Annotated in this window: 49 protein-coding genes (1 of these 49 running past the window's edge); 23 read left to right on the top strand and 26 right to left on the bottom strand. The window is 58.7% G+C overall.

All coding sequences use genetic code 11. The annotated features are described in order from the left end of the window. The 17 genes from LBK75_04270 to LBK75_04190 all read left to right on the top strand — a co-directional run. On the top strand, positions 1-259 hold the 3' portion of the coding sequence (locus LBK75_04270; GenBank protein MDR1157506.1) for a YrzE family protein. 191 nt of this gene lie to the left of the window's left edge; 259 of the gene's 450 nt are visible here — the last part of the coding sequence; its start codon lies beyond the left edge, outside the window; it ends in the stop codon at positions 257-259. A gap of 137 nt (positions 260-396) precedes the next feature. Further along, positions 397-546 carry a six-cysteine ranthipeptide SCIFF gene (gene scfA, locus LBK75_04265; protein ID MDR1157505.1) on the top strand — a complete coding sequence of 50 codons (150 nt, stop codon included), beginning with the start codon at positions 397-399 and terminating at the stop codon, positions 544-546. A gap of 8 nt (positions 547-554) precedes the next feature. After that, positions 555-1,874 (top strand): thioether cross-link-forming SCIFF peptide maturase, encoded by a 1,320-nt coding sequence (gene scfB / locus LBK75_04260; protein MDR1157504.1) that lies wholly within the window; start codon positions 555-557, stop codon positions 1,872-1,874. A gap of 385 nt (positions 1,875-2,259) precedes the next feature. Continuing rightward, positions 2,260-3,060, top strand: coding sequence for a pyrroline-5-carboxylate reductase (gene proC / locus LBK75_04255; GenBank protein ID MDR1157503.1), 801 nt, complete (start codon positions 2,260-2,262; stop codon positions 3,058-3,060). Between the two features lie 71 nt (positions 3,061-3,131). Beyond that, on the top strand, positions 3,132-3,764 hold the full coding sequence (locus LBK75_04250; GenBank protein MDR1157502.1) for a stage II sporulation protein M: 633 nt from the start codon (positions 3,132-3,134) through the stop codon (positions 3,762-3,764). Between the two features lie 103 nt (positions 3,765-3,867). Further along, positions 3,868-4,752, top strand: a complete 885-nt coding sequence (locus LBK75_04245) for a tyrosine recombinase XerD (GenBank protein ID MDR1157501.1) — start codon at positions 3,868-3,870, stop codon at positions 4,750-4,752. A 97-nt stretch (positions 4,753-4,849) separates the two neighbouring features. After that, the gene (gene trmB / locus LBK75_04240) at positions 4,850-5,518 is read left to right on the top strand and encodes a tRNA (guanosine(46)-N7)-methyltransferase TrmB (protein ID MDR1157500.1); all 669 of its coding nucleotides are present in this window, start codon (positions 4,850-4,852) and stop codon (positions 5,516-5,518) included. A gap of 234 nt (positions 5,519-5,752) precedes the next feature. Continuing rightward, on the top strand, positions 5,753-6,013 hold the full coding sequence (locus tag LBK75_04235) for a sporulation transcriptional regulator SpoIIID (GenBank protein MDR1157499.1): 261 nt from the start codon (positions 5,753-5,755) through the stop codon (positions 6,011-6,013). A 414-nt stretch (positions 6,014-6,427) separates the two neighbouring features. Beyond that, positions 6,428-7,510 (top strand): hypothetical protein, encoded by a 1,083-nt coding sequence (locus LBK75_04230; GenBank protein ID MDR1157498.1) that lies wholly within the window; start codon positions 6,428-6,430, stop codon positions 7,508-7,510. A 152-nt stretch (positions 7,511-7,662) separates the two neighbouring features. Further along, a complete protein-coding gene (locus tag LBK75_04225; GenBank protein MDR1157497.1) occupies positions 7,663-9,504 on the top strand; it encodes a SipW-dependent-type signal peptide-containing protein in 1,842 nt (613 codons plus the stop codon). Positions 9,505-9,627: 123 nt separating this feature from the next. Next, a complete protein-coding gene (locus LBK75_04220) occupies positions 9,628-10,323 on the top strand; it encodes a hypothetical protein (protein ID MDR1157496.1) in 696 nt (231 codons plus the stop codon). Positions 10,324-10,494: 171 nt separating this feature from the next. Further along, the gene (locus LBK75_04215; protein MDR1157495.1) at positions 10,495-11,265 is read left to right on the top strand and encodes a signal peptidase I; all 771 of its coding nucleotides are present in this window, start codon (positions 10,495-10,497) and stop codon (positions 11,263-11,265) included. A 249-nt stretch (positions 11,266-11,514) separates the two neighbouring features. Next, positions 11,515-12,399: a hypothetical protein gene (locus tag LBK75_04210; GenBank protein ID MDR1157494.1), complete on the top strand. Its 885-nt coding sequence runs from the start codon at positions 11,515-11,517 to the stop codon at positions 12,397-12,399. Between the two features lie 313 nt (positions 12,400-12,712). Beyond that, a complete protein-coding gene (locus tag LBK75_04205) occupies positions 12,713-18,361 on the top strand; it encodes a leucine-rich repeat protein (protein ID MDR1157493.1) in 5,649 nt (1,882 codons plus the stop codon). Positions 18,362-18,487: 126 nt separating this feature from the next. Then, positions 18,488-19,879, top strand: coding sequence for a putative DNA binding domain-containing protein (locus LBK75_04200; GenBank protein ID MDR1157492.1), 1,392 nt, complete (start codon positions 18,488-18,490; stop codon positions 19,877-19,879). 229 nt (positions 19,880-20,108) lie between these two features. After that, complete coding sequence (locus LBK75_04195) at positions 20,109-20,441, top strand: PadR family transcriptional regulator (protein MDR1157491.1); 333 nt, start codon at positions 20,109-20,111, stop codon at positions 20,439-20,441. A 3-nt stretch (positions 20,442-20,444) separates the two neighbouring features. Next, complete coding sequence (locus tag LBK75_04190; protein MDR1157490.1) at positions 20,445-21,320, top strand: permease prefix domain 1-containing protein; 876 nt, start codon at positions 20,445-20,447, stop codon at positions 21,318-21,320. Here the strand turns inward: LBK75_04190 and LBK75_04185 are convergent. Beyond that, positions 21,310-26,217 carry a carbohydrate-binding protein gene (locus LBK75_04185; GenBank protein MDR1157489.1) on the bottom strand — a complete coding sequence of 1,636 codons (4,908 nt, stop codon included), beginning with the start codon at positions 26,215-26,217 and terminating at the stop codon, positions 21,310-21,312. The genes LBK75_04190 and LBK75_04185 overlap by 11 nt on opposite strands. Before the next feature lie 293 nt (positions 26,218-26,510). On the opposite strand from LBK75_04185, the gene LBK75_04180 reads away from it, so the two are divergent. From LBK75_04180 to LBK75_04170, 3 genes are all read left to right on the top strand, one after another. Beyond that, positions 26,511-26,828: a type II toxin-antitoxin system RelB/DinJ family antitoxin gene (locus tag LBK75_04180; protein MDR1157488.1), complete on the top strand. Its 318-nt coding sequence runs from the start codon at positions 26,511-26,513 to the stop codon at positions 26,826-26,828. Continuing rightward, positions 26,825-27,214, top strand: a complete 390-nt coding sequence (locus LBK75_04175) for a putative toxin-antitoxin system toxin component, PIN family (protein MDR1157487.1) — start codon at positions 26,825-26,827, stop codon at positions 27,212-27,214. The genes LBK75_04180 and LBK75_04175 overlap by 4 nt, the downstream gene beginning before the upstream one ends. A 488-nt stretch (positions 27,215-27,702) precedes the next feature. Then, complete coding sequence (locus LBK75_04170; GenBank protein ID MDR1157486.1) at positions 27,703-27,891, top strand: alpha/beta-type small acid-soluble spore protein; 189 nt, start codon at positions 27,703-27,705, stop codon at positions 27,889-27,891. A 93-nt stretch (positions 27,892-27,984) separates the two neighbouring features. On the opposite strand, the gene LBK75_04165 is transcribed toward LBK75_04170, so the two are convergent. The 4 genes from LBK75_04165 to LBK75_04150 form a co-directional block, all read right to left on the bottom strand. Continuing rightward, complete coding sequence (locus LBK75_04165; protein MDR1157485.1) at positions 27,985-29,871, bottom strand: S-layer homology domain-containing protein; 1,887 nt, start codon at positions 29,869-29,871, stop codon at positions 27,985-27,987. A 24-nt stretch (positions 29,872-29,895) separates the two neighbouring features. Beyond that, positions 29,896-31,068, bottom strand: a complete 1,173-nt coding sequence (locus LBK75_04160; protein MDR1157484.1) for an ABC transporter permease — start codon at positions 31,066-31,068, stop codon at positions 29,896-29,898. A gap of 101 nt (positions 31,069-31,169) precedes the next feature. Then, entirely contained in the window at positions 31,170-31,859 is a 690-nt protein-coding gene (locus tag LBK75_04155; protein ID MDR1157483.1) for an ABC transporter ATP-binding protein, read from the bottom strand. A gap of 5 nt (positions 31,860-31,864) precedes the next feature. Continuing rightward, positions 31,865-33,907, bottom strand: a complete 2,043-nt coding sequence (locus LBK75_04150) for an efflux RND transporter periplasmic adaptor subunit (GenBank protein ID MDR1157482.1) — start codon at positions 33,905-33,907, stop codon at positions 31,865-31,867. A gap of 186 nt (positions 33,908-34,093) precedes the next feature. Between LBK75_04150 and LBK75_04145 the strand changes: the two genes are divergently transcribed. Continuing rightward, a complete protein-coding gene (locus tag LBK75_04145) occupies positions 34,094-34,504 on the top strand; it encodes a hypothetical protein (protein MDR1157481.1) in 411 nt (136 codons plus the stop codon). Positions 34,505-34,584: 80 nt separating this feature from the next. Here the strand turns inward: LBK75_04145 and LBK75_04140 are convergent, their stop codons facing one another. Then, positions 34,585-35,262, bottom strand: coding sequence for a 4'-phosphopantetheinyl transferase superfamily protein (locus tag LBK75_04140; GenBank protein ID MDR1157480.1), 678 nt, complete (start codon positions 35,260-35,262; stop codon positions 34,585-34,587). Positions 35,263-35,448: 186 nt separating this feature from the next. Here LBK75_04140 and LBK75_04135 point away from each other — a divergent pair, with 186 nt between their 5' ends. Continuing rightward, positions 35,449-35,847: a bacteriohemerythrin gene (locus LBK75_04135; GenBank protein MDR1157479.1), complete on the top strand. Its 399-nt coding sequence runs from the start codon at positions 35,449-35,451 to the stop codon at positions 35,845-35,847. Here the strand turns inward: LBK75_04135 and LBK75_04130 are convergent. From LBK75_04130 to LBK75_04075, 12 genes are all read right to left on the bottom strand, one after another. Then, positions 35,804-36,370, bottom strand: coding sequence for a Fe-S-containing hydro-lyase (locus LBK75_04130; protein ID MDR1157478.1), 567 nt, complete (start codon positions 36,368-36,370; stop codon positions 35,804-35,806). The genes LBK75_04135 and LBK75_04130 overlap by 44 nt on opposite strands. A gap of 141 nt (positions 36,371-36,511) precedes the next feature. Next, positions 36,512-37,354: a fumarate hydratase gene (locus tag LBK75_04125; protein ID MDR1157477.1), complete on the bottom strand. Its 843-nt coding sequence runs from the start codon at positions 37,352-37,354 to the stop codon at positions 36,512-36,514. A gap of 51 nt (positions 37,355-37,405) precedes the next feature. Then, the gene (locus tag LBK75_04120) at positions 37,406-39,070 is read right to left on the bottom strand and encodes an ABC transporter ATP-binding protein/permease (protein MDR1157476.1); all 1,665 of its coding nucleotides are present in this window, start codon (positions 39,068-39,070) and stop codon (positions 37,406-37,408) included. A gap of 114 nt (positions 39,071-39,184) precedes the next feature. Continuing rightward, on the bottom strand, positions 39,185-40,102 hold the full coding sequence (gene ribF / locus LBK75_04115; protein ID MDR1157475.1) for a riboflavin biosynthesis protein RibF: 918 nt from the start codon (positions 40,100-40,102) through the stop codon (positions 39,185-39,187). Then, complete coding sequence (truB, locus tag LBK75_04110; protein ID MDR1157474.1) at positions 40,095-40,991, bottom strand: tRNA pseudouridine(55) synthase TruB; 897 nt, start codon at positions 40,989-40,991, stop codon at positions 40,095-40,097. Before truB ends, ribF begins: the two co-directional genes overlap by 8 nt. After that, the gene (locus LBK75_04105; GenBank protein MDR1157473.1) at positions 40,969-41,976 is read right to left on the bottom strand and encodes a DHH family phosphoesterase; all 1,008 of its coding nucleotides are present in this window, start codon (positions 41,974-41,976) and stop codon (positions 40,969-40,971) included. The genes truB and LBK75_04105 overlap by 23 nt, the downstream gene beginning before the upstream one ends. A gap of 61 nt (positions 41,977-42,037) precedes the next feature. Then, positions 42,038-42,385: a 30S ribosome-binding factor RbfA gene (gene rbfA, locus LBK75_04100; protein ID MDR1157472.1), complete on the bottom strand. Its 348-nt coding sequence runs from the start codon at positions 42,383-42,385 to the stop codon at positions 42,038-42,040. A 60-nt stretch (positions 42,386-42,445) separates the two neighbouring features. Beyond that, positions 42,446-44,794 carry a translation initiation factor IF-2 gene (infB, locus tag LBK75_04095; protein MDR1157471.1) on the bottom strand — a complete coding sequence of 783 codons (2,349 nt, stop codon included), beginning with the start codon at positions 44,792-44,794 and terminating at the stop codon, positions 42,446-42,448. A gap of 60 nt (positions 44,795-44,854) precedes the next feature. Then, positions 44,855-45,184 carry a 50S ribosomal protein L7ae gene (locus LBK75_04090; protein MDR1157470.1) on the bottom strand — a complete coding sequence of 110 codons (330 nt, stop codon included), beginning with the start codon at positions 45,182-45,184 and terminating at the stop codon, positions 44,855-44,857. After that, positions 45,174-45,455 carry a YlxR family protein gene (locus tag LBK75_04085; protein MDR1157469.1) on the bottom strand — a complete coding sequence of 94 codons (282 nt, stop codon included), beginning with the start codon at positions 45,453-45,455 and terminating at the stop codon, positions 45,174-45,176. The genes LBK75_04090 and LBK75_04085 overlap by 11 nt, the downstream gene beginning before the upstream one ends. Before the next feature lie 48 nt (positions 45,456-45,503). Beyond that, on the bottom strand, positions 45,504-46,586 hold the full coding sequence (gene nusA / locus LBK75_04080; protein ID MDR1157468.1) for a transcription termination factor NusA: 1,083 nt from the start codon (positions 46,584-46,586) through the stop codon (positions 45,504-45,506). A 55-nt stretch (positions 46,587-46,641) separates the two neighbouring features. Beyond that, the gene (locus LBK75_04075; protein MDR1157467.1) at positions 46,642-47,103 is read right to left on the bottom strand and encodes a ribosome maturation factor RimP; all 462 of its coding nucleotides are present in this window, start codon (positions 47,101-47,103) and stop codon (positions 46,642-46,644) included. A gap of 682 nt (positions 47,104-47,785) precedes the next feature. Here LBK75_04075 and LBK75_04070 point away from each other — a divergent pair. After that, complete coding sequence (locus tag LBK75_04070; GenBank protein ID MDR1157466.1) at positions 47,786-48,277, top strand: chemotaxis protein CheW; 492 nt, start codon at positions 47,786-47,788, stop codon at positions 48,275-48,277. Positions 48,278-48,684: 407 nt separating this feature from the next. Here LBK75_04070 and LBK75_04065 read toward each other — a convergent pair whose 3' ends face one another. The 8 genes from LBK75_04065 to LBK75_04030 form a co-directional block, all read right to left on the bottom strand. Continuing rightward, entirely contained in the window at positions 48,685-49,860 is a 1,176-nt protein-coding gene (locus tag LBK75_04065; protein MDR1157465.1) for an LL-diaminopimelate aminotransferase, read from the bottom strand. A gap of 61 nt (positions 49,861-49,921) precedes the next feature. Continuing rightward, positions 49,922-50,491, bottom strand: coding sequence for an ANTAR domain-containing protein (locus LBK75_04060; GenBank protein ID MDR1157464.1), 570 nt, complete (start codon positions 50,489-50,491; stop codon positions 49,922-49,924). A gap of 148 nt (positions 50,492-50,639) precedes the next feature. Continuing rightward, positions 50,640-51,893: a glutamine synthetase family protein gene (locus LBK75_04055; GenBank protein ID MDR1157463.1), complete on the bottom strand. Its 1,254-nt coding sequence runs from the start codon at positions 51,891-51,893 to the stop codon at positions 50,640-50,642. A gap of 123 nt (positions 51,894-52,016) precedes the next feature. Next, entirely contained in the window at positions 52,017-52,736 is a 720-nt protein-coding gene (locus LBK75_04050) for a glutamate synthase (protein ID MDR1157462.1), read from the bottom strand. Continuing rightward, positions 52,733-53,974 (bottom strand): FAD-dependent oxidoreductase, encoded by a 1,242-nt coding sequence (locus tag LBK75_04045; GenBank protein ID MDR1157461.1) that lies wholly within the window; start codon positions 53,972-53,974, stop codon positions 52,733-52,735. Before LBK75_04045 ends, LBK75_04050 begins: the two co-directional genes overlap by 4 nt. Before the next feature lie 15 nt (positions 53,975-53,989). Further along, on the bottom strand, positions 53,990-54,442 hold the full coding sequence (locus LBK75_04040; GenBank protein MDR1157460.1) for a 4Fe-4S binding protein: 453 nt from the start codon (positions 54,440-54,442) through the stop codon (positions 53,990-53,992). A gap of 105 nt (positions 54,443-54,547) precedes the next feature. Beyond that, a complete protein-coding gene (locus LBK75_04035; protein MDR1157459.1) occupies positions 54,548-56,047 on the bottom strand; it encodes an alpha-hydroxy-acid oxidizing protein in 1,500 nt (499 codons plus the stop codon). Then, the gene (locus LBK75_04030; protein MDR1157458.1) at positions 56,047-57,138 is read right to left on the bottom strand and encodes a hypothetical protein; all 1,092 of its coding nucleotides are present in this window, start codon (positions 57,136-57,138) and stop codon (positions 56,047-56,049) included. The genes LBK75_04035 and LBK75_04030 overlap by 1 nt, the downstream gene beginning before the upstream one ends. Between the last annotated feature and the right edge of the window lie 533 nt (positions 57,139-57,671).

Genomic DNA, 57,671 nt, shown 5'->3' with positions numbered 1-57,671 from the left:
CGGTGTGTGGCCGGTGGGCGCCGGAGGTCTGGGCGCCTTGGTGTTCGGGTGTTCCGGGGTTCGCCTGACTGGCGGCCGCCCGCCGGTCGCCGGGTTGTTGCTCGGCGCGCTGTTTTTTATCGCGCTCTACCTGTTCGGCGCGGTGTTGTTGTGGCGTCTGCACCCCGGTTCAGGGGCGGGCGCGCTGTTGTTGGCTACATTGGCCGGCGGCAGCGGCGGCGGTCTGTTGGCCGCACCCAAACAGCGGCGCCGCCGCTGACAGACGGACAGAGCCGACCTCCAGACCCTAACGTGGGTTGCATCTGCAACCCACAACCCAAATTCTTGTTTTTTGTTGCCGCTTCGCGGCAACAAGGTACTGATCAGTAAAAGTGTTTTACACAGGGGGAAATCGTCATGAAACACATCCGGACTATCAGCGGAGCCACACTGAAGCAGAGCGCCTCCGGCGGCGGCTGCGGCGAGTGCCAAACCTCGTGCCAGTCGGCTTGCAAGACGTCTTGCACCGTAGCCAACCAACGTTGCGAGCAAAAAAAGAAGGACTGACTTTTGGAATGATCCATACTTTCTCCGGGTGGGGGCATCACGTGGTGCTCGATGTGGAGAGCGGGGCGGTCCATTTGGCGGATGAGCTCTCGTGGGCCTTGCTGCCGCATATCCGGTTGCCTATGCCTCCGGCGTGCCCATCGGAGGCAGCGCAGGCCGCTTGTGCCGCGCCGGCGGAGACGGACGCGGCTTGGCGTGAATGGTACGAGCTGTACAGCCAGGGGCTGTTGTTTGCGCCGGCCTCTGAGCTGACGCCGCCCACGGGGCTTTTGAAGGCGCTGTGTCTGCACGTGTCCCACGACTGCGACCTGCGCTGCGGTTACTGCTTCGCGCAGACCGGAGACTACGGCGGCGCGCGCGTTACGATGGACTTCGACACGGCGCGGGCCGCCATCGATATGCTCGTGCGGCATTCGGGCGCGCGCCGGAATCTGGAGATCGATTTTTTCGGCGGAGAACCGCTGCTGGCCCTCGATACGGTGCGCCGCACAGTGGATTATGCCCGTGCGCACGAGTCCGAGTGGGGCAAGCGCTTTCGCTTTACATTGACGACAAACGGGTTGGCGCTCGACGACAAGTCCATCGACTTTTTAAACCGGGAGATGGACAATGTGGTGTTGTCCCTCGACGGACGTCCCGGCGTCCACGACGCGCTACGCAAAACGGCGGCGGGGGAGGGCAGCTACGAGAAAGTCCTGCCGGGGATCCAGGCGCTGACAGCGCGGCGGACCCGGGATTATTATGTACGCGGCACCTTCACGGCGCGCAACCCGGACTTCGCCGCCGACGCGCTGTATCTGGCCTCGCTGGGGTTCAAGCACCTCTCGATGGAGCCGGTTGTGCTGCCGGAAGGGCACCCGTTGGCGCTCCGTACGGAGCATCTGCCCGCCGTCTTTGCGGCCTATGACCGGTTGGCTGCCGCACTCAGAGGGAGAGAGGACGTCTCGTTCTTCCACTTCCAAGTCGATCTCACACAGGGGCCGTGTGTGTACAAGCGGCTGCGCGGCTGCGGCGCCGGTTTCGAGTACGCCGCCGTCACGCCGGAGGGAGATCTCTATCCCTGCCACCAGTTCGTCGGCCGTGAGGCCTACCGGATGGGTTCCGTCCGCGAGGGCCGTCTTGACCCGGCCATTGCCGCGCGGTTTGCTGCTCTTACGGTGACGAGCAAACCGTCTTGCCGCGATTGCTGGGCCAAATATTTTTGCAGCGGCGGCTGCGCGGCTTCCGCCCTGAATACCACCGGCGCCCTCGACGGGTGCTATGCCCTCGGCTGTGAGATGCAAAAAAAGCGCCTTGAGTGCGCTATCTTGATGGCCGTCGACCGCTGAGGCAACTAATGTGGGTTGCACCTGCAACCCACAACCCAAATTCTTGTTTTTTGTTGCCGCTTCGCGGCAACAAGGTACTAATGCGGTTGGCAGTTACTTCGAAACCGACATTTAGGCGGTCCCGGATTGTTCCGGGGCCGCCTAAATGTTGGCCTTTGTTGCGAGATTTACATAACACTGTTGACATAATATTTCGTGCATCTCGCCAAAAACACGGCGGAGGGCTTTTTGCTCCTTGCTATTTCGGCGGCCATGCCGTATAGTATTATTGCTGTTGGTTATGTCAAGGGCGCGCAAGGGGTGTGTCAGGTCTGTGCCAAGCGCGTGGCAAAAACATGTCGACGGGTCCGGGGCCGCGGTGCCCCGGGGACGGGAGTGTGGATCGGTGGAGAACAGTAAGCTGGGTTTTATCGGCGCGGGGCACATGGCTTCGGCCATCGTGCGGATCCTTCTTGACAAAAATCTGATGCCCCCGGAGAATATCCTGATGTTCGATCCAGACGAGGCCCGGCTGGCCGTGCACACCGCGCGCGGCGTGCGTGCGGCCGCGTCCAACCGGGCGCTGGTGGAGGAAAGTCTGCTCACCATTCTCGCGGTCAAACCGCAGGTGATGGAAGCAGTGCTCACAGAGGTGGCGCCGGTCTCTGATGGAAAAAATTTCCTATCTATCGCGGCGGGCCTTTCCACGCATTATCTCCGCGCGCGCTTGGATCCGTCGGCCCACGTGGTGCGCGTGATGCCAAACACGCCGCTGTCCCTTGGGTTCGGCGCCACCGTGATCGCCCGGAGCGAGGGACTCCCAAAGGAGCTGCTGCACACGGCGCAGGATCTGTTCTCCGCCGCAGGCTTCGTGACGGTACTCGACGAGGACAAGCTCAATGAGATCATCGGCGTCTCCAGCACCAGCCCCGCGTTCTTTTTCCGCATGGCCGACGTCATGCAGAGGGCCGCGGAGGCACAGGGGATCGACCCGGATACGGCGCTGACGCTGATAGCCCGGACGATGGAGGGTTCGGCTCGAATGCTGTTGACAGGCCGCGCGCCGGAGACGCTGGTCGCCGAGGTGGCGTCGCCCGGCGGCACCACCCAAGCGGCGCTCGCCGTGCTGGATGAGGCTGATTTCGACGGCGCGCTGCACCGGGCGATGCTGCGCTGCACCGAGCGCGCATACGAACTGAGCCAATGAGCCAAACCGCCGGCCTCGCGGCATAGTGGCGCCTCCTCTCTCATATACAGTAGAGAGAGGGGTGTCCACAAATGAAACAAACGCTCCTGAAATGGGCGCGGCCCGAGGCACGCAGCTGGCCCGCACTGATTGTCCTGTCGGCCTTGTTTTTGTGCGGCGCCGTGGCCGGCTGCCTGGTTACCTTTCGGGCGGACGAGTCATCGGCGGAGGCGATGCGCGGTTTTTTGCGTGGCCTGCTGCTCGAAGCGGAGGGACCCGCGGGCGCGCTGTTGGGGCGGGCGCTGTACAATGCGCTCAAGTACCACGTCGCCGTCTTTCTGCTGGGCTTTACGATGCTGGGTGTGGGGCTCATCCCCCTGGTGACGGCGGTGCGGGGGTTTTTTCTTTCTTTTGCCGTGGCGGCCTTTGTGCGGGCCTTCGGCTCGGGCGGGCTGTGGCTGGCCGCGGGTGCTTTCGGCGCACAGGCGCTGCTGACGCTGCCGTGTCTATTCCTTGTCTCCCTGCGGGGCATTGCGGCTTCGGCCGCACTGCTCACCGCCGCCGCGGGTCCGACCCGCCGGCCGCCGGCGCCCGGTCATTTCGGCGCCGCCTGCTTTCTCCCGTTCGCGCTGTGTTCGGTGGTGCTGTGCTTGTCGGCGCTCTTCGAGACGTTTCTCACGCCGCTGCTGCTCCGGTTCATCGTCAGCTGCCTTCCGCCCCTATGAGGGCAAAATGGGTCATATGAGAGGCACCTAAAAGAGAAACAAAAACAATTGACGGCTATACGCCGGCGCCGGCGGTCAATTGGTGAGAGAAGGGCAAATCGGAATGAGAGATCTGATTCAACGATATGAAACTTATCTTCGTGACGAACGCAAAGTGGCGCAAAATACGCTGTCTTCCTACGTACGGGACGTCATGCAGTTTGAGAGATATACGGCAGAAAATCTGCATCTGCCGCTTCCTCAGGTGACGCGGCCCGTGGTGCTTGCCTACATAGAGTGGATGACGGTCCAGGGGCGGTCGGTGTCCACAGTCAAGCGCAGTGCCGCGTCGCTGGGCAGCTTTTACGGTTTTTTGTCTCTGCGCGGGGTGGTCCAGGAGAACCCGGCCAAGAACGTCTCCCCCGCCCAGCCGAACCGCCGGCTCCCGCAGGTGCTGACGGACAAGGAGGTCGAGTTGCTGCTCATGCAGCCGCGCACGAACGACCTGAAGGGCTACCGAGACAAAGCCATGTTGGAACTTCTGTATGCGACGGGTATCCGCGTCAGCGAGCTGGTCGCGCTCAACCTGAGCGACATCAACCTGAGCGCCGGATTCATCAAGTGCGTAAATGGGCAGCGCGAGCGCATCATCCCGCTCTATCCGGCGGCGATCCGGGCGCTCTCCGACTACACGTTGCTGGCCCGCGGCAAGATGATCAACCGGCTCTCGGAGCAGGCGCTCTTTGTCAATGTCAGCGGGGAGCGCATGTCCCGCCAGGGGTTTTGGAAGATCATCAAGCAGTACCAGGAGAAGGCCCACATCACAAAGCAGATCACGCCGCACACGCTGCGGCATTCCTTTGCCACGCACCTGCTGGAAAACGGCGCCGACCTGCACTCGATCCAGGAGATGCTGGGGCACGCCGACATCTCCTCCACGCAGGTGTACGCCTACTTGATCAAACACCGCCTCAAGGACGTCTACAACCGCGCCCACCCAAGAGCGTGACGGACAGTTGATAATGGGCAACGGGTAATTGACAATCAGTGGATAATTGCGAAGCTGCGGGTCGAGGACGGGCGGCGGGGGGATATTCCTTTTGAGAATGCGGAAGAAGAAAAATCTGAAGCTGCGCTGGGCGGCGGTGTCGGCGGACCGACTGGCGGAGGACCCGGCCCAGTACCGGGGGTGCTGGCTGTCGCTCTATCCGCCGGCGCAGGCGTTGTTTGTGGAGCTCGGCTGCGGCAAGGGGCGTTTTTTGTGTGCGTGGGCTGCCAGGCGACCGGACCTTCTGTTCGTCGGGCTGGAACGGACGCCGGAGGCGCTGCTGATGGCCATGGAGAAGGCCACAGCGCGCGGGCTTGCCAATGTGCGGTTTATCTGCGGGGACGCCGCCACGGTCTGCGACCTCTTTGCGCCCGGTGAGATCGACAGGCTCTTCGTCAATTTCTGCGATCCGTGGCCCTCCAACAAGCGGGCCAAACGGCGGCTCACCCACCGGAATTTTCTCCGGCTCTACCGCGTTGTCCTGCGGCCGGAGGGTGAGATGCACTTTAAGACGGACAACCGTCCGCTCTTTGACTTTTCTGTTTCGGAGCTTGAGGCTGTGGGCGCGCGGCTGCTGCTGCGCAGTGTCGACTGGCACGCCGACCCCGCCTATCCGGGTGAGGACGTCATGACCGAGTACGAGGAAAAGTTTTCTTCGCAGGGGGTGCCCATTTGCCGGTATGCGGCCCGGTTGGGCACGGCCGCTGAGGACACGCCGCCCGTCTGATCGGAGGCGTTCGACGGACCCACTGTATGTTGTGGTTTTTACAACATACAGTGGGTCTTTTTGTTTGCGCGGCCGCTGAGAAAACCATCTCGGGACAGATTTTTTTACGGGCCTGGACAGAAGTGCACATGGTCGGACGGCCGTGGGCATAGATATATTGTGGGGGCCGGAGACGGTGCGGAGACCGGCCTTTCGCGCCGCGCGGCGGCGACATGGAGGGGGAGGTCTCTGTCTGTGAAAGGGAACATCGAGGAGCGCGCCTGCCGCGTGGCGGCATACATCATAGAAAACAGAGCGACGGTGAGAGCCGCCGCCCAAAAATTCGGCATCTCCAAAAGCAGCGTGCACAAGGATCTGTCCGAGCGCCTGCAGCAGTACAACCGCACACTTTATCTCCATGTGCGGGACGTGATGGAAGCCAACAAGGCGGAGCGCCATCTCCGCGGCGGCCTGGCCACCCGCCGGAAATGGCAGCATGCCAAGGAACGTCTCTGATTGGTTCCGTGTACGGTGCCCGGCGGGGGCGGATGGGATGTGAGTGAATCGTCATTCACACTTGTGCCGAAGCGCTTTAGGTAAAATAATCTTTTTTTGTATATTTTCCCCTATTTCATCTTGACAAGTCCATCCGACAAATGCTATAATGTTTTTGTCGGAATTTGGCGAGGCAGGAAAAAACTGCTCGCGGAGGGGTGATTTGCCACTCAAACTCCTATCTTTTTACTTGGGAATTTGTGCTTTATCTGGCCGTTTTTCCGGGCACGGCGGCAGCCGACGGTTTTTGGCAAGAACTCCGAAAGAAAGAAGACGCACAGAGAGAAGACGCGCAGACAGAGAAAGCAGCGCGCCGCCTGTTTCACGCAGGGCGGACGTTGTAAATAAACATTTCGAGAAGGAGAAAGACAAACCATGACAAGCAAGAAGATGTACAGCAAAACCCAACTGTGGGTGAGCGGCCTGGCACTGCTGCTGTGCCTGACCCTCTTCGCCGGCCTCACCTACGCGTGGTTCACCTCCACGGTGACCAACAGCGGCAACGTCATCAAAGCAGGCACAGTGGAACTCAACGCCAAATGGTATGACGTCACGGACGACGGCGTAGCCGATACGACAGCAGGTCACGACTTTGATGCTCCGATCTTCACAGAGGAGAGTTGGGAACCCGGCCTTGAGAACGCCAAGTACATCGAGATCCAGAATCTGGGCAATCTCAAAACGAAGTTCCGCGTGGGTCTCAATGTCCCTGGTTATGATAAGGGCGAGACAAATCTGACGGAAGTCATCAAGTTCTACGTGGAAGAAGTGACTGCGCTTGATAGCAAGGGGACACAGCCGGTTCCCTATCAGAGCCTGACGGCCCTGGAGAGCGACAGCAACGGCAATTTCTTCACCGCCTACAACCACTTCACGGCGAAGGGCGAGAAGCAGTACTACCGCCTCGCTTATATGTTCTGCGCCACGGCCGGCAACGCCTATCAGGAGCTGGCGCTCAATAACGTGACCCTGACGATCGGCGGCATCCAGGAACTGGCCGACGACGACGCTCTCGTCTTCGTGAGCAACATAGACGAGCTGATGCTTGCGCTGATTCCAGAAAATAAGCCCTTAGTAAGCAGTGATCCCTTATTAAATGGCAAGACGGGCAAAGACGGCTCCACCATCGTGTTCCTGAACGACATTGAGATGACCGAAGACGAATGGGCAGCGTATACGGGGAAATATCCCATTTCTTCCGACTATGTCTCGATCTGGTCGCCGCACAACTTCGATCTGAACGGCTTCGCGCTGGAACTGCCGAATGGTGTGGGCATTGTGTATCAGTACGATGGTGCATGCACCATTGATATCGCCAACGGCACAATCGTGACCGAGACGCTTATGTTCGGCACAGAAAATGCCGTGATCAACCTGACCGGCGTGACTGTGAAGAATACAGGCGGCGCCGACGTTGACTTTACCAAGGACGACAGCACTGTGGTGCATGAAAAATAAAAACCAACCCATCGGCTATCACCGATGAGCCATCACGCACAGTCATCCCCCGGCGGGCGCTCCGCGTGCCCGCCGGGGGCCTGGCGTCCCGCCGCTGACGCCCCTCGCCGGGATCGGGAGGCGGCGACGCCTGCAGGAGAAGAGGACACTACATGAAGAAGAAAGAAAATACCAAAAATTCCCTTTTGCTGAGCGGGCTGGCGCTGCTGCTGAGTCTCTCCCTCTTCGCAGGCATCACGTTCGCGTGGTTCACCGCGACGGTCACTTCCAAGGGCAATGTCATCAAGGCGGGCGACCTCAGCATCCGGGTATTGGGGTACGACGCCGAGGGACAACCCATCGGAGGGACGGACGGTGCCACAAACGACTTCGCCATCTCCGCGCTGCCGCTCATTGAGGAGGCCGAGTTTGAACCGGGCCTCTGGAACACCAAGTACGTCAAGATCCAAAACACCGGTTCTTTGGACCTCCAGTTCAGCCTCGCGGTGTCTTTCACCGTGGAGAATGGTCCGTCGCTACAGGATATCCTGCAGTATCAACTGGAACTGACACCGGCCGAAGTGGAACTGCCGGCTGCGTCGCTGCTGGTGCCCGAAGTGGATGATGAATTATGGAAGTCGTTTGAGGATCTGGAGACGGACTATCTGGAGACGGGCTATCAGGAACTCCCGGTCGGAGACACGCTCATCTACCGCTTCGACTATAAGATGTGCCCATTTACCGGCAACACGTATCAGTCCATGGCGATCAAGGCCGATCTCACGGTGGCCGCCGTCCAGGCCCTGGCCGACGACGATTCGATCGTCTTCATCCGAAGCGAAGAGAATCTGAGAGAGGCGATCGCCGACGGTGCGGCCGGCCAGACGTTCATCTTCCTGAACGACATCACACTGAGCGACAACTTGCTCATCAACAAGCCGTTCAACTTTGACCTGAACAAGCACATGATTTACGCGGGCGCCTATGAGATCAAGGTGGACATCGACGAGAGCTGCGCTATGGAAATCGCAAACGGCGCGGTCCGTGCCAAGTCGTTGGCTCAGCTTGCCTTTGACGCGCCGAACGCCGTCATCAACCTGCCGTCCAACCTGTCATTCTGTCTGTCAGACACGACGGCGGGGAGCTTGGGGATCAGCGGAACCACCGTCGTCCACAACAACGCGCAGATCGCGGTGAATGTGCCCGAGAAGAACATCGTCGGGTCGGCGGAAGAATTGACGGAGCTCATCAACTCAGAGGACACATCTTTGCGCTCTCAGAACGTATATCTTACGGACGATATTACAGTTTCAGAAGCACTTGTCCCAACCCGTGCGGGCGGCATTGCTGGTATCTATGGAAACGGTGTGACCTTGACGTCAACCAGTGAAGACGCTGCCAAAGCCGTGATAGAAGTCACTACAAACGTGACCAAACAATTCGTCATCGCCGGCGTGAACATTGTAAATCCGAAGGGGCCCGGTATTTTGTACGCGCCACACCGTTATGCGGGCAATGAGCCATACAGCCTGATCATCTCTAATGTCAGCATTGTCTCGCCGAATCCGTTGTACTTTGGTGGTACAGACACTCTTTTCAACGCCACCATTCGCGATTCCACCTTCACAGGCTATACGCTCATGCGAGTGTCATCGAGACATGCCACATATAACATCCAAAACTGTGACTTCATTGGGACCAGCGGTACGCCTTATGCGGTGGGCAACGATACGAAGCTCTCATTTGCATGGCTCCTTCTGGACGGTGACTGGCGTAACGGTCTCAACGCCGATGACAACAAACTGCACTTCGAAGGCTGCCGTTTCAAAGCGGCCGACGAGAAGCAGATCGCCGTATCTACGGTGAGACACTCCGAAGAAAATATCGTTCGTTTTGACGGCTGCACGATCGAGAACACGGTGCCTGAGCGATTCTGGTATTCCAACAGCAGCGACAACAATCAGGTATCTGTGAACGGTACGGCGCAGAGTGTCACCATCACATCGCTCGGCTGACCTGCGACACATCCACTTATAACCACGCATCCCCCGGCGGGTGCGTTGTGCGCCCGCCGGGGGATCTGACGTCCCCCGTGCGACCGGCGGGGACCGGCGACTCTGTTAAGAAGAGGACGCAGTATGAGGAAGAAAAAAAAGACCAAAAATCCCCTGGTGGCAAGTGGACTGGCGCTGCTGTTCGTCCTGGCCCTCTTCACGGGGATGACGCTGTCATGGTTCACCTCGGTATTCCCCGGGGACGGAAACACCGCACAGATGGGCCATCTGCGCGTTCAGGTTCTGGGGTACGACGCCGAAGGGCAGCCGCTCGGCGGGATCGATCGGGAGACCAACAACCTTGGCATCTCCGACCTCCCGCTCATCACAGAAGACAGCTTTGAGCCGGGCCGGTGGGGCACCAAGTATATCAAGGTCACAAACCTCGGGTCGCTGGATCTCAAGTTCGCTCTTGGCCTCCGCTTTTCTGTGGCGGGCGAGGTCAATCTGTGGGAGACCCTGCGCTACCGGCTGACTCCGGTGGACAGAGAGGACATCAGCGACCTGCCGGCCAACCTGACGCCGGCGGCGCCGACCATACCGCCCGCGTGGCAGGTCTTTCCGAAGGACCCGGCGATTGGCAGCCAGGTGCTCCGCACCGCCGTGCCCGGAGGCGGGTGGCCGCAGTTTGCTCTCGAACCGAGCGAGATCATCTACCGGCTGGACTATATGATGTGCCCGGGTGCCGGGAACTCGTACCGGGGTGTGATGATCAAGGCCGATCTCGCGGTGACCGCCATACAGGCCATCGCCGACGAAGACCCCGACGCGCTTGCGTGAGTGTATCACCGGTCTCCCTCTCCGCCGGCAGGAGAGGGAGACTCCAAAGGGCACGGCGGTCCGCGCCTTTTGGAGTCTTTTATTACCTTGTTGCCGCGAAGCGGCAACAAAAAACAAGAATTGAGGTTGTGGGTTGCAGGTGCAACCCACGTTAGGCATAAGGAGAATGGCATGAAAAAAGTGTTGTCCACGGTGCGCAGGGTGTTTGTGCTCCTGCTGACGGTGTTTTCCTGCACCATGCTGGTGTTGGCCGCGTTGTCGGCCGTTGGGCTGAATCGAGAGACGGGGGTGTTCGGGTTTCAGTTTTACGCCGTGCTCTCCGACTCGATGACAGGCGTCTTCGACGCCGGCGACATCGTCGTCTCTCAGACGGTGAACCCCGAGACGCTGCGCGCGGGCGATATCATCACGTTCCGGTCCGTCGACCCGCAGTTTTACGGCCTGGTGGTGACGCACAAGATCTCGGCACTCACGGCCACCGACACGGGCGCGCTCGCCTTTGACACCTACGGCATCGCGAGCGAGTCACCCGACGAGATACCGGCGCCCGCCGCCAATGTGCTCGGCGCCTACCGGTTTCGGATCCCCAAGGCCGGGCATCTCGTCGATTACTTCCACACCCCCGCGGGGTACGCCACGCTCGTACTGCTGCCGTTTTTGCTGATGATCCTCCTGATGGGCGCGCACTTCCTCGGCCTGCTGCGCGCCTACCGGGCGGAGCGCCGCGAGGCGTACGACGCACAGGAGCGGGTACTGGAAATCGAGCGGGAGAAGGCCGCCCAGGCACAGGAAGAATTGGCCCGTGTCCGGGCAAAGATGCAGGAGCTCGGTCTCCCTCTCGAAGCGGAAGCAGAGGCAAACTGGCTTCCGCCGTGCGGCGACTCCCATGAGACGCCGCCGAACGCGCCGGCGACAGGCGCGCAGCCTGTGGCCCAAACGTAGAGGAACTGCCCAAAGGTCCTCCTTAGGGTCTGTCGAAAAATAACCTGTACATTTGACTTGCCCTTTTGCGCCCCGGCCGCGTTGCCGGAACCCTTGAATACTACAAGTATTCGCGGAACCCGGTGCCTTGCCGGGACACAAACTTGCTGCGCCAACTGCACACTTTATTTTCCGACAGACCCTTAGCGGCGCAGACGCCGTCGAACGCGCGCACGGCGCGCGGATATTCAGCGAAGAAGGTGGGTACCCATGTACGAAGATCGACAACATCGCGTTTCCGGGTTGCTCGGCGGCTGGCGTGGCCGGCTCGTCCGTGGGTCCGCGCTGCTGGCCGCCGCGCTGTGCCTCTATCACCTCTCGGCACTGGCCGCGCTCTCAACCAGCGTGACGATCAGCAACAACATCATCCGGGCCGGCACATATGACGCCCATCTATTTTGGCAGCCGCTGGAAGGTGGAGAGGAGTGGGCTCCCCTTACATTCGGCAGCGAAGACGGCCAGATCTCCGGTCAGATTTCCGTGACGTTTGTGGAGATTGAAGAATCAGCCGGCTCTGCCGGACAGAGCGCCATGCCAATCCCGCCCCCTGCGCAGGCGCCCATGCAGGACTCGGAGGAGGCACCGGACCCCCAGGACGGTCCGGAGACTGAGCTCGCACCGGAGAGTGATACAGCCCAAGGATCACCGGAAGATTCGCAGGACACCCAAGATACTCCAGCCAGCCGAGATGACGAAGCGGCAAAGGAGAAGGAAACCGCGGAAAACGAAACCGGAGCGGACCCCAACGAAGCCCCTCCCGTGCGGTTTGGCCCGCAGACTCTCGACTATAAGGTCGTCTTCTTCGTCAGGATCAAGAACGGCGAGGGGGCCAATGTGCCGTTTCGGTATTCACTGCGGTTTGGCGAAGGCCTGCCAGGCGGTATAGAAATCGCCAGCGTAGAGGCGCAGGGCGACACGCCTGTGGCGTCCTGTCCGGCGGATGATGCATATTTGATCCAAGACCAGGACATTGCCGCGCGGGCAGAGCACATCTATAAAGTGACGCTCCAAGGCACAGGGGCAGGCACAATAAATCTGCCCCTCGTGTTGGAGCACAGTTTTCAAGAAAAGAGCGGATGGGTCGGAGGCGCCTAAGACCCCCCAAGGCGTCACACCGGAATTTTTTCATTCAAGCATCGAACCATAACAGCAGGCCCCCAGTCCGTCTTTGAGAAGGCGGGCCGGGGGCCTGTTTTTGGGGTGGCTTCAAAGCGGGATTTTTTTGAAGCCGATGTCCTGGACAGGGTGGGGAATTACGGGCAAAAGCCAGCAAAAAACTCGAATAATAGATTTGGATAAGGGGCTGCTAAGGCGATTGTATTTTTTCTTTCAACGGAGGCTTGCACTTCACTGTCAATTGCGATAAAATACTTTTAATAACTTAATTGACTGAAAGAAGATGACGACGGTGAAAAGGTTTGGACTTACAAAAGTTCTCAGTGTTCTTCTGATAGCCACGCTGATGTCGGTGTGGCTGCCGGTAGATGCGGTTGGTGCGAACGGAGAGACGAACGGTTTTTACTGGGAAGAAAATGCCGACGGTACTGTGACCGTCACCGGCGCGGTAAATCCGACAGGGGATATCGTCATCCCTGCTGCATTGAACGGCAGCGTCGTCACCTCAATCGGTAAAGGTGCATTTTCCGGTTGCACCGGACTCTTGAGTGTGACTATACCAGACAGTTTGGTAACCATCGGAGACGGAGCTTTTAGCGATTGCGGCGCGCTGACCGAGATCAACTTGCCGAACGGCCTAAAATCGATCGGGGAATACGCTTTTACCAGCTGTACGGAACTTACTGAAATTGCCTTCCCGGACAGTATAGAAGTAATAGCGTATTGGGCCTTCGGAAACAGCGGACTTAAAAACATTGTCATCCCCGGCAGTATTCGCAACTGGGCTGCATGGGAGGGTATCAGCGCGTTTCTCGGGACATTCAATCTGGAAAGTGCCGTTCTGGAAGAAGGTGTCCCTTACATACCGCCCAGCCTCTTTCAAGGTTGCGGGAAACTTCACGATGTACAAATTCCCTCTTCGGTGACCGGTATCGGACAGTATGCTTTTTGGCAGTGCTGGGATTTGCGAGAACTAACTATTCCGGAAACGGTGACTTGGATATCTCCGTCAGCTTTTGAGTCGAATTACGGTGTAATCCTGTCTGATTTTACCTTGCGTGTTTTCCCGGGATCCTACGCTGAGGAATATGCAATAGGACGGGGGTTGCCCTATATATATGCTTCCCCCACGACGAGGATAATGCTGGCTGTAAATGATGAAAGGGGCACTGCGCTTGCCGATGGGTTCAACATCAACTGGTATGAACGAGGACACCCTGCCGTCATTGCAACTGGGAGTTCTGTTTATCTCAATTTGACAGAAAAAGAGTATGATTATGAGGTGATCCTCGCGGAAGGGCTGGGCTGTGCTTATGTGCAACCGGGTCGCGTTCCGCTGGATTTGAGTGGCGACGACACAGTGGCGGTGACACTCCAAAGAATCCCGACCGTGACACTGACCGGACGGGTGACCGATATAACGGGCGATCCCATCTCCGGTGCGGCAGTGCGCGTGACGCAATACCCCAACGGTCAATTTACCATTATGCAAACCGTCTACAGTGGAAACGACGGTTTTTTTACCGCCAGTATTCTCAATACAGAGACAAGCGTTAGCATTTCGGCAAACGGCTATATCGACAAAATACTGAATCGAGTGATCGCGGATGACGCGCCGAACACTGTGGATTTGGGCGCGGTGGCTTTGCAGCAATTGAAGAACAAAAAAATCACTATTTTCATGACCGAGCATGGCGCGGCTCCTCTCGGAGAGACTGGCCAGGAATATGGAATCTATTCCTTTGACGGATTGGCCTTCTCCCTGTTCAATGTCACGCAAAACAGAGCCAATGAACTGGCTGCGATACAATACCCGTATATCGTACTCGACGGAGAAATGAATCCGGGAGACGAAATTGAAATCTCGGTCATCGACAGCAATGGCCTGATGAGCGCTTTGCCGGTGCGCATTTCACTTGACGATGAATTGAATGGAACCGCTGACATCAGTTTTGTCGACAACGGACACTTCACAGCTATGGCCAGAGACGGCTTGGCGATGGTATTTGGCGCTACAGGTATATATGTAACAAGTGTTTTCTGTTCCAGTATGACACAAAGTGAACCACTGGTCGAAGGTGATTATTCAGTCGTGTTCATGGACAAAACGCCGTTGCTTATGAAGGTTTTGCATATCGAAAAATTGGCGGAGTTGGGATTGGAGCCCGAGGTGGATTATACTTCGGTCACGGTCAGCATTGCAAATGGCGTAATCACCGATTTGGGTGATATTATCATACCGATTCTGGATCGAGAAAAGCTGTTCTATACCAAAACCGCCCAATTCTCGGCTGCCAAACAGGCGGTCAGTATGAGCGCGTTCGCTTCGTATCGTCTGTCCTATGAATTGGATGAAAAGCACATGGTCTCCGGCGAGACATTGACGGTGGAATTCCCGGCTGGATTGGATTTGATTGCCGACAGTGTAACTCTGGACGGGCGTGCCGCACCCTATACATACGTGAATCGGGTACTCACTGTGGTCCCGGGACGACCGAACGCCGTTCTATGGTTTTGCGCGACGCCATCCCTGCCTGGCAAATCGTTTCTTACAGCCTATCTGTCCTTCCGAAACGAGGATGGTCCCGTGATACAGCCGTTGGGGCAGTCGACTGTTACGGTCAATGAATTGGAAATAAATGTTCCACGATCATCCCCGCACACGCAAGTGAATGTCAGTGGCACCGCACACGCAAACGCGAATATAACCATTTACGACAGCGGCGCAGTGGTTGGGCAAGCGGTTTCCAACAGTATCGGGGAATGGCACGCGTCCGTGGAACTGTATAAGCCTTATGCCTTTTCGTATCATAAGATATATGCAATTTCGAAGAATCTGGCAGGCGTAACAGTAAAAACGGAGGGAAAAACGCTGGTACACAATGCCGCAGATCGGTCTCGCCCAAAGGTGACTATGTACAACTATAACCATGTGAATAACGGTTATACGATCATCGATTATGACAACCCTACAGGTAAAAGACCCATATACTTTTATTGGCCTGGTTACGATACGTTTACTTTTGTCGCGCAGTTCGAGGACCCGGACACGGTGAACGGTGATGTTTCGATCTGGGCCACAGGATTTGACAGTGTGAAAAGAAATGTTCCGCTGACATATGACGCTAATAAAAAAGTGTGGATCGGGACGGCAGATTTTGATATTAACAGTTCCCCCCAAAGTGTTGGTGTGACCTATGCAGGTGCCCCTGCGGAGGTTTTGTATGACCGGCAGCAGTTTGATGACATGAAGATCGACATTGAAAACGCTTTGGCTGGCTTGGAAATAGATAGTGATGAGCTTAGAGCGGATCTCGCAGCCGCCGGGATCGACATGAGCATCATAAAGGAAACGCTTGTCGAACAGAATAATGGCCTGTTAGGAGATTATATAACACGGATGGATTACAATGACGGTACCGAAAACGCCGCGTTGTATTATCAGCTGTCGGTTTCGGCGTTCAGTGGAACTGTCAGCAACCTGCCGGGCGAAGGCTACGATTGTGTTTCCGGCACGGACGATAGTGAAATGTATGTGAAAAATCTGGAGACAGACTCAGAAATCCTGACATACATAGTAGACACCGTAAAAAGGACATTGACGGTTTCAGGAGTAACGGTTTATAACCCGGTTATGCCCATAGCTGCTCGCAGAATGTCAGATATACCAATCGGGTCGACTATTAAGACTATAATTGAGAATCTATTGACGGTAGTCCCTAGATTCGGCCCGATTTTTTCGGCAATATCAACCGTTGGTTCAGCTATAGATGTGGTTGAATTTCAAAAACAACGAAATGATGTAAAAACGATGATAGAGAACGATTGCTGTATTTCCGATATTGTGCGTACCGATTGTCTGCAGCAGCTGTTCGGGTTGTGGTGGAAGGGAACTCTTATTGGCGGAGAGAGTATTATAATTGGCGGAGAGAGTACTGTGATCGGAGCGATATGTGTTATAGGGGCAGTCCCGGTAACGGCGTCCGTCATTGTTATTAGTTCGCTTCTTGTTGTGAGCGGTATCGCACTCGGTTTAGCTCAATCCAGCCTTTTGTCCAAACTCAATGCAATCAAAGCCAGAGCAATATGGGATGGATTGGGTCTCAATGGTATATGCTGTACCTCAGCTTGCTGCGGCCCGGACGATCCGGACGACGAGCAGGAAACGGACAGAGGACTGGATCCTTCCGGCTATGTCTACGAAGCCGTTCCCTCCAATCGTCTGGAAGGTGTCACTGCCACGGTGTATTACAAGCCTATGAACGCCGCCCCCTCTGACACAGGCGAGTTGTGGGATGCCGGAGATTACTGGCAGGAGAATCCATTGACCACCAACGCCGAAGGTCAGTACGCCTGGGATGTTCCGTGGGGTTTATGGCAGGTCAGATTTGCGAAGGATGGCTACGAACTGGAAGAGAGTGGTTGGCTTCCCGTTCCGCCGCCGCAGTTGGATGTCAACATCGGCATGGTGTCCCACGCCGCACCTACTGTAGCCAATGCCAAGGGCTACGAGGATTACATAGAAATCGCCTTTGACAAATACATGAACATCGATACCTTGACGGCGGAGGACATCGCGCTCACGGGTTATGGCGGCGATTTTACCGTGAATTTTCCAGACGCGGAGCAAGACCCGCTCAACCCCCATAAGATCTTTGTCCGAATTGTTCGGGTTATCCCGTCTGGCGGTAAATTCACGATGGGCGGCATCATTGGTCTGACTGTAGGCACAACTGCGCAGAGTTATGCTGGCGTCAGGTTGGAGAATACCTATCAGGCCAATGTTACCATTGTGCCGGAACCGAAAGGCATCAATACGTTGGAAGCAATAAGTCTCAATTATGGTCAGACAAGAAGTGTCGACGTCTCGATTTTCCCAACACAGGCGGGTGCCAACAAAAAGATCATCGCTGTATCAACATCGCCATTCATCGCGACAGTGAGCAGGTCGGCAGTCACAGATGAGAACGGTGTCGCTGCTTTCAGTGTGAGCGGCGAACTGTCCGGCGTGGCGGAGATCATCTTCAAGGTGGAAGACACACAATTGACAAAAACTATGACATTGTCTGTTGGCTTGCCCGGAGAGACTGTGGCGGAAAGTTACACTGTGACCTTTGATCCAAACGGTGGCGTACGCACAGGCGGCGGCGCGTTGACGCAAATGGTTCTCGTCGGTGGCGCGGCGGTTGCGCCTATTGTATCTCGCAACGGATACACCTTCAATGGCTGGGATACATCTTTTGACAGTGTGACCGACGACATAGCAGTGACGGCACGATGGGCATATGACGGCGGCGACAGATCGCCCAATCCGTCAACAGGCAAGACCGTCCCGAACCCCAAACCGTCACTGGCAGGAGATTGGGAAAATCCATATGTCGATGTGGTTGATACCGATTGGTTCTATGAGGCTGTGCAGTTTATCTCCAAACGCGGCCTGATGATCGGTACAGCGGCAGAAAAATTCTCCCCCGGCGTCACCATGTCTCGCGCCATGCTGGTGACGGCACTGTATAGGCTTGAAGATGAGCCGGAAGTGAGTGGTGATATATCTTTTGCGGATGTAAAAACGGATGGGTGGTATTCCAGGGCCATCCTGTGGGCCAATCAAAATAAAATTGTCCTTGGATACTCTAATGGAAAATTTGGTTTGGATGATCCCATCACCCGAGAACAAGCTGTGACCATTTTTTACCGCTACGCCGAATTCAAAGGACTGGACATCAGTGTGTCGGCTGATCTGTCAAAGTACACCGATATGAACAATATTTCAGATTGGGCATTGGGTGCCATGAAATGGGCCGTTGCTATAGGGCTTATAGAGGGCCGCGCGGACACAACCACCGTACCGCAGGGAACTTCTACCCGTGCCGAGCTTGCCATGATCTTCAAGGGATATATCGAGGATTTTTTGGGGGAGGGTGGCGAAGAAGACGAATAGAAATTAACTCTACCCACCACGGAAATCCGTCGAGTAGACAATCTCCAAGCCGCGCAAGCCCAGCGTAAGCAGGGCATGCGAAAATCTTATCCCGCAAAATTGGTATGCAGGTGGAGAGAATGTAGAATGAAACGACATGAAACAATAGAGCAACTGCTGAATGCGCCGGAGGGCGAGCATTACCAGTTCAAAGAGTGGAAGACCAAGGACAATTTCAAAGAAGCGACGGAGATTTGCTGTGCACTGGCGAACTGTGGCGGCGGAAAGCTTGTCCTTGGCATATCGGACAAACGTCCACGGCAAGTCGTGGGTTCAACGGCGTTTCTTCAACCGGAGCGCACCCGCGCAGACCTGATAGATAAACTTCGAATTGGGGTGGATTTCGAGCTTTATGAAGATAACAACAAGCGAGTCCTCGCTATTGAAGTTGCGAGCAGACCTTTGGGGCTGCCGATTCAGGTTGACGGCATTGCTTGGTGGTACGTCGGCGACAGTCTTGTTGCTATGCCGGAAGGTGTGCGCCGGAGTATTTACGCCGAAAGCAGCTTCGATTTTTCCGCTGAGATTTGCGACGGGGTAACTATCGACGACCTTGACGAGAACGCAATCAATATATTCCGCCAGACCTGGGCGAAAAACAGCGAGAATAAACGCATTCTAAACCTGTCTGTAGAGCAACTGCTCCGTGATTGTGACGCAATTACCGATGATGGTGTGACGTATGCTGCCCTGATATTGTTCGGGACACGTAAAGCTTTACGAAAACACCTTCGGCGCGCGGAGATCGTATTTGAATACCGTTCATCGGAGGCTGCCGGCCCCGCAGCCCAACGCGAGGAATTCACTGAAGGGTTCTTCAATTATTTTGACCGCATTTGGGAACTTGTTAATCTTCGGAACGATAAACAGCATTACCAAGAGAGGCTGTTTGTGTTCCCGATTAGCACGTTCAACGAGCGGGTTGTTCGGGAAGCTCTGCTAAATGCTGTATCGCACCGAGATTATCAACTTGCAGGCAGCGTATTTGTACGTCAATATCGCGACCGCCTTGTGGTGGAAAGCCCCGGTGGATTACCGAATGGAATAACAGTAGAGAATATTCTCGATAGGCAGTCGCCGCGCAATACCCTGATAGCGTCGATATTTCAGTTATGTGGGCTTGTCGAGCGTTCCGGCCAAGGGATGAATCTGATATATGAGTTAGCTGTCCGTGAAGCAAAGCCGCTCCCGGATTTCAAAGGTACGGATGCGTATTTCGTAAAGCTGACACTTAACGGAAAGATACTTGATGAGCATATGCTTTCCCTAATAAAAAATATTGGCGATGAGCATTTGAACGCTATGACAACAGACGATTATATCCTACTGACGAATCTATTCCAAAGCAAGGAAATGGGACAGACAAATCTTGAACGATACAAACATCTTGCTGAATTGGAAATCGTTAAATATACTGAAAGCGGTATTGAATTTGCAAATGGTATCCGAGTAGATATCCAATCGACACTCAATCGATAGAGGCTATCGCTCTGCTGAATATGCTATCTGATCGCGCAAGATATATCTAAAAACAGGCCCCCAGTCCGTCTTTGAGAAGGCGAGCCGGGGGCCTGTTTTTGGGGTGATCAAAAATTTTTCTTCAAAGTATATTGACAATCATAGTAATATGTGCAACAATATAATCGACGCTTGAAAGTCCGGCGGTAAAAATTCCCTCGCAAAACTTATTGTACGAGGAGTGACTGCGTTGAAAGAGAACGCCGCGTCCGAGCTCTTGCGGGGACACACTGACACGGTGGTGCTCAGCATCCTCGCGAAAGGCGACAACTACGGATATGAAATTCGCCGAACCATCATCGACAAAGCGGGCGGAAGCTTTGAACTCAAGGAGGCGACGCTGTATTCCAGCTACAAACGGCTGGAGAACGGCGGGTATATTACCTCCTACTGGGGAGATGAAACCCAGGGCGGCCGCCGCCGCTACTACCGCGTCACCGACGCCGGGCGGGAGCTCTTCCGGCAAAACAAAAGCGATTGGCTGAAAACCCAGGCGCTTTTGAACAAATTATTGGAGGATTGAGCCATGAAAGAGAAAATTTATGTTGAACGCCTGTTCGCGGCCTATGACGACACCCCGGAACTGCGTGATTTCAAGGAAGAAATCACCGTGAATCTGCGTGAGCGCGTAAAGGAACTCACGGATAAAGGGATGACGGGGGATGAGGCGCTTGAAAAAGCCTTTGCAGAGTTGGGCGATATTACCGCCATTGCCGACGCTGTCGCCAAGCAAAAACGCACCGAGACCATCGGGCAGATGTACATGAAGGCAAAAGTGCCGCTGACGAAACGAACCGCCGCGGGGATAACCGCCGCCACCGGGGCTTTGCTCATCGCCGCGGGCATAGCGTTCATTTCTTTCTTTGGCCATGCAGGGGCGGGGACGTATTACTTCGCCGCCGCGCTGCTTGCCGTTGCCTGCGGGCTTTACACCTATTTTGGGCTGACACAGGAAACCGCCGCCCATTACGCAATGAAGCACGGGCGCGCGCTGGCTTATGGAGCGGTCTGCTTGGCGGGTTTCTTGGGCGCAGGGCTTTCGGTCGTCTCTTTCTTGGTCGACGGATGGGAAATGTCCGCCGCGATTGGCGTGAAAGCGGCGCTTTTGCTCCCCGCCATCTGCGGCGTAATCTTTTTGCTCGCCACCGAAACAAAACGGCAAAAGCCGTGGTTAAAGGCCATGATCCACCATGAGGTTGGAGCACCTATGACGTTTCACTATGAATTGGTTGACCCCGTGAAAGCCGTGCGGTTTGGCGTGATGAGCGGTGGATTGTGGCTGCTTGCCGTTGCGCTATTCGTCACGCTGGGTATTTTTGTGGACTGGGGCGTGTCGTGGCTGCCGCCGCTCTTCGCGCTGCCTATACAGGTTTTTATGGTCGCGTATATCTTTAAGAAGTGATTTCCTCAATCAGCGGCACGTACTCACTGTCCCAGACAAACATCTTAACAAACGCGCCGTCTAAATCGCCGCGAACGTCGAACTCCGCCGCGAACGACACGTCCGCGCCCTTCGCGACAGACACGCCGTTTGTCGATTTGACATCTATAAGCCGCCTGTCTTCGTTATAAAGCGCAAAGATCACGCTCGGCGCCATCTCGTCGTCGTAGTTGTGGATCGTGGACGAAACGCTGAATTTAGCGCCGCCAGCCGTGTCAAGCGCAAGCGGCGTGGCTGTCAAGCCGGAACCTTGCGGCGCCGTTTCTATAAACTGGAAGTCTTTGATCTGCATGGCGCCATTGGGAAATATGAAGCACAGATCGAGATCGCCCCATAGTTTGGGAATCTCAAACTCCCTGGTGACCCATAGGCCCCAGCCGCCCGTCGAAGTGAACTGAAATGTCGCAAGCACCGCGCCGTCAGGACCGCCAAGACGCATCTCCACCGGCATGCTCTCGCCCGCAGTGGAACCTGTGAATCTGAGCGTTTGAGAGCCGTTCATTCCGAACGTAAACCCGCTGTATATCAGACCCGATCCCAGCCAAAAGCCGCCCATGCCCCCCTGTTCCTCGTGGCTGTCGCCGACCTGTCCGTCAAAAGACGCGGCTATCGTCACGCTGTACGGGTCGCGGACGGTATATCCGGGCCGCATGAACAGGAAGTCCCTCAGTACAAATGGGCCGCCTTCCGGAAATTCGAAGCTTATGCTTTGATCGCCCACGATTTTTGGAAGCGCAAACGTCATTCCCACGAACGCATCCTTACTCCCCGTTGCCGGGAATAGGAGAGTGCCGAGCACCGGCCCGCCGTCTCCGACCAAATGAAGTCTTATGGGCACGGGCTGTGTCCCCGCGTTGGCTCCGAATATCCGGATCGCTTCCGCGCCGCTGTCACCGAAGACAAAATAGTGGTATGTCACGCTGTCGCCTGTGCCGAAGCCTTCCACTCCGTCGCCGTCCCATGTTTCTGTAACGCCGCCGCCTATCTTTTCATGATAGCTGCTCGCTACAGTGGAAACGTATGGATCGCGGGACGAAGGCTTAGATGTCGCTTTCTCGAATACAAACGACTTCATCTGAAAGCCTCCGTTGGGCAGTCGGAACGTTATATTTTGAATGTCTTTGAGCAAGGGGATCACGAACGTCCTCTCCGCATACACGTTCCAAGAACTGCCTGTTTGTGCGAGCATAAGCGTAGTGAACAACGGGCCGTTCGGCCCCTCGAGATAGATCTCAATCGGTGTGATTGCGGCTGGGCTACATACCGACATCTTAATCCGCACCGCGCCTTCTTCTCCAAAATCCAGGCGTTCATACGTCACGCTGTCGCCCGGCATGAAGCCTCCCAACCCGTCGCCCTCCGGCCATACGGTGCTGCTTGTAGTGGCGTCATATGCCGTGGCCAGGATAGGCTCCCTGTACGGGTCGCGCGCGGGAGGCAGCATGAACACAAAGGACTCGATTCTTAATGCTCCATTTGGGAACACGAAGCTCACATTGCTGTTCCCCTGAAGCATCGGAATAGCGAACGTCCTTTCCGCAAACACATTATAGTCGCCAGTTTTTTCAAACTGGAGCGTGGCCAGCAATGCGCCGCTCGGGTCGCCGAGGTGCAATTCTATCGGCACCGCGTCGGCCCCTGCCTCTCCGGGGGTGGCCGCCGTTATCTTCAGCTCTTGCGTACCCGCCTTTCCAAACGCGAAAAGACCATAGGTCAGGCTGTTGCCCGCGGCGATGCCGCCCAGCGCCCCGTCTTCTTCCACGACGATGGAGTCGCCTTGCTTGTTGGCGTAGTCAGCGGCCGGCGTGGCGATATAGGGGCTGCGCGTGGGCAAGATGTTCTGCAAGCTGATCGTGACGGTGAATTCATCGTAAACGCCGCTGCCGTCGGCTGCCGTCGCGCGCACTGTCGCCTGCCCGTTATACTCGGCCTGTAGCAGTCCGCTGCTGCTGATCGTCGCGGCGGACGGATCATCGGCGCTCTCTACGGACCAAACTACCCGTCTGAGCGAAGCGTCCGCAGGCGCCACGTCCGCGCTCATTTGCAGCGTTCCGTGGCGGACTTCTATGAAGTTTGACGGGGCAAAAACCGTGATTCCACTGACAGGCGTGAAAGCCTCCTGCCCCGATATGGCCACAACCGCGCTGCCCGACATCCCCGAACCGTCCTCGGCGATCGCGGTTACCTTGACCTGACCGTTTTTAAGCGCTTCCAATACCCCGTTCTTATTTATCACGGCCTTGTCCGTAGGGCTGCCGTCAGGTTCCGTGACGATGTAAGATACAGATTCGCAATCTGCGGTTGAGGGCTGTACGTCCGCCATCATTGCGAGTTTTCCCCGCGGCGACGTTATGGCGCCGATTCCGTCGATCCCTGAAAGCGCGACCCCTGTGATCGCCTGATTGCGCACGGAAGCTACTGTGACAAGGCCCGCGCTGAGTCCGTCGCCTTCGGCGGTTATCGTGATTGGGCCGGGGCGCCCATCCGACTGCACGATCGCGACCACTTGCCCCGAAAAGGCTTTGCGTATCGGGGACTGGTATGAGTCGTAATCGACCGTATTTCCGTTGTCTGTTCCCACAAGGCTGCCCGCCCCGGTTACTTTGAACGTCACTTCCGCTTCGCTGTCGGCGACGAAGTGGCCCGAAGCGTCCACTATGCTCGCTGTCACATATATAAGATCCTTGCCGTCCGCCGTGATGGACGCGCGGTCGGCCGAAAGCGCCACGGAAGCCGGCGGCCCGAACGACGATATTTCGTCCGTCGCTACGACGTTTCCGCCCTCGTCATAGGCTTTAAGCGTAACCACGCCCGGCGAGTAAGGGACATCCCACTCGGCGTGAAGCACGGAACTCGAAGCGTGATTAACGGTTCTTGTTCCGAGTGAGACGCCGTCTTTAAACAGCTCCACGTTGTCCTGCGTCGAGTATGCCCACACTTTTATCGTGTCTCCCAAGCTGTCGGACCAGTAGGGAAGCAGGTGAGCCATCGGTTTGTCGGACCAGACCGACTGATAGAAATAGAACGCGTCCGTCGGAAGACCGGCCGTGTCCACCGTACCGAAATGCGAAACTTTTGTCGCCGATTCGCCTATGTAGTCGATGCCCGTCCAGACGAACTGTCCGAGAATAAACTTGCGGTCGCGATCCACCGCCCACCGGCTCTCCAAATCGCCGCTCGTCCCGGCGATGCTGTAATTTGAGCGCTGGCCGTCAGCCGCAATGTAAACCCCGCGGCTGCGCCGGGCGGAAGACGTCTCGCTGCCAAACAGAATCTTGTCAGGATGATCCGCGTGGTCGGCGTCATACGCCGCCTCGGAATAGTTATAGCCTATCACGTCAAGCTCCGCGAAATTCATGGCGCGCACGGTCTCGTCGCGAACAATGTCCATAGAACAGGTTGCGACGGTCGGGTAGGCGTTGCCGCGCGGATCTTCGCTCTCAACCCACGATACGAGGTTTCTCGTCGTCTGCTGGCCGGACGCGACCGTCTGATCGCCTATCTCGTTGCCGATGCTCCACAGGATCATGGAGGGGTGGTTGCGGTCGCGGCGCACCCAGTTGCGCACGTCAACCTCGGACCATTTAGCCTGCGCGCCCGCGTTCGGGATAAGGCTCAGATCGGCCGTTGACGTCACGTCAAAGAAGCGAGCGTAGTCTTTGCTTTTTTTGGCCCATGTCCATACGTCAAACGCCTCGCTGAAAAGCAGTATGCCAAGCCTGTCGCATATATCCACAAATTGCGGCGCAGGCATATTGTGCGACGTGCGTACTGCGTTCACGCCCATGTCTTTCATAATCTGAAGATTGCGCTCAAGCGCCCGATAGTTCATGGCGGAACCGAGCGCTCCCAAGTCGTGGTGCATACACACGCCCTTCAGCTTCATGTACTGACCGTTCAGGAAAAAGCCCTCGTTCGGATCCAGCCTGATCGTGCGAAAGCCGAAAACGGACAGGTATGTGTCCAGCACGGTTCCGTTCACGTCCTTGACTTCCGTCTTCATTGTGTACAGATATGTATCGTCCAAGTTCCACAGGTGCGGAGACGGGACGTTTAGCACCTGCTGATCTGTGACGATCGCTCCCGCCGCCACTTGGAACGCCGCCGATGTATTCGTCGCGACAGGGCTGCCCGACGCGTCCAGCACCGTCTGCGCCACCTGTACGTTCCTGGCGCTGTCCGACGCGTTGCGAACCTCCGTGTCCACCGTGACCGCGCTTCCGTTTGTCGAAATATACGTGCCGTTAAAGTTAACCTTCACCGGGTCTGTAACAGTCAGATAGACGTCGCGGTAAATGCCCGCCCCGGAATACCACCGTGTGTTCGGATCTTCGTAGTTGATTTTTACCGCGACGACATTGGGTACATTGCCGAAATTCAAGTGCGGGGTTATGTCGAACTCAAAGGTGTTGTACCCATTGGGCCAATTGCCGACCTGCACCCCATTGACGAACACCGTTGAATCCATGTACACGCCGTCAAAACGCATCGCGACGTTCTTTCCCCGCGTGCCGCTCGGAAGATAAAATGTCTTGCGGTACCAGCCTATATCCGTTTTATAGAGGCCGGCGATGCTGTTGTCTTTGATCTGCTGAATCAGCCAATCATGCGGCAGGGTCACTTCGTCCCACGCCGCATCGTCGTAATCCACGGCCGACAGCGCCGCGTCCGTGCCGCTGTTATCGATCTGAAACCGCCAGCCGTCGTTAAACAGCCTGCTGCGCTCGCCGCCAATCTGGGCGTCGCGAACGGCTCGCTCGGTCACGGAAGCCGCAAAACACGGCCCCGCAGCTTGGACAACCATCACAAGCGCCAAGATGGCGGACACTGTTACCCGGAAAATCCTATTGAACTTCATAAAAAACGCCTCCTGTTACATTTCATGTAGATATTTTTTAGATTTTAGGTCATTATATTACAAAAATTCTTTAGAGTCAATAGAATATTTGGGCTTGCTCTCTAAAAATCTCTGCATGATTCCCAATTATTACATCACAAATAATATTCGCGCTTTATGAGCAAAGGGAATAATTGATGCAGAGGTGGGGCGTAGTGGAATTAGACATAGCACAGAATATTCTGTGCTATGTCTTGACACGGTACAGAATATTCTGCTATAATAAGAGCAGAATCGTGAATGGAGTGATTTTGATGACAGAAACAACGAATTTAAGCATTCGAATAGACCGCAGTTTGAAAGACGAAGCCGACATAGTTTTTAATGCCCTTGGTATGAACCTGACCACAGCAGTTACTATATTTGTGCGTCAGGCTGTCAGGCAAAAGAAAATCCCGTTTGAAATTTCTCTGGACGCGGCGGGCGGCAACCGCAGGGTGACGATGGCAGAGGCGATGACGGCTTCCGAACGCATCTGGCAAACGTCTATCCAAAATGAAATGGATAAAATGACGATGGATGACATTGACGCAGAAATTGCGGCAGCCCGCAAGGCAAGGGCGGGAGGATGACGAGCGTTCTTGTCGTGCTTGATACGAATATCATTGTGTCGGCTTTGCTCTCACCACTTGGAAACCCTGCGAAGATATACAAAATGTTTCTGACAGAAACGCTGAAATTGGCATACAGTTCAGGAATCCTTGCGGAATACAATGATGTCTTATTCAGACCGCGTTTGCGAATCCCAGCCAATGAAGTAGTAAAAGTACTTGAAGTTATTCAGGAATATGGGGAACGGATAGAGCCGACCCCAGGCACTCGCGATATGGTTGACGAGGACGACCGAGTATTCTATGACACGGCAAAGAGCGCGGGAGCTTATCTTGTGACTGGGAACAAAAAGCATTATCCAGATGAAGCGTTTATCCTAACACCGACAGAATTTTTGTCTTTGTGACAGAAGTTCCAATTTTTGTCGCATATTTCCGTAACGCCGCTGCCTATCTTTCTATGATAGCTGCTCGCTACAGCGGAAACGTATAGATTGATAAAGTGGCGCTTCAGAGGGACGTTTGTGATTTTTCGCTGTTAGAATATGTCAAAATTTGGAATTTCAGCAAAAGTTTTTCGAAAACAGTCCAAAATAGTCTATTGACTTTGAAGAAATTTTGTAATATAGTAAAATTAGGTTTTGGGGAAGCACCACGTTGTCTGTGCGCTGGAAAGGTATACCTTTTCAGCGCTTTTTACACGACGAATCGGTTCTCCTATATATATGGCCTGGACCGCCGTCCGCGCCGCTTGCGCAAACGCCGGATGGGGGAGTTTTGGTGAGAATTATCACATTTGGAGAAACTTTGGGAGCATAACGGCGCGAGTCGCGGCCAAAATAACAATGCGCGGATACGGCGCAGACCCCATCAAAATCGAGGAGATGCTACTATCATGGCGAGCAAGTCTCTTGTTCCGAACGCGAAGGAAGCGCTGAATCGCTTCAAGATCGAAGCGGCCTCCGATGTAGGCGTGACGCTGAAGCAGGGTTACAATGGCGACCTGACTGCTCAGCAGGCCGGCAGCATCGGCGGGCAGATGGTCAAGAAGATGATCGAAGCCTACGAGAACGGACTGAAATAACAACGGCACAGCAAAAGAGGCCCGAGAGGGCCTCTTTTGCTGTGCCGTTGGACACATGAAAAGTTTCCAAAATTTACCGCGCGGCAGTGCGCACTACCGGAGGATGATGAGCCGGACGCAGCCGGCTTCGGCGAGCGGTTTGTCGTAGTAGGCCTCGACCTGCGTGAGGGGATGGCTCAGGGCCTGGGTGAGGGTACCAAGCACGTATGTGCCGCCCTTGTCCTGCGTGTAGACGTAGACCGACACGTCGTCGGCAATGCGATGGCGCGCGCCGGCGGCGGTGTCGAGATACTGCCGCGAGAGGTTGGAGATGACTCCGTCCACGGCAGGAAGCTTTTGGATGTCGTCCAGCGTCCCGTCGGCGGCAAAGGAGAACCAGCAGGGGCCGTAGCTCACCGGGAAGACCGCTTTTACGGTGGCGGTGGCGCGCCGGCCGGCGATGTCGTATTGGTACGCGGCGCTGATGTTCAGCCCTGTCCCCGGCAGCTCCGTCTTAGAAAGCAGCAGGCCGAAGGAGAGATGATCGCCGGTGACGGCGTCCAGCACGAGCCGATCCACCCGCCCCTGCGCGTCGACGCCCAGATAATATACCTGCATCGTGGTCAGCCGGACACCGTCCAGCCGCTGCGGCAGCACCAGGCGCCCGGTCTTGTTGGCGCGCTCCATGATGATGATGTCGGGCGAGAGCGTCCGGCTCCCCAGCTGGCCGGCGGCCAGATCAAACAGGCCGGGCGAGCTGCTGTTGTAGCGCGTCAGCGTCTGCACCTTCGGCGTCCCGTCCTCGTAGCGGAGCTGCACCGCCAGACTGATGCTGTCGGACCAGTCGCGCTCCGCGGTGAGTTCCCGGGTCTCCCCGGTGTCGAGCAAAACGGTGACAAAACGGCGCTGCGACACGACGCCCGCGGCGTCGGTCACGGAGCGCGTCTCCGCCGCCGTGATGATCCCGATGTAGCGCTGGTCGTCGGCGCCGCCGGGGATGACGTTGGCCACGCCCTCGCGGCCCATCAGCAGCGTCACCGTCTCGCCGGGCCGGAACGAACCGGCGACGGACAGCAGCGCCTTGGCCTCGTCCGTCTCCAGCGCGTAGGTCGCGCCGTCCACGACGACCTGAGCCGGCGCGTCCCGGTTCGGCAGCGCCTTTTCGTAGAGACCTGTCACCCGCGTGGAGTAGGCCCGCGCGACCTGGTAGCCGGGCACGTGGTAAAGGATGTCGTAGGGCCGCAGTGCGGAGGACGCGGCGCTCGCGCCATCCTTTTGAAGCGAGAGCGTGGTTGGGCTTAGCCCCAGGGCGCGCAGACTGGCGTCGGGACTCTCGCCCAACGTGACGGGGCCCTCAAATTTGTCCGCCAGCATCTCGTCCAGAACTACGCTCTGGTACCCAAGCGTGGCGACCAATTTGCCGCCCTGCTTTTGCGATGTGTCCAGCAGCGTGTAGAGCAGCGTCATGGCCTCGCCGCGCGTGATCACATGGCCGCGCGTGGCGTCGATCTCCGCCGTCAGTTCCAGGCGGGCGGCGAGAGAGAGCTGTGTCTGCGGGTAGGGGCCGGTCAAGTCGCTCGCCGTGTAGCCAAGCAGGCGCAGCGCCACTGTGACCGCCTCCTCCACCGTGAGCGTGCGGTCCGGCCCAAACGTACCGTTCGGGTAACCCCGCATGTACCCGGCCAGAGACGCGGCGCGGATATAGGAGGCCGCCCAGTGCGTGTAGGGCACATCCTTAAACGGGGAAGTCAGCGAACTGGACGCCACCTGGTCCCGCATCGGCGAGAGCGCGATGCACATCTTGGAGAACTGGGCGCGCGTCAAACTGTCGCCGAGGCCGAAGTCCCCGTTCGGGTAGCCGTGCATGACGTTCAGCAGGGACATGATCTGCCGGATGTCCGACTCCGGCTGCTCCGGCGGCGCGGCCGCGGCCGTGACGCCGCCCGCCAGCACCGCCGCCGCCAAACAAAACGCAAATATCCTTCTTCGACTTTTCTTCATGGACGGATCCCCCCGTTTGTTTCTTTACTCATAACGCAGCGCGTCGATGGGATTCAGTTTGGAAGCCTTGGAAGCGGGGAAGTAGCCAAAAATGATGCCGATGCCGGCGGAGACAGAGAATGCCATCAGGACGGCGGTGGGGGTGGGAACCACGGTGAAGCCGATGAGACGGCCGACGAGATAAGCCCCTGTCATGCCAAGTAAGATCCCCAATGTGCCGCCCAGCGCGCTTGTGACCGCCGCCTCGATGATGAACTGGCCGCGGATATCGCGGCGTTTGGCGCCCAGCGATTTGCGGATGCCAATCTCCCGCGTGCGCTCCGTCACAGACACCAGCATGATGTTCATGATGCCGATGCCGCCGACCAGCAGCGAGATCGCCGCGATGCCGACCAAGATGGAGCTCATCATCCCGAGCAGTTCGTTCACCTGCTCCAGCATCTCGTTCATACTGGTGACGCGGTAGGCGTCCTCGCTCTGGTAGACCTGGTAGAGCCTGCTTTTCAGCAGCGTGACCGCCGGCTCCACTTGGTCGCCGTCGGAAGCCGAGAGGTAGTAAGTGCCGCCCATCTGCCGAAACATGCGCAACGCCAGCGTGTACGGGATGAAGACGCAGTCGTCGTCCCCGCCCTGCGTACCGCCCCCCGTCTCCTTGAGCACCCCAACGACATCGAAGATGTCGCCGCCGAGGCGCACCTGCTGGCCGACGGGGTCGTCCTCACCGAAGAGCTCCGCGGCGACATAGCTCCCGATTACGCAGACCTTTTGGCGCCGTTCCATATCGATATACCCCAGAAACCGCCCATTTTCTACCTCTTTGTTGCGGATCTTGTCATAATCCTCGCCTGTACCGCTCAGCGTGGTCGTAAGGCTGTTGGCGCCGTTTTTCATCGTCACGCTGGAGGCCACATATGGGGAAACGAAACGGAGCTGTTCGGGGTAGGTATCCACCCACTCGTAGAGATCGTCGGCCGAGACGGTGCGGTTTGAGGAACGGCCAAAGACGTTGACTGTGATCAGATGCGCGCCGAAACTCTCGAAGGTGGAGGACATCTCGCCGGAAAAACTGCTCATCAGGCTGACGAGCACAATGACGGAGGCCACGCCGATGATGATGCCCAGCATCGTGAGAAAGGAGCGGAGCTTGCTGGTTCGGATGCTCTTCAGCGCCAGCAGAAAATATTGTTTGATATCCATCTGGTTCCTCCCTGTACCCTCGGGGAAATCTCAATCCAAATTACCAATCCCAATGGCCAAATCTGCGCAAACGCCCGGGCCGTCCGCCGGCGCCTCCGGCTTTAAGACGGCGGCGCGGCCACCGGTTCGTCGGAGACGACCTTCCCGTCGCTGATACCGACCACGCGCCGGGCCATCGAGGCAATCTTGCTGTCGTGGGTGATGAGTACGATCGTGTTACCCTGCATGTTCAGGTCGCGCAAAAACTGGAGCACTTCAAGCCCCGTCCGCGAATCCAATGCGCCCGTAGGTTCGTCGGCCAGGATGACGGAGGGGTCGCCCACCAATGCCCGGGCGATCGACACGCGCTGCTGCTGACCGCCGGAGAGTTGGGAAGGCAGGTGATGCAGCCGGTCCTGCAGGCCGACGTGCGCGAGCGCCTCCTCCGCCTTCTCCCGCCGCCGCCGCGCGGAGTATCCGCCATATTGGAGCGGCAGTTCTACGTTCTCCAGTACGTTCAGCTTGGCGATGAGGTTGTACTGCTGGAAGACAAAGCCGAGACGTCGGTTGCGGATGTCGGCCAACTTGTTGTCGGACAGCGCCCCGACGTCCTCACCGTCCAGCAGGTAACTGCCCGCGGTCGGCACGTCGAGACAACCGATGATGTTCATCAGCGTCGATTTGCCGGAACCGGACTGCCCGACAATCGCCACATATTCGCCCTTTTGGATCGTCAGGGAGATGCCGTCTACCGCGCGAACTTCGTTTTCCCCGGTGTTGTATATTTTGTAAATATCTTCCAATATAATCATCGGCGTCAGCCTCCGCGACTAAAGGTGGCGTTTCCGCCGGCCGGCATGGCCGGTCGGGCGCCGCCGCTCATCATACCACCGCCGCCCATGCTCTGCATGCCGAGGAAGCCGTTGCTTGTGCTTGAGATATTGACCTGTGTCGCGACTACGTCGCCCTCGCGCAGGCCGTCCGTAATCTCGATCCATGTGTCGTCGTTGATCCCTGTACGCACCTGGATGTAGACATAACCGGCCGGGGCTTCCGCCCGGTTGGCCGCGGGCCTTTCGCCGGCGGGGGCATCGCTGTCCGCAGCGTCCGCGCCGCCGCCATAAGCACCGCGGTCGGGCGGCGCACCGGCGGGGGCATTGCTGTCCGCAGCGTCCGCGCCGCCGCCATAGGTACCGCGGCCGGGCGGCGCACCGGCGGGGGCACCGCCGTCCGCAGCGTCCGCGCCGCCGCCATAGGCACCGCGGCCGGACGGCGCGCCGGCGGGGGCATCACCGTCCGCGGCGCCTGTGCCGCCGCCAAAGGGAGCACGGCCGCCGTCTGCGGCGGGCGCCGATGACAGCGCGTGCTCCTGCCGCGCCGCCTCCTCCGTCTGGCCCTCCGTGAGCTTCAGCAGCACGAAGTTGCCGCGGATCACGGCGGCGGCGGGTACGCGCAGCACATTTTCCGCCGTCTCAAACAAGATGGCCCCATTCACGTTCATCCCGGGCAGCAGACCCTCGTGGTCCTCGATGACCACCTTCACCGGATAGGTGGTGACGCCGTTTTGTGTGGTTCCCAGCATGCTGATGCTGTCGACCCTTCCCACGAAAACGCTGCTCGGCAGCGCGTCGGCGGTCACCTCCACCGTCTGGCCCACTTCGACGCTGCTGATGTCCAGCTCATCGACACTGATGTCGAATGTCACCTGTGACATGTCGGCGATGATCGCCATCACGGTGCGTGTATTTGTCGTGTCCAGCGTGTCGCCCGCCTTCGAGGTCTTTTTGAGCACTGTCCCGCTGATGGGGGCGGTGATCACATAGTCGTCAAGCTGCGCCTCGGCGTTTTCCAGGTTGAGCTGGGCGTCCTTGACACCCAGGGAAGCCGAGCGGATCTGCAGTTCCGTGGAACTGCCGGCGTCAAAGGTGACCACGGCCAGCCGCTGGCCGGCGGAGACGCGGTCGCCCTGACGCACGGTGAGCCCCTGAATCTTACCGCCGGATCGGGCCGTCACTGTCTTGGTGTCGAGATAGCCGATGATCCCGGCATCGTTGCAGGCGATGCTGCCCACAAGCGCCGTCGCGCGGTCCCCCTCGCCAACGGCGCCCGGATTGTCGAGCAGGATCTCCACGCTGCGCACCGGCGCGCCGGTGGCGGAGACGGAGACGGCGTCGTACACGCGGCGTACCGAGCCGGCGATGGCGATGTCGCTGTCCTCAAGGTACACCCGGGCGGCGGCGCCCACCGTCAGCGCGGTGGCGTCGCCCTCGTTGAAGGGCAGCGTGAGCAGCAAATGGTCGCTGTCCACGATGTCGGCCACGCGGCCGCCGGTCTGGATGTTGTCACCGTCTTCCACATAGAGCATCGTGATGATGCCGCCGATGGAGGCGGTGATATTCGGATAGTCAACCTTGGTGCCGTTCAGCGTCTGCTCATACGAAAGTTCGGACCGCTCCAGCGCCGTCTGGGCCTTGTCGATGTTGTTGATCGCGTTTTCTGGGTCGATCCGGTACAAGATATCCCCCTTTTCGACCACTTGTCCCTCTTCGAAGGGAGATTCTAAAATCTCTCCCTGCACCAGGGCGATGACCTCGTACTGGTTGTTCGGCGCGATGGCGCCCGGTCCGCTGATCGACACGGAGATGTCGCCGCGCGTGACCGTGCTGTCTATGTATTGTGTATTGCTCTCGGCCACCGGGCGGTGGCGCCACAAATACACGAGGACAACCGCCGCGGCCAGCACCACCGCAGCTATGAGAATCTTTTTGAGGCGCTTGCCTTTTTTGCGTCCGGTCTTTCTGACCGGCGCAACGGCGCCGACCTCCGGCATGCCCTCTGGCGCGGGAACCGACGGATTCACAAAACTCCCCCTCAGCATGGATTCATAAATTCTTGGTTTCGATTATAAAGAAAAAAAGAAAACAGTGTTTGGACAAAATGTGAATTTTATGAGAAATATCATAGGCAGATTGACAGCCGGCCAGGGATGTAGTACAATTTGGGCGTGGTAGGCGCATTTTATGCGAAAGCAGAGAGGAAAGACACGATGAAAAAATCGAAGGTCTCCATTTTCGGCATCTTTCTGTTCCTGTTGGCTGCGGGTCTTCTTGTGTGCGCGGTTCTCTTCGCCAACGAGTTGGTCAAAAGCCTGAAGGAAGCCGTAGACACCGGCGTAGATCTATCTCCTTACACAATGAACATCCTCAACGACTTCATGCAGAGCTCCCTCATTTATGTCATCTACGCCGTGATTCTCGCCGCGCTGGGTTGGCTTATCCAAAAACAAAAGCTCATCGCCCTCGCCGCCGCGGTCGCTCCGGTCCAGCCATACACCTATGATGCATCCCCGGATGTGATCGAAACGCAAGGCGAGTGGCAAGTGGACGCCGGGCCTGCCTTGCTGCCGGACGAACCGAGTACTGTAGAGGAAGCGGGTACAGAGGAAGAAAAAAATTGAGCCCCTACGAACATCACGCGGACACCAAAGGCCCACTATATGTTGTGTGAAGCCACAACATATAGTGGGCCTTTGACTGCTTATCCGTCGCCGTCCGACAATTGCTCAATGGTCAGGGAGCAAAAATCAACGCCGTCGTCTTCGGTGCAGACGGCCAGTTTGTGGGCTGGGTCGACGTCGCGGCGGAAAAAGCGCGGCGTGTCGCCGAGGCCCTCGCAATGGGCGCCGCCGCCGGGGGGCAAGTGAAAACAGAGCGAGCGCAACGGGGTGGAGAGCCCCGTGCCCAGGTACTTGACGTAGGCCTCCTTCAAGGTCCAGTAGTCGTAAAAGAGCACCCGCCGCGCCTCGTCGCCCCGCGCGGCCCGCAGCGCCGCGCGTTCCACCTCGTGGAAGACAAGCCGATCGACGTCCGGCGCCGTCGGCGCCATGTGTTGCACGTCGACCCCGATCTCGCGGCTGCTCCACCCGCAGACGATCCAGTCTCCGGAGTGGGAGAGATTGAAATACCGGTGCCGGTCCGTGAAGTACGGTTTGCCGTAGTGGTTGCAAGTGAATGTAAGCGCTTCACCGCGGGAGAGGCCCGCGCGGCCCGCCAGATGGCGCACCAGCACGGCGCCCAGCAGACACCGCGCGCGGTCGGCCTCGAACCGAAAGGCTTCGACTCGTTTGCGCCGCGCCGCCGATACGCATGACAACAGCGCCCGATACCTTGCCTCTGGCAGGGGCGTGACCAAAGGCAGCAGATAAATCTCCGCCATGGACGTCCTCTTTTCCGGAAAACCCTAAAAATGCGGCTCTGTCTCATCGATGATATAAATATAAAGGACTGTTTAACAGTTCCTGAGGGCGCGGCGCTACGCAAGGCGCCCTATCAAGGCGCCGCTGCGGGCGGCGGAATGCCGACCCCGCTTCTGTCGGACGCCCAAATAAGGGAGTGACCACAGTTGGCATACACATGGAGTCAGGACCTGGAAACAGGGTATGCGTTGATCGACACACAGCACAAGGAGCTGATCCAGGCAATCAACAACCTGTTGGCGGCGTGCTCCAGCGGAAAAGGCCGCGCGGCGCTGAATGAGACGTTGGATTTCTTATCGCACTACACGGCCAAGCACTTTGCGGACGAAGAAAAGCTGCAGGTACAGCATCACTATCCGGACTACACAAACCATAAGAGACTCCACGACGGGTTTAAAGCGGTGGTGGCCGACTTGAGCCGGCGGCTCAAAACAGAAGGCCCCACAATCGCGCTGGTGGGGAAGGTAAACGCCAGCATCGGCGACTGGCTGGTCAGTCACATCAAGCGCGAGGACAAAAAAGTTGCGGCGCATCTTCACGGGTAGCCTCGTATAGACTGCCTCCGTGGCAGTCGACGGCCACGACGACAGGGAGGTCCTCGACGACCAAACGGCGGATGGCCTCCGTGCCGAGCTCTGGGTAGGCTATGACCTCCGCCTGTCTGACACAGCGGCTCATCAGCGCGGCGGCGCCGCCGACGGCGGCGAAATAGACGCCGCTGCAGGTTCGTATGGCCTCGACGACTTCCGGGCTGCGCAGGCCTTTGCCAATCATAACTTTCAGACCGTACCGGATCAGCGCGGGCGCGTAGGCGTCCATACGTCCGCTGGTGGTGGGGCCGATGGAGCCGATCACCCGGCCCGGCGGGGCGGGGCAGGGGCCGGCGTAGTAGATGATCTGCCCCTTCGGATCGAAGGGGAGCGCCTCCCCCCGTGCGACGGCCTCCGTCATCCGCCTGTGGGCGGCGTCCCGTCCGGTATAGACGACGCCGCTCACCGCCAGCATATCTCCACTGTGCAACCGCCCAATCACCTCATCCAAAAGCGGCGCGGTGATACGCTGCAACATACAGTTCCCCCCTATCCACACTACACTCTATAACGCCACACTGCTATGCCTCGTGGCGTGGCAGCCAATGTTGACGGCCACGGGGAGGCCTGCGATACGGGCGGGGTGGGAAGGAAACATGTACATGTTTCTTTCCACACTCTATAATTCCACACTGCTGTGCCTTGTGGCGTGGCAGCCAATGTTGACGGCCACGGGGAGGCCTGCGATGTGGGTGGGGTGGGGCAGGATGTGGACGGCCAGGGCGGTGGTTTGGCCGCCGAAGCCGGCGGGGCCGATGCCCAAGGCGTTGATGTCGCGCAATAAAGACGCCTCCCGCTCGGCCCAGACGGGATCCGGGTGCAGAGAACCGACGGGACGCAGCAGCGCCTGCTTGGCCAGCAAAGCCGCCTTGTCCATCGTGCCGCCCACACCCACACCCACGATAACGGGCGGACAGGGATTGGACGCCGCGCGCCGCACGGTGTCCACCACAAAATCCATGACGCCGGCCAGTCCGTCCGCCGGCGTCAGCATGGCGACGCGGCCCATGTTCTCACTGCCGAACCCCTTGGGCGCCACCGTCAGCGTCAGCGTATCCCCGGGCACGACGTTGTAATAGACGACCGCCGGCGTGTTGTCCCCCGTGTTGCGCCGATCGATGGGGTCGCATACGACAGACTTGCGCAGGAAACCGCGCTCGTAGCCCCGCGCCACGCCCGCCTGAATGGCCTCCTCCAGCGCGCCGCCCGCAATATGTACCTCCTGCCCCAATGCCACAAAGACAGTGGCAAGTCCCGTGTCCTGGCACATGGGAAGATTGTCGGCCTCGGCGGCGTCGGCGTTTTCGAGCAACATACCGAGCACGGCGCGGGGCAGCGCGCCGTGCTCTTCGCCGTGCGCACGGCGAAGAGCGGCCCGGATGTCCGCCCCAAGACGCACGTTGCTTTCGATACAAAGCGTCTCCACCGCCCGTGTCACCGCGGCAGCTTCAATCTCCCGCATACCCGTCACCCCAGTCGTCCCCATACAAAAGGACGCCTCCCGCGTCAAATTTCATCGCTCTGTCGTCAACTGTGTCCTATACAGCGAGGCATACAGGCCGTCCAGGGCAAGCAGCGTGTCGTGGCGGCCGCGTTCGCGGACGCCCTCTTCGTCGATGACAATGATCTCATCGGCGTTCTTGACCGTGGAAAGCCGGTGAGCGATGACAAGAGTGGTTCGGCCCGCAGACAGAGCCTCGAAGCTCTTTTGAATCCGCGTCTCCGTCAGTGTGTCCAGTGCGGAGGTGGCCTCGTCCAAGATGAGGATCGGCGGGTTCTTGAGAAAGATGCGGGCGATGCTGATCCGCTGCTTCTGCCCGCCCGAGAGGCGAACGCCTCGTTCGCCGACTTCCGTCTGATAGCCGTTTTCCATCTCCATGATCATGTCATGGATCTCCGCCCGCAGCGCGGCCTCCACAATCTCGTCGTCCGTCGCGTCCATCCGCCCATAGCGGATGTTCTCCATGATCGTACCGGCAAAGAGGAAGACATCCTGCGACACGATGCCGACGTGCGCGCGCAGGCTCTCCAGCGTGATGTCTCGGATATCGACCCCGTCCAGCGTGATTTGTCCCGCCGACACCTCGTAAAAACGCGGAATCAGGTGGCACAGCGTTGTCTTCCCGCCGCCCGACGGACCGACCAGCGCCAGCGTCCGGCCCGCCGCTACCGTGAGGTCCAGGTTTTTGAGCACTTTTGTCTTGTCGTCATAAGAGAAGGAGACGTTTTGAAACGCAATGTCTCCCTTCACCTGCCGGAGCGTAAAAGCCCCCGGGCGATCCACGATCTCCGGCTTTTCGTGCATCAGCTCGCTGAAGCGGGCGAAACCAGCCATGCCGTTTGTGAACTGCTCCACAAACTGCGACAGCCGCCGGATGGGCTGCAAAAACGCCGACACATAGAGTGCAAAAGTCATGAGCCCCACGTAGTCCAGTTCCTCACGCATGATAAAATAGCCGCCCATCGCGATGACCGCTACATTGAATAAATTGGTAAAAAATTCCATTCCACTGTGAAAGACGGCCATCGCCGAATAAAAACCGCCTTTGGCGCGTTTGAAACCCTCGTTGCTCTCGTTGAATTTCTGTACCTCAAAGCGCTCGTTGGTAAAGGCCTTGGCCACCCGCGCTCCGGAGATGCTGGATTCGATGCCTGCGTTGATGCCGGCCACACGCTCCTTGACGCGGCGGGAGGCGGACATCATCCGCCGACGCTGGAGATAGGTAAAGGCCAACCCCACCGGCACCAGCAGGATGAGCACCAGCGCGAGCTTCCAGTTGATGCCCAGCATGATGCCGAAGGCGCCCAAAATGGTGACGAGCGAGATGAACACGTCCTCAGGCCCGTGGTGGGCCAATTCCGTGATGTCGAAGAGATCCGTTGTGACGCGGGACATGAGAAGCCCCGTGCGGTTCGCGTCGTAAAACTTAAACGAGAGCGTCTGCATGTGCGCAAACAGGTCCCGCCGCATGTCGGCCTCCATCAGCACGCCGAGGCTGTGCCCCCAATACGTCACGATATAGGAGAAGGCCGAGCGCAGCACATAGACGAGCACGAGCGCACCCATGAGCACAAAGAAAGGGCCAAACAGCCGGCCCGGCAGCATCGACGTCATGGCATAACGCGAGATCAGCGGAAACGCCAGGTCGACCAGAGCGATCATGAACGCGCAGATCATGTCGAGCGCAAACAGCTTCCGGTGCGGCCGGTAATACGCGACAAACCGCTTTGGCTTCTCCCCAAATGTCAATCCGTCCAAAGGCAACCTCCCACTGCGGAAAACGAGACCGCGTCAAACCTCGTCCGCGATCTGATGGAACGCCCGTGCTTCCCGAATGTCCAGCTCGATCTGCCGCGTCAACGCCTCGAGAGTGTGGAAACGCGCCTCCGGGCGTAGAAACTTGTGGAGCTCCAGCCGGATCCGGTGGCCGTAGAGGTCCCCCGTGAAACCCAGGATATGCGTCTCCACCACGATTTCCGCGCCGCAGCTCACGGTTGGCCTGGTCCCGATGTTTGTGACGGCGGGGTAGAGGCGGTTGTCTCCCCAGGAGGCCGTGCTGGCATAGACGCCCTTGGCCGGACTCTGGATACCGGCGGGCAGGGGGAAGTTGATCGTCGGCATGTTCCAGCTTGAGGCCAGCTTGCGGCCGTGCCCCACGAAACCGGAGAGCGAATGGGGGTGTCCGAGAAAAAGCCGGGCGCGTTCTATGTCTCCCTGGGCCACGAGTTTGCGAATATAGGTGGAACTGACGGTGATGCCGCTGAGCTCCACACGCGGGATGATGTCGCAGCCGATCCCCGCCTGCGCGCAAGCGTCGGCCAGCAGCGCGGCGTTGCCCTCGCCGCGGTAGCCGAAGTGGAAGTCATAGCCTGCCACCACATGCGTGGCGTGAAACCGGCCAATAAGCAGTTCCTGCAAAAAATCGCGCCACGACATGTGCATCAGCGCGTCGTCAAAGTGCGCAAAGATGACTTCCTGCATGCCATACAGGCGGCGAATCAGGTCGGCCCTGTCCTCGACGGTACACAGCAGAGGGATGGCGTGATCTAAAATCAGCGCTTCCGGGTGACTGTCAAACGTCAGCGCACAGGGCCGCGCGCCGTTGCGCGCCGCCGCCTCGGCGGTCCGGCGCAACAGGACGCCGTGCCCGATGTGGACGCCGTCAAAAAACCCGAGCGCAATGGCGCGGCTCGCTTTGGGGCTATCCATCAGCATTCACCTCGAAAAAATTCTTTTCCGTGTGGACGGTGTGGCCGTGATCCGCCGCACGCACACGGCCTATCAGCAAAAATACGCCCCCCGCGCCGTATACGCGGCACAGCGCACCCGCGGGCGGGGCCTTCGGCGGCGCGGGAAAGGGCGCGCCGACACGGCAGCGGGCCTCGTCCCGGGGACCAACCGTCAGAGCGGGGAGATCGGCAAAGAGAACGTCGACCGGCTTTAGCAGGGCGCCGGCGCCGCTCCCGGCGGCCGCCACATCCTCCAAGGTCACGGCATCCGCTAGGGAGAAAGGATGGGCGTAGGTGCGGCGCAACGCCGACAGAGCGGCCCCGCAGCCCAGCGCCTGACCCAGGTCGTGCGCCAGAGTACGGACATAGGTGCCCTTAGAGGCGCGCACGCGCAGCGTGCAGCCGTCCGCCGTCAAATCCTCCAGCGCCAGCGTGCGGACGGTCACCGGACGCGGCGGCCTTTCGACCGTTACTCCGCGCCGCGCCAGCTCATAGAGCTTGTGCCCGTCCACTTTGACGGCCGACACCATCGGAGGCACTTGCTTGATCTCGCCGCGAAAGGCGGGGAGCGCCGCCTCCAGTTCCGCGCGTGAGGGCCGCCTGTCGGAGACATGCTCCACCGTGCCGCTCGTATCTTGGGTATCGGTGACGACACCGAAGACGATCTGAGCCAAGTACTCTTTGTCGCCAAGCAAGTACGCGCTGGCGCGCGTGGCGCGCCCGACGAGCACGGGCAAAACGCCGGTGGCTTGGGGGTCCAGAGTACCACCGTGTCCGATGCGGCGCTGTTTCAGCAGGCCGCGCAAACGGGCCACCACATCGTGGGAGGTATAGCCCGCCGGTTTGTCAATGACCAGGATCCCATCCATGCAGCGCCTTCACCTCCGCCACGGCCGCCAGCATCTGCCGGCGCACCTCCGCCCGATTCCCGTGGCACCGACAGCCGCCGGCACGAGGGTGTCCGCCGCCACCGCGCTGCGCGCAGATGCGGTTCGCCTCCCAGCGCTGCGAGGTACGGACGGAGATCTTCCAGAGGTCGGCGGCCTGTTCGCGGAGAGTCACGCCGATCTCGACGCCCTCCATCTTGCGCGGCAGCGCCGAGATGTTGTCGATGTCGTCCTCGTCAGCCTGCGTCTTCGCAAGCATCTCCATCGTGAGATAACAAAACGCCGTTGCACCCCCGTCAAAGAACTCCATCTCACCGAGTACCAGCGCCTCGATCTGGAAGCGCCGGCGCGACTTGATCTCAAACACCTCTAGGTTCACAACGGCAAACGGGATGCCGGTGTCGATCAGGGCGGCGGCTACACGATGCGTGCGCGACGTCGTGTTGGAATAACGAAAACAGCCGGTGTCCGTAGACACGGCCAGATAAAGCGGCAACGCCACAGCCTGTGTGAGAGCGGCACCCATGGTTTCGAGCACTTCGAAGATGATCTCTCCCGTGGAAGCCCGGCCCGGCAGCACGCAGCCAAACCGGCCAAACCCGCTGTTGGTCTCGTGGTGGTCGATCACCAGCGTGATGCGGTTCTCCCAGGATTCATATACCTTGGGCAGCAGCGTCGGCGCGGCCACGTCGACCGCAACCAACACGGCGTTTTCCGGCGGCGCGCCCGGCCAGAGGTAGTCGGCGACATAGGGGGCATAGCGGGCGGTGACCTCCGGGTTTTCCAACACATACGCCGTTTTGCCCAGCGAACGGAGTCCGGCGCACAGGGCGGCGGCGCTGCCCAGCGTATCCCCGTCAGGGCGCTGGTGGGTCAGGACAAAAACCGTGTCCATCGCCGTGAGCTGCTCGGCCGCCTCCGCGACCGTGATCATGCGATACGCGGTGTCTGCGTCTGTATTTGGCATATAAGGCACTCCTTAGGGTTCGGCGCCCGGCGCGGCGCCGCCAGTTGTCTCGCATTTTGTTTCAATCCGCGTCCCCGCCCGCCGTCTCCCGAAGGCCGATCAGCATCTGCTGGATCCGCGCCCCGCGGGCGAGCGAGTCGTCGGCGATGAACTGCAGCTCCGGCGTGTGCCGCAGCGAGAGGGCGGCGGCGAGTTCCCGGCGCAGGTATCCCGCGGCCGATTTGAACCCGGCCACCACGGCCCCGGCGTCCACGCCGCTGCCCAGCGCGCTCACATAGACACGCGCCAGAGAGAGATCTCGCGTCGTCTCCACATGGGTCAAACTGACCACGCCCCTGATGCGCGGGTCTTTCAACGTCTGTACCAGACGAGAGAGTTCCCGCAGGATCTCCTCGTTGATCTTCTGCATACGGCCCGTACCCGGCACTGCCTTCACCCCCGAACACTATAATATCCAATAATTGGAAATTTATCGTTCGATCTCTTCCATCACAAAGGCCTCGATGACGTCGCCTTCCTTGATGTCGTTGAAGCGCTCGATGCCGATGCCGCACTCGTAGCCGACCGCCACCTCGCGCGCGTCGTCTTTGAACCGCTTTAGGGAGGCGAGTTCGCCCTCGTGCACGACGATGCCGCCTCGCACAAGGCGCGCCTTGGCCAGCCGGACTATTTTGCCCTCCAGCACATAACAGCCCGCCACCGTGCCGACGCCGGTGACCCTAAAGACCTGGCGCACCTCGGCGCGTCCCAGCACGACCTCTTTGAACTTCGGCGCGAGCAGACCCTTCATGGCAGCCTCCATCTCCTCAATCGCCTCGTAGATGACGCGGTAGAGGCGCACGTCCACATGGGCGCGCTCGGCGCTGTCGCGGGCTGACGGCTCCGGCCGGACGTTGAACCCGATGATAATGGCGGAGGCCGTGGCGGCCAACAGGATGTCCGATTCGTTGATTGCGCCCACGGCGCTGTGAATCACCCGGACCCGGACCTCGTCCGTCGAAAGCTTTTCGAGCGATGTGCGCACGGCCTCGGCCGAACCCTGCACGTCGGCTTTCACGATGATGTTCAAATCTTTGATCTGTCCCTCCTGGATCTGCGCGAACAGATCCTCCAGAGAGACTTTCTGCCCCACGGGGCGGGCCGTCTCCTCTTTGTGCTGATGTTTGCGCTGTTCGACGAGTTCGCGGGCCATACGCTCGTCGGCCACGGCATGGAACTGGTCGCCCGCATCCGGCACTTCGCCCATACCGATGATCTCCACCGGCACGGAGGGCCCGGCCGTCTCGATCTTGCGGCCCTTGTCGTCGGTCATGGCGCGCACACGGCCCACCGAAGTACCGGCGATCAGGATGTCGCCCTGCCGAAGCGTGCCGTTTTGCACGAGCATCGTGGCCACGGGGCCGCGCCCCTTGTCGAGCCGCGCCTCGATGACGCTGCCGCGCGCCGGGCGGTTTGGGTTGGCCCTGAGATCGCACATATCTGCGGTGAGGAGCACCATCTCGAGCAGCCGATCGATCCCGGTGCCCGTCTTTGCCGAGACCGGACAGACGATCGTGTCGCCGCCCCACTCCTCGGCCACCAGATTGTGTTCCGTGAGCTGCTGCATGATCTTGTCCGGGGTCGCGTCGGGTCTGTCCATCTTGTTGATCGCCACAATGATCGGCACGCGGGCGGCCCGGGCGTGGTTGATCGCCTCCACCGTCTGCGGCATGATGCCGTCGTCGGCAGCCACCACCAAAATGGCGATGTCCGTGACCTGCGCGCCGCGCATGCGCATGGAGGTGAAGGCGGCGTGGCCCGGCGTGTCGAGGAAGGTGATCTGCCGGCCGTTCAGCGAGACGCGGTAGGCGCCGATATGCTGCGTGATGCCGCCGAACTCGCCGGAGGCCACGCTGGCCTGGCGGACATAGTCGAGCAGGGAAGTCTTTCCATGGTCGACGTGGCCCATCACGACGACGACCGGGTCGCGGGGTACGAGCGCCTCTTTCTCGTCGGCACTGTCGTCGATCAGTCTCTCTTCAATCGTTACAACCACCTCGCGTTCAACCCGTGCGCCCATCTCCATCGCGACGAGAGAAGCGGTTTCGAAGTCGATAGTCTGCGGCAGGGAGGCCATGACGCCCAGTTTCATGAGCTGTTTTACCACTTCGGTCCCCGTTTTCTTCATGCGGGCCGCGAGTTCAGAGACCGAGATCTCATCGGGGATAAGCACCTTGATGGGCTGTTTTTTCAGCGCCTCAAGCTGGAGACGGCGCATGCGCTCTTGTTCCTCCTGACGGCGCTTCTGGCTGAAGGGTATGCCGGACTTCTTGTCGGGCGCGCGCTTGATCTTTTCTTTGCCGCGTTTCATATTCTGCGCGCGCTCCGGTACGAGCTGTTCAATGCGCTCGTCGTACCGACCGAGATCCACCGTAGCGCCGCGCGTGTCAATGATACGCACCCGCGGCTCGTGCTTCCTGGGCTGCTCCGGCGCGGGGGCTGGCGGCGGAGCGGCGGCGGGGGCCGGCGCGGCGGAAGACGCCGACGCAGCCGGCGTGTCGGCGGCGGGCACAGGCGCGGCCTCCGGCTGCGTTGCGGCCGGAGCCGGAGCGGCGGCCGGCGGCTCTTTGTACGTCTTGGAGAAAACGATCTCAATGTTCTCAATCTGGTGAGTCTGCGTGATCTCGTCGAAGATGACATTGAGTTCCTCGTCAGTGAGTACCTGCATATGGTTTTTGGGCGGCGTCAGGTATTTGGTCATGATATCGGACACCTTCTTTGAAGGAAGTCCAAAATCCTTGGCCACCTCGTGCACCCGGTATTTGATCAAATTGCTCATATCTGTGCCCCCTCATGTATGGTTCATCGGATGGATGGAATACGCCGGCCCATGCGGCTTTCAGTGGGAATCGATGGAAGAAGCGGACTCGATGGACTGTTTCAGTGCCGCGGCCAGGCCCTTGTCGGTCAGAGCGCCCAGCGCGCAGACGTCGCGGCCCATGGCGCGTCCCCACTCCTCTTTTGTGTACGGCAATGTGAGACACGGCGGACCGCCCGCTCCTTCGACCAGACGCGCCGCGCGGCGCACCGCATCCGCGCCGGCGTCGCTTGCCAGCAGCAGCAGCACCGCGCGCCTGTGCCGCAGTTCACCTTCAACGGCCCGGGCCCCCAGTGCAAGCCGGCCGGCGCGGCGCGCGAGGCCCAACAGTCCGAGCGGATTAGTCGTCATGATCCGGCGCCGTCATCTGCCGCCTCAACGCCTCAAAGACCTCGTCGGGCACCGGGACTCCAAAGACGCGCTCCAACGCGCGCACCTTCTTGGCACGGGCCAGGCAAGCCATGTCCGGGCAAACGTACGCGCCCCGTCCCGGCTTTTTGCCGTGGAAATCTAGGGATATCTCCCCCGTGGGCGCGCGCACCGCACGGATGAGTTCGCGCTTCGGCTTCATGACACGGCACCCGACACACTGGCGCATGGGTATTTTTCTCACCTTTACCATAACATCCTCCGACAAAAGCGGCTTTTTTATGCCCGCCGGGCGGCGCAGTTATGCTTGCTGGGCGGCTGTCTCCGCTTCCCACTGGCTTTTGGAGCGGATGTCGATCTTGAAACCCGTGAGCTTGGCGGCCAGGCGGGCATTTTGCCCCTCCTTGCCGATCGCAAGTGAGAGCTGGTCGTCCGGGACGACCACGCGGCAGGATTTGCCGTCGTCCAAAATTTCGGCGTGGACTACATCGGCCAGTGCCATAGAGGCGGTTACAAACTCGACCGGGTCGTCGTTGTACTTGATGATATCGATCTTTTCCCCGCGCAGTTCCTCAACGATACCGCCGACGCGCGCGCCGCGCGGGCCGATGCAGGCGCCAATGGGATCGACGTTGGCGTCATTAGAACTGATGGCGATCTTCGTGCGGTGTCCCGCCTCGCGCGCGATGCTCCGGATCTCCACAACGCCGTCGTGAATCTCCGGGATTTCAAGCTCAAAGAGCCGCCGCACGAGGCCCGGGTGGGTGCGCGAGATCAGGATCAGCGGCCCGCGGGAGGACTTGCGGACTTCCACCACGTAGACTTTTACCCGGTCGCCGATGTTCAACATCTCTTCCCGTATTTGTTCGCCCGGCATCAAGATGGCCTCGGTTTTGTCGCCCTTGCTCCCACCAATCTCCATCACGACACCGCCGTTGCGGACGTCGAATCGGCTGACCTGGGCGCTCAAAATCTCATGTTCCTTGGAGTTGAACTCCTGGTATACGAGTCCGTGTTCCGCCTCGCGAATGCCCTGGATGATGACTTGCTTCGCGGTCTGCGCCGCGATCCGGCCAAAATTCCGCGTCTCGACGGGAATCGGTACGACGTCGCCCACGTCGGAGGTGGGCGATATCTCCCGCGCCTGCTCCCGGGAGAGCTCCAGCGCCGGGTTGGTCACCTCTTCGACGACGGTTTTTTGCAGATACATGTGCACCTCTTTGCGCGTATCGTCGAGTTCCACCACGATGTTTTCGGAGATGCCGGCGTTGTCGCGTTTGTAGGCGGTGACCAGGGCCTGGGAAATTTTTTCGTGCATGAAGGTACGCGGGATTCCTTTTTCGCGCTCGATCTGCGCGATGGCGTCAAAAAACTCGGCGTTCATATGGCAGCAATCTCCCCCGACTTATTTAAAATGTCGTTTATTTCCGCTCCGGGGCTCACAGGGCGTCGCCCCACTCGACATAGAGGCGGACCAGAGCGACGTCTTTTTTGTTGAAGACCAGCGCGCCGTCGTCCAGCGTGACGGTCTGTCCGTCGTGGTGAGAGAGCGTGCCGACAAACTCGCGCGCGCCGTCGCGCGGCGCGTATAGGCGTACCGACACGGCGTGGCCGATGAACCGGGCAAAGTCGGAATCGCGCCGCAGGGGCCGCTCCGGACCGGTGGAGGAGACCTCCAACGTATAGGACCCGGGGATGGGATCGGCCTCGTCGAGCAGAGGCTCTAACGCCCGGCTGACCGCTTCACAGTGCTGGGTGCCCACGCCGCCCGCGCGATCGATGTATACCCTGAGCACGGCGCGGCCCCCCTCCCGGACAAATTCGACGTCCCAGAGCTCGCACCCCGCCGCCGCCGCCGCCGGCTCCGCCAGCGCCGTCACAAGACGCTCCACTTTGCTCATATCAAAAAATCGCCTCAAATCGTTGATAATCCGTAAGGTTGCTCGCCTAAACTGGAAAAAATTAGTGTACTCCGGTATCCCAAGAAGAAAGAGTGGGGAATCCCCACTCTTACAGACGGCTCACTATCCAACGGAACTCATTATACCACAATTTTTTATATTTGCAAGGGGTTCTTGTCATTTTCTTTTGGAGCGGCCTCAAAAACTGTGAGAAATTTTCCGCTCTGGCGGCGCCGTAGGTACAGGAGGAGGGCATGGGGAGAAAAATTTTTTCACAAAAAGGAAAATTTTTCTTTTTGATGTAAATATTTACCTTATATGTTACGATACTATGAATAGTGAGAGCAGTGATGTATCTGCTTTGGCCGGCAGTTTTGGCGAGGCTTCGCCGTAGCGGGTGCGGGCGCCTGCATTTTTCGACTTTTTTCATACCACATCTTGTAGGCAGACACTACATATTGTGGTAGTGGATCGGATATGCTCGTCTCCAAGGGGGAGGCTGGGACATGGACCGCGGTGTGGTCTGCATCCAGCTACCCCCTTGGAGTCTTGAAACGCCTCTGTTGAAGAAAACTCCGTTTTGTTTCGATATAATATAAAACGGCTCAGGTATGGTTCAGGTGTCACCAAGTGTTAAAATGGGTGTCACCAACGATTGAGATATCCGAGGGAGGTTTTCCGAGTGAGTGAGCAGATGGTTCAGACGCTGACGACGGAAGAAGCGGAGGAGCAGGCGTCTCTGGAAGTGGGCGATCTGCCCTGGATCTTGTTCACGCTGGACGGCGTCGCGTATGGAATCAACAGCCAGAACGTACTTTCGATCGAGATTTTTGACCACGCCACGCCGATTGTGGGAGACCCTCCCTACATGCGGGGCGTGACGCGGTTTCGGGACGGAATGATCTCCCTCGCGGACCTGCGCATTCTGTTCGGCCTGCCGGACCGCACGGAGGCAGGGGCGTCGGAGGTCCGCGACATGGTGATCGTCGTCCAGTGGGAGGATCACCGGATGGGCCTGGTGGTCGATGAGATCCTCTCTGTCGAATTCATCGGCTCGTTCGTAGAGAGTCACACCGGTGCGTCGCGGTCCCAATACGTGGACCAGATTGCCCGGCGAGAGAAGGACAACACCACCGTGATGCTCCTTGATGAAACCCTTCTGGCAAACATATAAGGGTCTGTCGGGAAATAAAGTGTGCAGTTGGCGCAGCAATTTTGTGTCCCGGCAAGGCGCCGGGTTCCGCGAATACTTGTAGTATTCAAGGGTTCCGGCAACGCGGCCGGGGCGAAAAAGGGCAAGTCAAATGTACAGGTTATTTTTCGACAGACCCTTAGATCATAATAGTGTAACCTATCTCAAAGGCTCTACCACAGCCAATTCACACGGTATTTGGGCACATTTTCATCGGCGGACAGCAATGTCATACCACATTTAGCACATTGATAGCAGTTGCCATAGTGCCACCTCCTATGCACATCATCGTATCACAAATGAGCTACATTATCATAGCAACGCCGAAACAATGGGCGGCTCTTATCACTTTGCAGTGTGATGAGAGCCGCCCATTTGCTGTCCGGATATCAAACGGCCAAAATTCTTTCGACGGCGGTTTGGGTGCGGACACGGTCGCCAAAGCTGGAGAGACGGAAGAAGCCCTCGCCGTTTTGACCGAAGCCGGCGCCGGGGGTTCCCACCACATGGGCCTTTGTCAGTAAAAAGTCGAAATACTCCCACGAACTCCGCCCGCCGGGGCATTTGAGCCACAGATACGGCGAGTGACGCCCGCCGGTGTAGAAGATGCCCAAGCGGTCCAGCAGACCGGCGAGGATCTGCGCGTTGCCAAGGTAATAATCCGTGATCTTCCGCACCTGCCGCTGTCCCTCGGGTGTGAATACCGCCCGCGCACCGCGCTGGATGATGTAGGGCACGCCGTTGAACTTCGTCGTCTGACGGCGCAGCCACATCTTATTAAGCCGCATGCCGTCGTATGCGAGCGCGTGGGGCACCACCGTGTACCCGCAGCGCGTCCCCGTGAAGCCGGCCGTTTTGGAGAGAGAACAGAACTCAATGGCGCAGGTGTGTGCGCCCTCGATCTCGTAGATGCTGCGAGGCAGGCTGTCGTCCCGGACGAAACACTCGTAGGCCGCATCGAAGAGAATCAGCGCTTTCTGTTCGCGCGCGTAGTCTACCCATCTGCGCAGGTCTTCCCGGCCATAGACGGCTCCCGTTGGGTTGTTCGGAGAGCAGAGATAGATGATGTCCGCCCGCACATTCGGGTCCGGACCCGGCAAAAAACAGTTTTCCTCAACCCCGCCGGCGAAGACCACCGGCCGCCCCAGCATCAGATTGGTGTCCACATAGACAGGGTAGACCGGGTCGGGCACCAGCACGGTATTGTCGCGGTCAAAGATGTCCAAAATGTTGCCCATGTCGCTCTTCGCACCGTCGCTGATGAAGATCTCCGACGCGTCGAGCGATACGCCGCGCGCGCCGTATACGTCCCGTATCGCCTCGCGCAAAAAGGCGTACCCCTGCTCCGGACCATAGCCGTGAAAACCGGCGACCGTCCCCATCTCCTCGGAGGCGGCCTTCAGCGCATCCACCACGGCGGGGCAGAGAGGCTGCGTCACATCGCCAATCCCCAAGCGAATGACGTCGGCCTCCGGGTGTGCCTCCAAAAAGGCACTCGTCCGCCGCCCAATCTCCACAAATAAATAGTTGTCCTGCAATTTCTGGTAATTCTGATTGACTCTCACCGGTCACTCACACCCTTCACAGAGAAAATAGAGGGATAACCATCCATTATCATTGCCGCCGTCATTCTTCGTAGGTGCGTATCAAATGGATCGCGATCTCACGCTTCGGGAGACGCAGATCCATGGCCTGCTTTTCGATGTAGCGATGCGCCTGCGGTTCCGTCATCTTGAGATAGGAGATGAGCAAACATTTTGCCCGATCCACCAGCCGAATGTCTTCAATCTTCTGCCTGAGCAGATCGTTTTGATTTTGCAGACCACGCAAACGGTGGTGCGCGGCCTGCATCAATTTAAAAGCCGACCAGAGCGTCTGTTTGTTCAGAGGCTTTGCCAACACAAAAATTCCATAATCTTCCAATTTAGCGGACACCGTATCCGCCACGTCGCTCTTCACGAGGCACATCACTTGCGAAACACCTTGTTCCACGACGGAGATAGCGAGATCGGACCCGAATTCGTCCGGCAGGGGGGTATTGATCACACACAGGTCGAAACAACGGTCCAGCAGCAGGCGTTTGGTTTCCGCCGCGTGGCCTGTGTAAACGACGTCCTGGTACGCATGGACGGACAAAAACTCACGAAGTACCTCCCGGCCCTTTTCCGAGCCGGAGACAATCAGGATACTCTCCAAAACGGACCACCACCTCTCCCAAGCCTCAGAGCCATGCCGTACAACGCCGGGAAAAGATCCGGCCAAGCGCCAAGCGGCGCATTGTGCGACATTGCCTTAGACCGGCACCCAGGCCGGCCGGGCCGGCGGGTGCCCGGAGACGCCGTTCTTACCGCGTCTCCTCACGCTTGAACCGAACGTACTTCTCGGTATACACATCGCCCAGAATCGAACGGACAAAGGCGCTGTCCGCCATGCAGTCCAGCGCGTCGCCCAGGGACTGGGGAAGCCGCTGCGCCTCCGTGTCGTCGCCCTGCTCATACATGTTCACGTCAATCGACGGCGGCAGCGGCAGGGACTGTCGAACCCCGTCCAGCCCCGCGTGCAGCAGCAGCGTGAGCAGGAGATGCGGATTGGCCGCCGGGTCAGGCGAACGCAGTTCCATACGCGAGTGGTCTCCCGAGGCGGCGGGGATGCGGACAAGCTGCGACCGGTTCTGGTGTGCCCAGGAGATGTAGGGCGGCGCCTCGTTTTGTGCAAAACGAGTGTAAGACGACAGGAGCGGATTTGCCACTGCCGTGATCTCGGCGATGTGGACGAGGATCCCGGCGATGAAACTCTCCGCGATGGGGGAGTGCTCCGCCCCGTCCGTCTTGAAGATGTTGCGGCCGTTTTGCGCGAGTGAAAAGTTCAAATGGAGCCCGTTGCCGTTTTGCTCCTCGATGGGCTTTGGCATAAACGACGCCCACAGCCCGTTGGCTGCGGCGATGGAGTCCACTGCCGACTTGAGAATGACAAGATCGTCGGCCGCCTTGCGGATGTCGCAGTGGTGAATGTCGACGCCGTATTGGCCCGGGCCGCGCTCGTGGTGGGAGTTCTCCGCCGTGACGCCCATCTGGTCCAGATAGAGGCAGATGTCGCGACGGACATTTTCGCCCCGGTCAAGCGGCGCCACATCGAGATACCCGGCGTTGTCAAAGGGGGTGTCCGTGGGTGCGCCGTCCTCCCCGATGTGGAAGAGATAGAAGTCACACTCGCTGCCGACCCGGCAGAAGAGACCCATCTCCTCCGCACTGCCGGAGGCCTTGGCCAGCAGCCGGCGCGTGTCGCCCTCAAAGGAGGCGCCGTCCGGGTAGCGGATGTCGCAAAAAAAGCGCACGACGCGCCCCTGCTGCGGCCGCCAGGGCAGGACGTGGAGCGTGGCAGGGTCGGGGAAGAGACAGAGATCCGACTTTTCGACCGTCAAAAACCCGGCGATGGAAGAAGCGTCAAAGGCCACGCCCTCTTCAAACGCGGCCTCAAGGTGGCGTGACACAATGGAGATGTTCTTTTGCACGCCCCAAATGTCACAAAACGCCAATTTTACAAATTTTACATCATTTTCCTGCACGAACTGCAGGACTTCTTTTGTGGTGTACGTCACAGGAGGCACTCCTTTCCGCTTTGGTCCACCGCCGCGCCCGCGCCACCGTATTTAGTACCTTGTTGCCGCGAAGCGGCAACAAAAAACAAGAATTTGGGTTGCGGGTTGCAGGTGCAACCCACGTTAGTTGTACACGTACAACTGCTGGTAGGGGTTGCGGCTGTCGGGAGTCAGAATAAAAAAAGTACTTTTCGACATCATATCACATCTTATGTCAAAAGTCGAACAAAATTCGTCCATCAGTGGGACAATTTCCTCCAAATCCTCCCCCGACGCCTGTCGGGCCATGACCTGTCGGGGCAAACCTGCGGGCGGCGCGTCGCAGCGCAAAACGATCCGTCCGCCGTGCATCCCCGTGCCGCAGAACTCCCCGACGATGGGGCGGCCGTCGGTATGCAGGCCCAGCACAAGGATAAGCCCACCCGCCTGATATTCGCCGAGAAAGCTTCCGGCCCGGCCACCGATCACCAGTACAGGCCGCTTGTCGGCGTACTGTTTCATGTGAATCCCGGCACGGTACCCCGCGTTGTTCCGAATCAAAATCCGGCCGCCGCGCATCGCGTACCCGGTGGCGTCTCCGCTGGAACCGTGGACGATGATCGTCCCGCCATCCATCGTATCTCCCGTCGCGTCCTGCGCGTTGCCGTGCACCGTGATGCGGCCGCCGCCGAAATAGGCGCCGAGCGCGTTCCCCGGGGTACCGTAGAGGTCGATGTTCACACCGTGCATTCCGCTGCCGATGTAGCGCTGTCCTTGGCAGTTTTCCACGAGGACATCCTCACCGGCCTCTCGGATCTCCCGGCACAGGTCCTCAAAGTGCATACCGTCGGCCCGAATGATCATGCCGGTTTCACCCCCAGTTTCTTCTGCCTGTCACGCCGCGAGAAGGCGATGAGGCCCGGTTTGTCTTTAATGAGTTCAAAATCGATCGTATCGATCGGCACCCGATCGCGGATCAACGCAGTGTAGATGCCCGCACGCAGCACATCTCCAATCAAGATAAAACCTTGCAGCAGGTTGTCACGGCAGACGAGTTTGCGGTAATGCTCCCCTTCGCACTTGATGTAAGCGTCGCCCGCATAGCTGCCGGCACTGACGATGTGCAGACCCCAAAACCCAACGGCGTTCATCGGCATTGCGGTACAAAAGGGCTTGCCGCCGCCGGCCATGTGGAGCCCGGCGGTCTCGCCCTGCAAATAAGCATTTGGGAGCAGTGCCAGCGGCTTTCGTTCGCCGCTCGTGATGTCGAAGCTCTCGGTACAGTCGCCCGCGGCGTAGACGCCGGGGAGATTTGTACGCATGTACTCATCGGTGATAAGCCCCCGGCCGACCGCCGCGCCCGCTTCCCGGGCCAGCGATACGCTGGGCCGCACGCCCACGGCCAGCACCAGAACGTCAAAGGGGACCGTCGAGCCGTCGGTCAGGTGTGCCGCGCCGTTTTCAAACCGCGCAGCCGAAATGGAGAGCAGGAACCGGACGCCCTGCCGCTCGATGTGCGCCTGGACGAGCGCCGCCGCTCCCTCGTCGAGGACGCTGGGCAAAATCTGCGGCGCGAGATCGACGACCGTGAGAGAACCCGCCTGCCCGGAGAGACCCTCGGCACACTTGAGACCGATGAGGCCCGCGCCGACGATCAGCACGCGGCTGTCCGCCGTCACGGCGGCCGCCAACGCGTCGGCGTCGTCCAGAGAGAGAAAGGTGAATTTCTTCGACACCAGGTCCAGTCCCTCCATTGGGGGGACAAAGGGGACGGAACCAGTCGCGACGAGCAGCTTGTCATAGGGGAGCGTTTGCCCGTCGTCCAGTGCGATCGTCTTTTGGGCAGGATCCAGCGAGAGCGCCGTGCGTCCCAGCAGGGGGGCGACGCCGTACGTCTCGTAAAAATCGGCGTCGCGGTAACGCATCCGCTGCCGGTCCGTCTTGCCGCTCAGCAGGTAGGAGATGAGCGGGCGGGAATAGGTGTGGTGCGCTTCCCGCGAGACGATGGTGACCGCACCCGTTTTGTCCAGTTGCCGGATCCCCTCCACACAGCCTATAGCGGCTGCGGAGTTGCCGATGATCAAGTACTGCTTTGTCTTCATAGTCTGTATCCCCCTCTACTGCGCGGCGGCGGCGGGCGCGGCGGAATCCTCGTAGATGATCGCCCTGTTGGGGCAGTATTTTACGCAGGCGGGTTCGCCGATGGCGTTTTTCAGGCAGAGCTCGCATTTTTGCATCATCCCGTCGTCGGAGGGCATGATCGTCCCGTAAGGGCAGGCAAGGACGCAGGTGTGACACGCCACACAGCGGTTTTTGTCGATGGTGATGAGCCCGCCCTCACTGCTGAGCGCGCCTGTAATACAGCTCTTGACGCACAGGGGTTCCTCGCAGTGGCGGCAGGAGACGGCAAAACTGATACCGCTGCGTTCCTCCACCTGGATCCGGGGGTTGATCCGCCGATTCATCAGCGCCTTGGCCATGTCGTCCGAGCCGGAGTTTGCAAAGGCGCAGTAATACTCGCACAGATGGCAGCCAAGACACCATTTTTCGCTGACGTAGATCCGTTTCATATATACAATGCCTCTTCCCTTTACACATCTGATCGTATACCTGCCGCGGCGGCGTCACGGCGCGTGACGCGCGGGCACAAAGCGATGAGAAACGCCAATGGGCACTCATTCGCCCGCGTGCTGGATACCCAAAATTGACAGTTCTTTTTCGTTTAGCCCCACGCCCCGCAGCATCAGGCGGTTGCCCCGCAGGGTCTCAATCGAGTTGATGCCCATGCCGCCCATCATCTCCATGATCTCGTGCCGCCAGGCGGTGACGAGGTTCACAAGGCGCTTGAAGCCGACGTCTGGGTTCAGCCGCTTCACCAGCACGGGCCGCTGGGTGGCGATGCCCCAGTTGCATTTGCCGAGCTGACAGGTGCGGCACAGGTGGCAGCCGAGGGCCAGCAGGGCGGAGGTTGCCACGTACACGGCGTCCGCGCCGAGGGCCACGGCCTTGACGATGTCCGCGCTGTTGCGGATGCTGCCGCCGACGACAATGGACACGTCGTTGCGGATCCCCTCGTCGCGCAGCCGTTGGTCCACACTGGCGAGCGCCAGCTCAATAGGGATGCCCACATTGTCGCGGATGCGCGTCGGCGCCGCGCCGGTGCCGCCGCGAAATCCGTCGATGGCGATGATGTCCGCACCGCTGCGCGCGATACCGCTCGCGATGGCCGGGACATTGTGGACAGCGGCAATCTTTACGATGACCGGCTTTTTGTAATCCGTCGCCTCTTTCAGGGAGTAGACGAGCTGGCGCAGATCCTCGATGGAGTAGATGTCGTGGTGGGGGGCGGGGGAAATGGCGTCGGAGCCCTCCGGGATCATGCGGGTCTTCGCGATGTCGCCCACGATCTTTTCTCCGGGCAGGTGCCCGCCAATGCCGGGTTTCGCGCCCTGGCCCATTTTGATCTCCACCGCCGCGCCGGCATTTAAATAGTCCTTGTGGACGCCGAAACGGCCCGAGGCCACTTGGATGACGGTGTTGGCGCCGTACTGATAGAAGTCGCTGTGCAGTCCACCCTCACCGGTGTTGTAGAAAATCCCGAGTTCGCGCGCCGCGCGGGCGAGGCTCTCATGCGCGTTGTAGCTGATGGAGCCGTACGACATGGCGGAAAACATGACCGGGACGGACAGCATGAGCTGGGGGGCGGTGTTATCGATGAGCCGACCGTCCGGGCCGCGCTCCACACGCACAGTCTTTCGACCAAGGAATGTCCGCGTCTCCATCGGTTCGCGCAGCGGATCGATGGAGGGATTTGTGACCTGCGAGGCGTTGATAAGCATCTTGTCGAAATACACCGGGTAGCCCTTCGGCGTACCCATGGAGGAGAGCAGCACGCCGCCGCTCTCGGCCTGCCGGTAGATCTCGCCGATAACCTCTCCGGTCCAGTTGGCGTTTGCCCGGAACGTATGGTCCGTCTTGACAATCTTGAGCGCCTTGGTGGGGCAGAGGCTGACACAACGGTGGCAGGCCACGCAGTGTTCCTCGTAGGACCGCATGGTGTCAAGTTCCTCGTCGTACACGTGGACCTCGTTGGCGCACTGTCGCTCACAGACGCGGCAGGTGATGCAGCGCTGCGGGTTGCGCACGACTTCGTATTCCGGGTAGAGCATTTGCATCACACGTCACCTCCGTCCAACGTCACAATCACAGGCTCTCCCGCGCCGGGAGCCCAGATGCGGTCCACGCTCGGCGCCAGCACGCGGATGGCGCACTCTTCGCTCGCGGCGTAAACCATCGAACCTTTCTCGGCCACTACCATCGAACGCAGTTTCAGCCGATCGCCCAACACCATCATCCCCCGCTCAAACCCGAGCAGAATAGAAAACGGGCCGGTGACGAGCAGGCTTCCGAAGGACTTGCGCAGGTAACTGACCCATACCCGCTCCTCCTCGGGAAGTTCGGCGATGGAAGACCAAAACGGGGCGGCGATGACGCGAGCCACCTCGCGGAGCGTCAGGCCGACTTTGCGGTGGAGGTAGTCAATAATATAGGTGATGACTTCGGTGTCGGTCAGCAAGGTGCATTTGTATCCAAACATCTCGATGTAACGCCGGTTCGCGTCGTACGAGGAGATCTCTCCGTTGTGCACCACCGAGTAGTCGAGCATCGCGAAGGGATGGGCGCCGCCCCACCAGCCGGGGGTATTGGTCGGGTAGCGGCCGTGCGCAGTCCAGCAGTGACCCTCGTACTCCTCCAGCCGGTAAAACGTACCCACATCTTCGGGGAAGCCCACCGCTTTGAACACCCCCATATTCTTCCCGCTGGAGAACACGTGGGCACCCTCGATCTGGGTGTTGACGCGAAACAGCGACCGGGCGACGAACTCCCGCTCGTCGAGCTGGCTTGCCTGCAAGCGGGTGGGCAGGGGGGTGACGAAGTAACGCCAGATGAAAGGTTCGTCGGTGATGGCGGGAATTTTGCGCGTGGGGATCTTAGATAGGTTGATGATGTCGAAGTGCCTGTCTAAAAATGATTCGCACTCCGCCTTGGCCGACGAGTTGTTATAAAAGATGTGCAGCGCGTAATAGTCTTTGTACTCCGGGTAGATGCCGTAACCGGCAAACCCGCCGCCAAGCCCATTGGAGCGGTCGTGCATGGTTGTGATAGATCGGATGATGCCAGACCCGTCCATCCGTGTACCTGTCCGGGAAAAGATCCCGGCGATCGCGCAGCCCGATGGGATGCGCACCTGCCCTTCCTTTTGCATGTTCAGCCCAGTCCTTTCCGGCACTCTTCCCCGAAGGCGTCCTCATATAAAAGAAAAGCATTCACCAGTGCCGCACGCAGATTCGCGCACGGCACTGATGAACGCCGTTGTTCATTGTGAATACTATAAAGGATCTTTTTGCAAAAGTCAACAAGGATTTTTCTGGGAAGCAAAACCGCCGCGATGTTTGACAGAACGGAAGCGACAAAAATGGTAAAATATAGAAATACAAAAAATAAGAAATAGGTTCCAAAATATAAGAACTTGAAAAATAAACCAAATTATGGAAAATATCAGGGCTCTTCGCAGAGGACGCCATCGATTTAGCGAGGCCGTCGAGGCATGCGGAGGCGAGACGAAACAGGAATAAATTGGAAAACAAGAGAGGACTAACTGGGATGAAATTAGAAAGCGCACATGGAAAATCCAGAGAATCCAGGCAAAAACAGCCCATAGGGGTAGTAGAAAAGTAAGATCAAATATCCTATAATTGGATATGTTACCAAACAAATACATCCGCAGCGCTTGTGCAA

This window comes from Oscillospiraceae bacterium, from assembly GCA_031265355.1.
In the GTDB taxonomy this organism is placed as follows: Bacteria; Bacillota; Clostridia; order Oscillospirales; family UBA929; genus JAIRTA01.
This window is presented reverse-complemented; position numbering and strand designations above follow the sequence as displayed.

Excerpts from the sequence above, each read along its gene's own strand:
- scfA (MDR1157505.1), top strand. The coding sequence starts at position 397 with ATGAAACACATCCGGACTATCAGCGGAGCCACACTGAAGCAGAGCGCC.
- scfB (MDR1157504.1), top strand. The coding sequence starts at position 555 with ATGATCCATACTTTCTCCGGGTGGGGGCATCACGTGGTGCTCGATGTG.
- LBK75_04250 (MDR1157502.1), top strand. The coding sequence starts at position 3,132 with ATGAAACAAACGCTCCTGAAATGGGCGCGGCCCGAGGCACGCAGCTGG.
- LBK75_04245 (MDR1157501.1), top strand. The coding sequence starts at position 3,868 with ATGAGAGATCTGATTCAACGATATGAAACTTATCTTCGTGACGAACGC.
- trmB (MDR1157500.1), top strand. The coding sequence starts at position 4,850 with ATGCGGAAGAAGAAAAATCTGAAGCTGCGCTGGGCGGCGGTGTCGGCG.
- LBK75_04230 (MDR1157498.1), top strand. The coding sequence starts at position 6,428 with ATGACAAGCAAGAAGATGTACAGCAAAACCCAACTGTGGGTGAGCGGC.
- LBK75_04225 (MDR1157497.1), top strand. The coding sequence starts at position 7,663 with ATGAAGAAGAAAGAAAATACCAAAAATTCCCTTTTGCTGAGCGGGCTG.
- LBK75_04220 (MDR1157496.1), top strand. The coding sequence starts at position 9,628 with ATGAGGAAGAAAAAAAAGACCAAAAATCCCCTGGTGGCAAGTGGACTG.
- LBK75_04215 (MDR1157495.1), top strand. The coding sequence starts at position 10,495 with ATGAAAAAAGTGTTGTCCACGGTGCGCAGGGTGTTTGTGCTCCTGCTG.
- LBK75_04210 (MDR1157494.1), top strand. The coding sequence starts at position 11,515 with ATGTACGAAGATCGACAACATCGCGTTTCCGGGTTGCTCGGCGGCTGG.
- LBK75_04200 (MDR1157492.1), top strand. The coding sequence starts at position 18,488 with ATGAAACGACATGAAACAATAGAGCAACTGCTGAATGCGCCGGAGGGC.
- LBK75_04190 (MDR1157490.1), top strand. The coding sequence starts at position 20,445 with ATGAAAGAGAAAATTTATGTTGAACGCCTGTTCGCGGCCTATGACGAC.
- LBK75_04185 (MDR1157489.1), bottom strand. The coding sequence starts at position 26,217 with ATGAAGTTCAATAGGATTTTCCGGGTAACAGTGTCCGCCATCTTGGCG.
- LBK75_04180 (MDR1157488.1), top strand. The coding sequence starts at position 26,511 with ATGACAGAAACAACGAATTTAAGCATTCGAATAGACCGCAGTTTGAAA.
- LBK75_04175 (MDR1157487.1), top strand. The coding sequence starts at position 26,825 with ATGACGAGCGTTCTTGTCGTGCTTGATACGAATATCATTGTGTCGGCT.
- LBK75_04170 (MDR1157486.1), top strand. The coding sequence starts at position 27,703 with ATGGCGAGCAAGTCTCTTGTTCCGAACGCGAAGGAAGCGCTGAATCGC.
- LBK75_04165 (MDR1157485.1), bottom strand. The coding sequence starts at position 29,871 with ATGAAGAAAAGTCGAAGAAGGATATTTGCGTTTTGTTTGGCGGCGGCG.
- LBK75_04160 (MDR1157484.1), bottom strand. The coding sequence starts at position 31,068 with ATGGATATCAAACAATATTTTCTGCTGGCGCTGAAGAGCATCCGAACC.
- LBK75_04155 (MDR1157483.1), bottom strand. The coding sequence starts at position 31,859 with ATGATTATATTGGAAGATATTTACAAAATATACAACACCGGGGAAAAC.
- LBK75_04145 (MDR1157481.1), top strand. The coding sequence starts at position 34,094 with ATGAAAAAATCGAAGGTCTCCATTTTCGGCATCTTTCTGTTCCTGTTG.
- LBK75_04140 (MDR1157480.1), bottom strand. The coding sequence starts at position 35,262 with ATGGCGGAGATTTATCTGCTGCCTTTGGTCACGCCCCTGCCAGAGGCA.
- LBK75_04130 (MDR1157478.1), bottom strand. The coding sequence starts at position 36,370 with ATGTTGCAGCGTATCACCGCGCCGCTTTTGGATGAGGTGATTGGGCGG.
- LBK75_04125 (MDR1157477.1), bottom strand. The coding sequence starts at position 37,354 with ATGCGGGAGATTGAAGCTGCCGCGGTGACACGGGCGGTGGAGACGCTT.
- LBK75_04120 (MDR1157476.1), bottom strand. The coding sequence starts at position 39,070 with ATGATCTGCGCGTTCATGATCGCTCTGGTCGACCTGGCGTTTCCGCTG.
- ribF (MDR1157475.1), bottom strand. The coding sequence starts at position 40,102 with ATGGATAGCCCCAAAGCGAGCCGCGCCATTGCGCTCGGGTTTTTTGAC.
- truB (MDR1157474.1), bottom strand. The coding sequence starts at position 40,991 with ATGGATGGGATCCTGGTCATTGACAAACCGGCGGGCTATACCTCCCAC.
- LBK75_04105 (MDR1157473.1), bottom strand. The coding sequence starts at position 41,976 with ATGCCAAATACAGACGCAGACACCGCGTATCGCATGATCACGGTCGCG.
- rbfA (MDR1157472.1), bottom strand. The coding sequence starts at position 42,385 with ATGCAGAAGATCAACGAGGAGATCCTGCGGGAACTCTCTCGTCTGGTA.
- infB (MDR1157471.1), bottom strand. The coding sequence starts at position 44,794 with ATGAGCAATTTGATCAAATACCGGGTGCACGAGGTGGCCAAGGATTTT.
- LBK75_04090 (MDR1157470.1), bottom strand. The coding sequence starts at position 45,184 with ATGACGACTAATCCGCTCGGACTGTTGGGCCTCGCGCGCCGCGCCGGC.
- LBK75_04085 (MDR1157469.1), bottom strand. The coding sequence starts at position 45,455 with ATGGTAAAGGTGAGAAAAATACCCATGCGCCAGTGTGTCGGGTGCCGT.
- nusA (MDR1157468.1), bottom strand. The coding sequence starts at position 46,586 with ATGAACGCCGAGTTTTTTGACGCCATCGCGCAGATCGAGCGCGAAAAA.
- LBK75_04075 (MDR1157467.1), bottom strand. The coding sequence starts at position 47,103 with ATGAGCAAAGTGGAGCGTCTTGTGACGGCGCTGGCGGAGCCGGCGGCG.
- LBK75_04050 (MDR1157462.1), bottom strand. The coding sequence starts at position 52,736 with ATGATCATTCGGGCCGACGGTATGCACTTTGAGGACCTGTGCCGGGAG.
- LBK75_04045 (MDR1157461.1), bottom strand. The coding sequence starts at position 53,974 with ATGAAGACAAAGCAGTACTTGATCATCGGCAACTCCGCAGCCGCTATA.
- LBK75_04040 (MDR1157460.1), bottom strand. The coding sequence starts at position 54,442 with ATGAAACGGATCTACGTCAGCGAAAAATGGTGTCTTGGCTGCCATCTG.
- LBK75_04035 (MDR1157459.1), bottom strand. The coding sequence starts at position 56,047 with ATGCAAATGCTCTACCCGGAATACGAAGTCGTGCGCAACCCGCAGCGC.
- LBK75_04030 (MDR1157458.1), bottom strand. The coding sequence starts at position 57,138 with ATGCAAAAGGAAGGGCAGGTGCGCATCCCATCGGGCTGCGCGATCGCC.